Origin of the sequence: Chitinophaga sp. H8, from assembly GCF_040567655.1 — a bacterium.
Taxonomy (GTDB): Bacteria; Bacteroidota; Bacteroidia; order Chitinophagales; family Chitinophagaceae; genus Chitinophaga; species Chitinophaga defluvii.
The window spans coordinates 346029-403699 of the sequence record NZ_JBEXAC010000003.1; the positions used below are offsets into that span (position 1 = coordinate 346029).

The 57671-nt window shown below is 45.2% G+C and carries 41 protein-coding genes and 2 tRNA genes; 27 read left to right on the forward strand and 16 right to left on the reverse strand.

Annotation, left to right across the window (positions count from 1 at the left end; translation table 11 throughout):
• Positions 1-47: 47 nt before the first annotated feature.
• The 6 genes from darH (at position 48) to ABR189_RS28335 (ending at position 5765) form a co-directional block, all read left to right on the forward strand.
• The gene (darH, locus tag ABR189_RS28310) at positions 48-1052 is read left to right on the forward strand and encodes a BtrH-related acyltransferase DarH (protein WP_354663890.1); all 1005 of its coding nucleotides are present in this window, start codon (positions 48-50) and stop codon (positions 1050-1052) included.
• 1 nt (position 1053) lies between these two features.
• Entirely contained in the window at positions 1054-1800 is a 747-nt protein-coding gene (locus tag ABR189_RS28315) for an ABC transporter ATP-binding protein (protein WP_354663891.1), read from the forward strand.
• Between the two features lie 17 nt (positions 1801-1817).
• Positions 1818-3104 carry an ABC transporter permease gene (locus tag ABR189_RS28320; protein ID WP_354663892.1) on the forward strand — a complete coding sequence of 429 codons (1287 nt, stop codon included), beginning with the start codon at positions 1818-1820 and terminating at the stop codon, positions 3102-3104.
• A 115-nt stretch (positions 3105-3219) separates the two neighbouring features.
• Positions 3220-3477, forward strand: a complete 258-nt coding sequence (locus ABR189_RS28325; protein WP_354663893.1) for a phosphopantetheine-binding protein — start codon at positions 3220-3222, stop codon at positions 3475-3477.
• A 13-nt stretch (positions 3478-3490) separates the two neighbouring features.
• On the forward strand, positions 3491-4711 hold the full coding sequence (locus tag ABR189_RS28330) for a beta-ketoacyl-[acyl-carrier-protein] synthase family protein (RefSeq protein ID WP_354663894.1): 1221 nt from the start codon (positions 3491-3493) through the stop codon (positions 4709-4711).
• Positions 4701-5765 carry a beta-ketoacyl synthase chain length factor gene (locus ABR189_RS28335; protein WP_354663895.1) on the forward strand — a complete coding sequence of 355 codons (1065 nt, stop codon included), beginning with the start codon at positions 4701-4703 and terminating at the stop codon, positions 5763-5765. Before ABR189_RS28330 ends, ABR189_RS28335 begins: the two co-directional genes overlap by 11 nt.
• An 84-nt stretch (positions 5766-5849) precedes the next feature.
• Here ABR189_RS28335 and ABR189_RS28340 read toward each other — a convergent pair whose 3' ends face one another.
• Both ABR189_RS28340 and rpsT read right to left on the reverse strand, forming a co-directional pair.
• Entirely contained in the window at positions 5850-7577 is a 1728-nt protein-coding gene (locus ABR189_RS28340) for a M14 family metallopeptidase (RefSeq protein WP_354663896.1), read from the reverse strand.
• A 93-nt stretch (positions 7578-7670) separates the two neighbouring features.
• Complete coding sequence (gene rpsT, locus ABR189_RS28345) at positions 7671-7925, reverse strand: 30S ribosomal protein S20 (protein ID WP_354663897.1); 255 nt, start codon at positions 7923-7925, stop codon at positions 7671-7673.
• A 388-nt stretch (positions 7926-8313) separates the two neighbouring features.
• On the opposite strand from rpsT, the gene ABR189_RS28350 reads away from it, so the two are divergent.
• The 3 genes from ABR189_RS28350 (at position 8314) to ABR189_RS28360 (ending at position 14071) form a co-directional block, all read left to right on the forward strand.
• Positions 8314-11076, forward strand: a complete 2763-nt coding sequence (locus ABR189_RS28350; RefSeq protein ID WP_354663898.1) for a 2-oxoglutarate dehydrogenase E1 component — start codon at positions 8314-8316, stop codon at positions 11074-11076.
• Between the two features lie 137 nt (positions 11077-11213).
• Positions 11214-12782, forward strand: coding sequence for a 2-oxoglutarate dehydrogenase complex dihydrolipoyllysine-residue succinyltransferase (gene odhB, locus ABR189_RS28355; RefSeq protein ID WP_354663899.1), 1569 nt, complete (start codon positions 11214-11216; stop codon positions 12780-12782).
• A gap of 119 nt (positions 12783-12901) precedes the next feature.
• On the forward strand, positions 12902-14071 hold the full coding sequence (locus ABR189_RS28360) for an RsmB/NOP family class I SAM-dependent RNA methyltransferase (RefSeq protein ID WP_354663900.1): 1170 nt from the start codon (positions 12902-12904) through the stop codon (positions 14069-14071).
• A 74-nt stretch (positions 14072-14145) separates the two neighbouring features.
• On the opposite strand, the gene ABR189_RS28365 is transcribed toward ABR189_RS28360, so the two are convergent.
• Positions 14146-15849: a S8 family serine peptidase gene (locus ABR189_RS28365; RefSeq protein ID WP_354663901.1), complete on the reverse strand. Its 1704-nt coding sequence runs from the start codon at positions 15847-15849 to the stop codon at positions 14146-14148.
• 146 nt (positions 15850-15995) lie between these two features.
• Complete coding sequence (gene mnmA, locus ABR189_RS28370; RefSeq protein ID WP_354663902.1) at positions 15996-17099, reverse strand: tRNA 2-thiouridine(34) synthase MnmA; 1104 nt, start codon at positions 17097-17099, stop codon at positions 15996-15998.
• 293 nt (positions 17100-17392) lie between these two features.
• Between mnmA and ABR189_RS28375 the strand changes: the two genes are divergently transcribed.
• From ABR189_RS28375 to ABR189_RS28395, 5 genes are read left to right on the forward strand one after another with little or no spacing between them, the layout of a single operon-like run.
• Positions 17393-18898, forward strand: a complete 1506-nt coding sequence (locus ABR189_RS28375; RefSeq protein ID WP_354663903.1) for a tagaturonate reductase — start codon at positions 17393-17395, stop codon at positions 18896-18898.
• Between the two features lie 48 nt (positions 18899-18946).
• Positions 18947-20335: a glucuronate isomerase gene (gene uxaC / locus ABR189_RS28380; protein WP_354663904.1), complete on the forward strand. Its 1389-nt coding sequence runs from the start codon at positions 18947-18949 to the stop codon at positions 20333-20335.
• Complete coding sequence (locus tag ABR189_RS28385) at positions 20335-21333, forward strand: PfkB family carbohydrate kinase (protein WP_354663905.1); 999 nt, start codon at positions 20335-20337, stop codon at positions 21331-21333. Before uxaC ends, ABR189_RS28385 begins: the two co-directional genes overlap by 1 nt.
• 1 nt (position 21334) lies before the next feature.
• On the forward strand, positions 21335-21997 hold the full coding sequence (locus ABR189_RS28390) for a beta/alpha barrel domain-containing protein (protein ID WP_354663906.1): 663 nt from the start codon (positions 21335-21337) through the stop codon (positions 21995-21997).
• Between the two features lie 32 nt (positions 21998-22029).
• Entirely contained in the window at positions 22030-23316 is a 1287-nt protein-coding gene (locus tag ABR189_RS28395; protein WP_354663907.1) for an MFS transporter, read from the forward strand.
• A gap of 73 nt (positions 23317-23389) precedes the next feature.
• Here ABR189_RS28395 and ABR189_RS28400 read toward each other — a convergent pair whose 3' ends face one another.
• On the reverse strand, positions 23390-25036 hold the full coding sequence (locus ABR189_RS28400) for a UxaA family hydrolase (protein WP_354663908.1): 1647 nt from the start codon (positions 25034-25036) through the stop codon (positions 23390-23392).
• 368 nt (positions 25037-25404) lie between these two features.
• Between ABR189_RS28400 and ABR189_RS28405 the strand changes: the two genes are divergently transcribed.
• From ABR189_RS28405 to ABR189_RS28435, 7 genes are all read left to right on the forward strand, one after another.
• A complete protein-coding gene (locus ABR189_RS28405; RefSeq protein WP_354663909.1) occupies positions 25405-27351 on the forward strand; it encodes a heparinase II/III domain-containing protein in 1947 nt (648 codons plus the stop codon).
• A gap of 125 nt (positions 27352-27476) precedes the next feature.
• Positions 27477-28739, forward strand: a complete 1263-nt coding sequence (locus tag ABR189_RS28410; RefSeq protein ID WP_354663910.1) for a DUF2264 domain-containing protein — start codon at positions 27477-27479, stop codon at positions 28737-28739.
• A gap of 75 nt (positions 28740-28814) precedes the next feature.
• Positions 28815-29657 (forward strand): 5-dehydro-4-deoxy-D-glucuronate isomerase, encoded by an 843-nt coding sequence (gene kduI / locus ABR189_RS28415; RefSeq protein ID WP_354663911.1) that lies wholly within the window; start codon positions 28815-28817, stop codon positions 29655-29657.
• Between the two features lie 22 nt (positions 29658-29679).
• Positions 29680-31914: a BT3233 family polysaccharide utilization protein gene (locus ABR189_RS28420; protein WP_354663912.1), complete on the forward strand. Its 2235-nt coding sequence runs from the start codon at positions 29680-29682 to the stop codon at positions 31912-31914.
• 31 nt (positions 31915-31945) lie between these two features.
• Complete coding sequence (gene kduD, locus ABR189_RS28425) at positions 31946-32713, forward strand: 2-dehydro-3-deoxy-D-gluconate 5-dehydrogenase KduD (RefSeq protein WP_354664013.1); 768 nt, start codon at positions 31946-31948, stop codon at positions 32711-32713.
• Positions 32714-32752: 39 nt separating this feature from the next.
• Complete coding sequence (locus tag ABR189_RS28430) at positions 32753-33802, forward strand: LacI family DNA-binding transcriptional regulator (protein ID WP_354663913.1); 1050 nt, start codon at positions 32753-32755, stop codon at positions 33800-33802.
• 54 nt (positions 33803-33856) lie between these two features.
• Positions 33857-35053 carry a glycoside hydrolase family 88 protein gene (locus tag ABR189_RS28435; protein ID WP_354663914.1) on the forward strand — a complete coding sequence of 399 codons (1197 nt, stop codon included), beginning with the start codon at positions 33857-33859 and terminating at the stop codon, positions 35051-35053.
• 20 nt (positions 35054-35073) lie between these two features.
• On the opposite strand, the gene ABR189_RS28440 is transcribed toward ABR189_RS28435, so the two are convergent.
• The 3 genes from ABR189_RS28440 to ABR189_RS28450 all read right to left on the reverse strand — a co-directional run bounded on the left by ABR189_RS28440 (position 35074) and on the right by ABR189_RS28450 (position 42244).
• Positions 35074-36864: an SGNH/GDSL hydrolase family protein gene (locus ABR189_RS28440; protein WP_354663915.1), complete on the reverse strand. Its 1791-nt coding sequence runs from the start codon at positions 36862-36864 to the stop codon at positions 35074-35076.
• A gap of 67 nt (positions 36865-36931) precedes the next feature.
• Positions 36932-40864 (reverse strand): Pls/PosA family non-ribosomal peptide synthetase, encoded by a 3933-nt coding sequence (locus tag ABR189_RS28445; protein ID WP_354663916.1) that lies wholly within the window; start codon positions 40862-40864, stop codon positions 36932-36934.
• 144 nt (positions 40865-41008) lie between these two features.
• Positions 41009-42244, reverse strand: a complete 1236-nt coding sequence (locus tag ABR189_RS28450; protein WP_354663917.1) for a glycosyltransferase family 87 protein — start codon at positions 42242-42244, stop codon at positions 41009-41011.
• Positions 42245-42430: 186 nt separating this feature from the next.
• Between ABR189_RS28450 and ABR189_RS28455 the strand changes: the two genes are divergently transcribed.
• The gene (locus tag ABR189_RS28455) at positions 42431-42835 is read left to right on the forward strand and encodes a c-type cytochrome (protein ID WP_354663918.1); all 405 of its coding nucleotides are present in this window, start codon (positions 42431-42433) and stop codon (positions 42833-42835) included.
• Between the two features lie 229 nt (positions 42836-43064).
• The gene (locus tag ABR189_RS28460) at positions 43065-43598 is read left to right on the forward strand and encodes an N-acetylmuramoyl-L-alanine amidase (protein ID WP_354663919.1); all 534 of its coding nucleotides are present in this window, start codon (positions 43065-43067) and stop codon (positions 43596-43598) included.
• Positions 43599-43664: 66 nt separating this feature from the next.
• Here ABR189_RS28460 and ABR189_RS28465 read toward each other — a convergent pair whose 3' ends face one another.
• Positions 43665-46898 (reverse strand): S41 family peptidase, encoded by a 3234-nt coding sequence (locus ABR189_RS28465; protein WP_354663920.1) that lies wholly within the window; start codon positions 46896-46898, stop codon positions 43665-43667.
• A 277-nt stretch (positions 46899-47175) separates the two neighbouring features.
• Between ABR189_RS28465 and ABR189_RS28470 the strand changes: the two genes are divergently transcribed.
• Together ABR189_RS28470 and ABR189_RS28475 are read left to right on the forward strand one after the other, a co-directional pair.
• The gene (locus ABR189_RS28470) at positions 47176-49074 is read left to right on the forward strand and encodes a hypothetical protein (RefSeq protein WP_354663921.1); all 1899 of its coding nucleotides are present in this window, start codon (positions 47176-47178) and stop codon (positions 49072-49074) included.
• Positions 49075-49716: 642 nt separating this feature from the next.
• Entirely contained in the window at positions 49717-50631 is a 915-nt protein-coding gene (locus tag ABR189_RS28475) for a helix-turn-helix domain-containing protein (protein ID WP_354663922.1), read from the forward strand.
• A gap of 27 nt (positions 50632-50658) precedes the next feature.
• On the opposite strand, the gene ABR189_RS28480 is transcribed toward ABR189_RS28475, so the two are convergent.
• From ABR189_RS28480 to ABR189_RS28495, 4 genes are all read right to left on the reverse strand, one after another.
• Complete coding sequence (locus tag ABR189_RS28480; protein ID WP_354663923.1) at positions 50659-52044, reverse strand: MBL fold metallo-hydrolase; 1386 nt, start codon at positions 52042-52044, stop codon at positions 50659-50661.
• An 89-nt stretch (positions 52045-52133) separates the two neighbouring features.
• Positions 52134-52736 (reverse strand): hypothetical protein, encoded by a 603-nt coding sequence (locus ABR189_RS28485; RefSeq protein WP_354663924.1) that lies wholly within the window; start codon positions 52734-52736, stop codon positions 52134-52136.
• A 253-nt stretch (positions 52737-52989) separates the two neighbouring features.
• Positions 52990-53063: transfer RNA gene (locus tag ABR189_RS28490), tRNA-Asp, on the reverse strand.
• A gap of 102 nt (positions 53064-53165) precedes the next feature.
• Positions 53166-53239: transfer RNA gene (locus ABR189_RS28495), tRNA-Asp, on the reverse strand.
• Positions 53240-53387: 148 nt separating this feature from the next.
• On the opposite strand from ABR189_RS28495, the gene ABR189_RS28500 reads away from it, so the two are divergent.
• Both ABR189_RS28500 and dapA read left to right on the forward strand, forming a co-directional pair.
• Positions 53388-54341: an acetyl-CoA carboxylase carboxyltransferase subunit alpha gene (locus tag ABR189_RS28500; RefSeq protein ID WP_354663925.1), complete on the forward strand. Its 954-nt coding sequence runs from the start codon at positions 53388-53390 to the stop codon at positions 54339-54341.
• A gap of 163 nt (positions 54342-54504) precedes the next feature.
• A complete protein-coding gene (gene dapA / locus ABR189_RS28505; protein WP_354663926.1) occupies positions 54505-55389 on the forward strand; it encodes a 4-hydroxy-tetrahydrodipicolinate synthase in 885 nt (294 codons plus the stop codon).
• An 84-nt stretch (positions 55390-55473) separates the two neighbouring features.
• Here dapA and ABR189_RS28510 read toward each other — a convergent pair whose 3' ends face one another.
• The 3 genes from ABR189_RS28510 to ABR189_RS28520 all read right to left on the reverse strand — a co-directional run bounded on the left by ABR189_RS28510 (position 55474) and on the right by ABR189_RS28520 (position 57516).
• Entirely contained in the window at positions 55474-56091 is a 618-nt protein-coding gene (locus ABR189_RS28510) for a hypothetical protein (protein ID WP_354663927.1), read from the reverse strand.
• Positions 56092-56212: 121 nt separating this feature from the next.
• Positions 56213-57121 (reverse strand): ribonuclease Z, encoded by a 909-nt coding sequence (locus tag ABR189_RS28515; protein ID WP_354663928.1) that lies wholly within the window; start codon positions 57119-57121, stop codon positions 56213-56215.
• Positions 57122-57141: 20 nt separating this feature from the next.
• Positions 57142-57516 (reverse strand): STAS domain-containing protein, encoded by a 375-nt coding sequence (locus tag ABR189_RS28520; RefSeq protein WP_354663929.1) that lies wholly within the window; start codon positions 57514-57516, stop codon positions 57142-57144.
• Positions 57517-57671 lie beyond the last annotated feature (155 nt).

Below are 57671 nucleotides of genomic sequence, written 5' to 3' on the forward strand. Positions count from 1 at the left end.
TTGGAATCCTGGTCTTACCGGTTTTTTCATAAAGCCATTCACCAAATATGAGTACTACTCCTTTTAAACACGTACAAACTGCACATTGCGAAAGCGGCGTCATCTCTAATATGTTTGGCCATTACGGGCTGCAAATAAGTGAACCCATGGCTTTTGGTATCGGTGCCGGTATATTTTTCGGACACCTCCCTTTTGTAAAGGTGAATGGTGTACCAGGCACTACTTACCGTATCTGGCCCGGTGCTATTTTTCAACGGGTATGTAAACGCCTGGGGGTAAAGATGGAATTGCAAAAGTTCTCCAGCCCTCAAAAAGCGATGACAGCACTGGACAACGTTATTGAAAAAGGCATCCCGGTAGGGGTATTATCCAGTGTATATTACCTGCCTTATTTTCCTCCTTCCTACCGTTTCCATTTTAATGCACATAATCTGGTAATATATGGTAAGGAGGGTGAAAATTATCTGGTGAGCGATCCGGTTATGGATACCGTTACCCAGATAGATCCTGAAAGCCTTATCCAGGCACGTTTTGCTAAAGGCTTTCCGGAGCCTAAAGGCAAAATGTATTATCCCCTGCATGTACCGGAAAAAGTATCTCTGCACAAACCTATCAAAGAAGGGATTGACCAGGCCTGTCATTTTATGCTGAAAGTGCCTATTCCTTTATTTGGCGTAAAGGGCATCCGTTTTCTGGCGGGTAGGGTAAAAAATTATCCTGAAAAGGTGGGCGACAGAAAAGCGGTGTTATACCTGGGTAATATTATCCGTATGCAGGAAGAGATAGGCACTGGTGGCGCCGGGTTCCGTTTTCTGTATGCTGCATTTTTACAGGAAGCCGCGATGTTGTTGCAAAAAGAAGAATTAAGCGTACTGTCGCAAGACCTCACCAAAGTAGGGGATATCTGGCGCAACTTCGCCTTTCATGCCGGCAGGGTATGTAAAAGCAGGGCAGCCGATGGGGTATCCTATAAAGAATTAAGTGAAATGCTGGTACAGTGTTCTGTAGAAGAAGAACAGTTGTTCCGGCGATTGTCGAAGGTGAAATTATAGTATGACCAGTATAGCTGTCAATGAATTGTATAAAACCTATCAGGGGGCCGAAACACCAACCCTGAAAGGATTATCCTTTACTTTTCCCAAAGGAAAAATAGCCGGTTTACTGGGTCCTAACGGGGCAGGCAAAACCACTACTATTTCTATCCTGTGCGGGCTGGTAAAAGCAGATAAAGGCAAGGTGCTGATCCATGACCTGGTACAGGACAGTGCACACCGGGAAGCCATTAAAAGGCTGATAGGTATTGTACCGCAACAGATTGCCCTGTTTCCCCAGCTTACCGCCAGGGAAAACCTGACTTACTTCGGGAATCTCTATGGATTAAAAGGAAAGGAGCTACATACCAGAATAGAAAGTTATCTGCACACCTTTGGTCTGGAAAAAAGCGCAGACAAGGAAATACATAAATTTTCCGGAGGGATGAAACGGCGGGCCAATATTATTGCGGCAGTGTTGCACAGCCCGCAGTTACTGATCCTGGATGAGCCTACTGCCGGAGTGGATGTGCAGTCGAGAACCGTTATACTGCAATTCCTGAAAGCGTACAACCAGCAGGGAGTGAGTATTTTATATACCTCTCACTTACTGGAGGAAGCGCAAACCCTGTGCGATGAAATTGTGATCATGGACGAAGGCAAACTGATTGTACAAGGGCAGCCGCTTACACTCATTCAGCAACACCCGGCATGCAGCAACCTGGAAGATGTGTTTTTACACTATACCGGTCACGCGCTGAGGGATTAATTCAATTAGAACAAGGCATGTTAAGATTACTGGCTACAATACGGAAAGAATGGTTACTGCTGTTGCGCGATAAAACAGGATTGATATTACTGTTTATTATGCCGGTGGTACTGATTACCGTAATGGCGCTGATACAGGATGCACCGTTTAAAGATTACCAGGAAGTAAAGCTGGATATCTTAACGGTAGACAATGATCATGGCCGTTTGGGGCGTTATATCCGTGAAGGGCTGCAATCCGGCGGGCAGTTCAATATCATTGATTCGGTAAAAGGAGCACCCCTTACCCAGGAAAGCGCCAAAGCGCTGGTAAACAGTGGAGAATACAAGCTGAGCATTATTATTCCGGGAGGGGCCACCGGCGCTATTGTGAGTAATGCCAACCGTATTGTGAATGATATTTCCAAGCGGATGGGCATTCCCGTAGTATTACCGGTAAAAAGTAAACAGGATTCGCTGGATGTAGTGATCTATTTTGATCCCGCTGCGAAGAAAGCATTCAAGAGCGCTATTCATCAGGCAATAGATAATTTTCTGACACAGGTAGAAACCAATCTGTTGCTGGAGCGTATCAAACAGGAATTGCGTAATAAAAACGCCCCCGAAACAGACAGTCTGCCGATTCAGTTGAAGGCGGTAGGCTTAAAAGAACTCAGTACGGCATCTACCAAACATGCGGATATTATTTCCAACTCTGTGCAGCATAATGTACCTGCCTGGAGCATTTTTGCCATGTTCTTCATTGTGATACCAATTGCAGGCAATATGATCCGGGAAAGAGAAGATGGCAGCCTGCTGCGGATGAAGCTGATACCAGGTTCCTATTTACAGATCCTGGCCGGGAAGATGTTGTTTTTTGTGGGCGTGTGTGTATTGCAATTTTATCTGATGATCCTGGTAGGGATTTTCCTGCTACCATTGCTGGACCTGCCGCGGCTTACGCTGGGACAGAGTCATGTGGCCACGTGGCTGGTAGCTTCCGGCATAGGATTGGCGGCTACAGCTTATGGTATACTGATAGGTACGATATTTAAAACACCGAACCAGGCGTTGAATTTCGGGGCCATTTCCATTGTGATCCTTTCTGCCATCGGCGGTATATGGATACCATTGGAAGTAATGCCGGTGAAGATGCAGATCATTGGTCATCTGTCTCCCCTAAGCTGGGGGCTGGATGCCATTAACGATATTTATTTGCGTAATGGCGGATTAGCTGATATCTGGGTAAATGCTGCCTGGCTAATAGCCAGTTGCGCAGTAATGCTGGGAATTGCCGGTTGGGTGGAAAAAAGAAGAATGAATTAGCAAATGTTTTCAAAACAAGGGTAAAACTGTATTTTTACTGCCACTGGATACGAAAAGTATCAGCAGGGCTTTACTTCCTGCAGGAAAAAAGGGAAGTGATAAACCTACAAACACTATGGAACAATTAAAACAAACACTGAAAGCGCAGATTATTGAAGCACTGAATCTGCAGGATACCCGCCCCGAAGATATTGACGATAACGCCCCGTTGTTTGGGGATGGGCTGGGTCTGGATAGTATAGACTCGCTGGAATTGATGGTATTGCTGGAAAGACATTACCAGATCAAAGTAGAGGATCCGCGTGAAGGCCGGAAGATTTTACAGTCAGTGCAGTCCATGGCGGAATTTATCCAATCAAAACAACCGGCGTAAGCAAACTAACGGCATGACGGAAAGGGTGTTTATAACAGGGATGGGAATGATTACCGCCATCGGTGATCAGGTGGCCGGAAATCTTCATAACCTGCAACAGGAACAGTCTGGCTTAGGGTTTACCAGCTATATAGATACCATTTACAAAACGGTATTGCCCGTAGGTGAGGTGAAGCACAGCAGCGAAACACTGGCCGGAATGGCTGGTGTGGCTGGGCAGGAAGGCTACAGCCGTACTGCATTGCTGGGCTTGATCGCGATGAGGGAAGCATTACAACAGGCCGGCCTGGATAAAGCCGCTTTACAACAAACGCCTACCGGATTCATCAATGCTTCCACGGTGGGCGGGATGTGTGATACGGAAAAAGTATATTTTGAAATAGCAGACCCCAACAAAGCAGGTTCTTTTCTCAAATATATTAATGGGCTGGATTGCGCAGACTGCACCGAGCGTATAGCCGATGCGGTAGGGCTTTGTGATCATATTGCTACCATCAGCACCGCCTGTTCATCCTCCGCCAATGCACTGATGTTTGGCGCACGGATGATCAAGCAGGGATTATTGCAGCGGGTAGTATGTGGCGGTACAGAAGCGCTGACCAAGTTTACCCTCAATGGATTTAATTCCCTGAAGAATATTGACAAACAGTTTTGCCGGCCATTTGACCAGCAACGTACCGGGTTAAACCTGGGCGAAGGCGCTGCTTACCTGGTACTGGAAAGCGAGTCGCTGGTAAAACAAAACAACAGTACTGTGCTGGCGGAGTTAAGCGGATATTGTAATACCAATGAGGCTTTTCATCCTACTTCTCCCTCTCCGGAAGGAGATGGTGCTTATGAGGCCATGCAAAATGCGCTGGCCATGAGTGGCAGAACCGTGCAGGATATTCAATATGTGAATGTACATGGCACAGCCACTTTGAATAATGATGTATCAGAAGGGAAAGCCCTGGAAAGGCTGTTTGGAGATGCAGTGCCTATGTTCAGCTCTACCAAGCCATTTACCGGACACACCCTCGCTGCGGCGGGAGCTATTGAAGCTATCTATGCCATACTCGCTATACAGCAGCAAATAATTTTTCCTAACCTTAATTTCTCCGAACAGATGGAGGAATTGCGTATTACACCTGTTACTACGCTGGTAAAAGGATATCCTGTTAATAATGTTATTTCCAACTCATTTGGCTTTGGAGGCAATAACGCATCCCTGGTGATCAGTAAATATGAAGGGTAAGTGTTACATACAAGGTTTGGCGGCCATTTCCCCGCAACATACGTTTGAGGGTGATTTGTTTACGCAGCCACTGGTGCACCAGGAAGGTAATATGCTTACCTGTGTGGAACCGGATTATAAACCGTTTATTCCGGCCAACAGTCTGCGCCGGATGAGCAGAATGCTGAAGATAGGGCTGACCACCGCTTTGAAATGCTTGCAGGATAGTGGTACAGGCATGCCTGGTGCTATCATTACCGGCACGGGTAAAGGTAGTTTGCAGGACACCGAAAGGTTTCTGAAAGACATCCGCCAGTATGAAGAAAGAGCACTGAACCCTACTCCATTTATACAATCTACCTACAACTCCGTTAATGGATTGATTGCCTTGCAGCAAAAATGTATCCAGTACAATAACACCTTTGTACACAGGGGCTTTTCCTTTGAAAATGCCCTGCTGGACAGCATGATGCAATTGGAGGAAGGAGCAGGTAATACCCTTACCGGTGCTTTTGATGAAATTACTGCGGAGCACTATTTTATTAAAAGCCGGATAGGACACTGGAAGGCAGCCACTATAGATAATGCACGGCTATATGAACATCTTTCTCCCGGCACTATCGCAGGAGAAGGAGCAGCCTTTTTTACATTGGCAGCCACACCAGGTACCCAACATTACGGCGCCATTGCGGGGTTGAAGATGCTCTATAAGCCTGGTCAGGAGAAGCTGACCGCCAGCCTGCACCAATTACTGGTGCAGCATGGGTTGCAGTTGAAAGACCTGGATCTGGTGATCACCGGCCGTAATGCAGACAGTAATTTTGAACATTATTACCAACACCTGGACACGCTTTTGGGAGATACGCCTCAGCTGCCTTTCAAACACCTGTGCGGAGAGTATGATACTGCCAGCGCCTTTGGCCTGTGGCTGGGTGCGGAGTTGATAAAAGAGCAGCGGATACCTGCTTTACTGTTTCCGATGGTGAAGGATATACCTGCACAATTGAATCATGTGTTATTGTACAACCACTATTTTGGAGAGCAGCATGTGTTTATGTTGCTGACAAGAGATTAACTGTATTGGTTTTAATAAAACGGGTGCCACTGCTACAGCGGCACCCGTTTTGTATTTTCTGGAATATTGTGATAGCTATCTTTCTTAGTTCATGATCCGGTATACGGGGTATCTCATAAACTCCGGTTCTGCGTAGGGAGAGTTTTTATAGATGAAGTCCAGCTGATCATAGGCACTTTTGGCAAAGGCCGTGTCTGTAGCTCTTTTCTTTTCCAGGGCAGCTTTCAGTTCAGGATGCTGTTTCAGGTATTCCGCAGCGCTGTCTTCAAATACATAGCTGGAAAAACCTTCTTTCTGTACCAGTATCCCATCAAAGAAATTCCAGGCAAAGAAGGAGTCGCCACCGGTAGGTTCCAGTGTTTCTATCAGGTAGCGGTTGGCGGTCTGGTTCATCGGGATGTAATAGTCGCCTTTGCGGAAGTGTATGGTATCCTCGCGGGAAGTTACTTTGATACCTGTGTGGAGGTAATGTTTTTCGTACGGCTGGTTACCCGTCTGGTAGCCGGCGATATGATATACGGATACGGTCATGGTAGTATCCCGGTCCAATCGTTTCATTTCCACGCGGTTGTTCTTCAGCAGGTCTATCACCGGCCACCATCCCTGGGGGATGATATAAGCAGCTGGTTTTTTCACGAAGTTGCCCGCCACTGCATAGTTATAAAAGGGAATCTGCTTTTCGTAGGGTTTGCTACGATTATAATACAGGCGTGGTAAACCTGAAATAGCGCTGGGTTTATATGCTGCGGTATATCCCTTGTAAGTGATGGTACTGCGCTGGGAAGTATCGGGTGTCCAGGTAAGTGGGAATTCCGTTTGTGTTTTAGCCGCCAGTTTGGTCTGATCCCGGAGGGCTTTTATTTCCTGGCTATGCTGGCTGGTAAATTGTATAAAACATTCCATCAGTGCATAGGTAGCCTTTACCCGTTGGGGATAAGGTTTAAGCATATGTGTTTCCGGCACAAAGCCAAAGGTGTGGAAAAGGGTAGTATAACCGCTGGAATACCTGGGGCCGTCGCTGTATTCAACCCAGCCATTATCCGGTGTATTGCCATAATGGTTTACGTAGGGGATCAGGTCATATCCTTTGGTTTTCATCAGTTGGTAGAGGCCTGGTTCAAATACTTTGTTGATGAAGTTGCCCATTACCCCGCCCAGTTTATTATGCTGGGTGGTTAAAAGCGTTATAATATGTTGATAGTCAGCCCCGTTGCTCACATGATTATCCACAAAAACATCCGGGTCGGTGAGGTGGTAAATCTGGTGGAAGGAGCGGGCATTTCTGGAGTCTGCCTTGATGAAGTCCCGGTTCAGGTCGAGGTTCTGGGCATTGCCGCGGGGGCCAAATTCTGCCGGGCCGTCCTGGTTAGAGCGGTAGTAGGGGCTACGGATCAGGAAGCCATCTATGTTGTATACGGGGATTACCGCCAGGACTACATTATCCGGCATCTTTACCTTACCGGTGGCCAGGTCGCGGAGCAGTTGCATACTCGCATCTATACCATCCGGTTCTCCGGGGTGTATGCCATTGTTGATGAGTATAATACGTTTGTTTTGCTTTCTGAGGCTATTAAAATCAAAGTTCCCTTGCTGGGAGTAGATAACCAGGTGAAGGGGGAACCCGGCATCGGTAGGGCCCATTTCCAGCATTTTTATCTGGGGGAATTTTTTATCCAGCAGCTGATAGTAAGCGATGCACTCCTGGTAGGTAGCTGTTTCGTGTCCCTGGGTTTTCTCAAAGCGGGTGGTCAGGTCCTGTGCCAGGGAGGGGAGGGCAAAGCAGCAGGCGAAGATGAGTAATAGCGGCTTCATACGGTAATATAATAATTTTCAGGTATATGCAAAAGAAAAAGCCCTTCCCGGTTACAGGAAGAGCTATAAGTTCTATGTGTAGCTAAAAATATCTTAAGCCAGTGCGTTCACCTTCAGCGTTAACTTGCTTTTCAGGTTGGCCGCTTTGTTTTTATGAATGATATTGCGTTTTGCCAGCTTATCAATCATAGATAATACATCGGGTAATTCTTTCCCAGCAGCTGCTTTTTCAGTCAGCGCTTTCAGATCACGGATGGCATTACGGGTAGTTTTACCGTAGTAACGGTTACGCTCGTTACGCTTTCTACTCTGACGTACGTCTTTTTTCGTTGCTTTATGGTTTGCCATTATTCAATTTTCAGTTTCGGAGGGCAAAGGTAACCATATTCTCTTTACAAACAAAATAATTTGGCAAATGAAAATATGCATTGTCCGGAGTGAAGGGCTAAATTACAAATAATATGGTATATGTTGAAACGTTTTAAAAAGGTGATATTGGGATTTTTAATATTTAACAAAAGGTGCGCTTCAAATTTTTAGAAGTAAAAACCAAGTTATACCTTTCCGTGGGAAATTAAGCTATTATGGAATCTATGCATCCTGGAACCATCCGCGTATGAGTAAATTTTAACGCGTTGTTTAACAAAAAACAAGCGATATTTGCATTCCCATACTCCATAATAAGGGGTATAAGTAGAAAAGTATTTGAATCGAAGATCAGCAAAACTCGTTGTAAATGAAGGACTTCTCATTTGTCACCAACTCGCATCCTGCTTACATTGAATCTTTATACCAGGATTTTAGCAAAGATCCCCATTCTGTAGACCCGGAATGGGTGAAGTTTTTTGAAGGGTTTGATTTTGCAGTATCCGCAGCCGGAACCAATGGCAAAGCAGGCGCAGCACCAGCTGCGGGTGGAGCAGCAACATTACCGGTGACTAATGAACAACTAGTTAAAGAATTAGGTGCCTACAGGCTGATCCAGGGATACCGTAAAAAAGGCCATCTGATTGCTAAAACAAATCCTATCCGCGAGCGGAAAGACCGCCATGCCAATCTTGGCCTGGAATACTATGGATTGAGCGAGGCTGATTTGCAGACAGAGTTTTATGCAGGACAGGTAATCGGACTGGGAAAGGCTACCCTGGAAAAGATAATAGCCCGTTTAAAAGAAATATATGCTGGTGCAGTAGGGATTCAATTTACTTATATCATAGACCCTAAAAAGGTGTCCTGGCTGCAAAGGGAATTTGAAGCCACTATGCGCAAGCCTTTTACCCTGGACCAGAAAAAGCGGATCCTGCAGAAGCTGAATCAGGGCGTTATATTCGAGAAGTTTTTACATACCAAATATATAGGTCAGAAACGTTTTTCGCTGGAAGGTGGGGAGTCTACCATTCCTGCGCTGGATGCGATGATCAATACTGCTGCTGAGTTTGGCGTACAGGAATCTGTGATCGGGATGGCTCACCGGGGCCGTTTAAATGTGCTGGCCAATATCCTGGGTAAAACATACGAGCAGATCTTTACAGAATTTGAAGGTAACAGTACGCCGGATACTACCATGGGTAGCGGTGACGTAAAATATCACCTGGGTTTCCGCTCTATGGTAGAAACCCCAAGCGGTAACCAGGTAAATCTGCAGCTGATGCCTAACCCTTCCCACCTGGAAGTGGTAGACCCTATCGTACTTGGTTTTGCCCGCAGTAAGGCAGATGTTATTTACAACAGTGATTATGATAAGATACTCCCTATCCTGATTCATGGTGATGCCGCCGTAGCAGGACAGGGTATTATATATGAGATTGCCCAGATGAGCAGGCTGAAAGGGTATTACAATGGTGGTACCATGCACTTTGTTATCAATAACCAGATCGGTTTTACCACTGATTTTGATGATGCCCGTTCTTCAGATTATTGTACCAGCATTGCATCTATTATCAAAGCACCTGTATTCCACGTAAATGGAGATGATGCAGAAGCGGTGGTAAAAGTATCAGAACTGGCTATCCGCTACCGTCAGGAATTTAATGAAGACATTTTCATTGACATGGTATGCTATCGTAAACATGGACATAACGAAGGTGATGAGCCGAAGTTTACGCAGCCCAGCCTGTATGCCCTGATCGATAAGCATCCTAATCCAAGGGAGATGTATACACAATTCCTGTTAAAGAACGGGGAAGCTGATGCACAGGAGCTGGCTAAGGAAATGGAGAAGAGCTTCTGGGGCGACCTGCAGGCAAGACTGGATAATGTAAAGCAGCATCCGTTGCCTTATAATTTCCAGAAGCCGGAACTGTGGTGGCAGGCATTACGCAAATCCACGCCGGAAGATTTTGAACATTCTCCCAACACCGCTATAAAAGCGGAAGACTTCAAGCGCCTGTTTGACGGCATGATGAAATGGCCGGAAAACTTTGAACCGCTGCGGAAGGTAGAAAAGCTGTTGCAGGATAAAATCAAACTTTATAATACGGAAGGAAAAGTAGATTGGGCTACCGGTGAGTTAATGGCATATGCCAGCTTGCTGATAGAAGGGAAAGATGTAAGAATGAGCGGGGAAGATGTGAAGCGGGGAACTTTCTCTCACCGTCATGCTGTACTGTTTGATGAAAATACTAATGAGACTTATAACAGGCTGAATCATTTCCAGGAAAACCAGGCTAAGTTCAGGATTTATAATTCCCTGTTGAGCGAGTTTGGTGTACTGGGATTTGAATATGGTTATGCCATGGCTAACCCCAATAACCTGGTTATCTGGGAAGCGCAATATGGCGACTTTACCAATGGTGCCCAGGTAGTGATAGATCAGTATGTAACCGGAGCAGAGCAAAAATGGACTACCCAGAACGGGATGGTACTGTTATTGCCACATGGTTATGAAGGAGGAGGACCGGATCACTCCAGTGCGCGTCCGGAGCGGTTTTTACAGGCTTGCGCAGAAGAGAATATGGTAATCACCAATATTACCACTGCCGCCAACTTCTTCCATGCATTACGCCGCCAGCTGGCATGGCCTTTCCGTAAACCATTGGTGAACTTCTCGCCTAAGGCTAATCTGCGTCATCAGGGAGCTTACTCTACCATGGAAGAATTTACCAGCGGTGGATTTAAAGAGGTGCTGGATGATCCGTTTATCCAGGATGCAACCAAAGTGAAGAAAGTATTGTTATGTAGTGGTAAGATGTATTTTGACCTGAGTGAAAAACAGCAGAAAGACAATCGTGTGGATGTAGCGATTGTACGTCTGGAACAATTATATCCGCTGCCGTTAAAGCAGCTGGAAGATATTAACCAGAAGTATAAAGGTGCTACTTTCTTCTGGGTACAGGAAGAACCGCTGAATATGGGTGCTGCTTCTTATCTCCAGATGAACCTGAAGCAGATTAATTATGGCGTGATAAGCCGTAATCCAAGTGCTTCCACCGCTACCGGTTATGCCAAGATACATACCCGCGAGCAGCAGGAAATTATCGATACAGCATTTAATATTTAGTAAAAAATTGAAAGACGAAAGAGCACCTTTCGTCTTTCGCGCGTAATATTGCATAACGAAACTAGAAATATTTGCAGTTGATGATCCTCTTTTTAAAAATCGTCGATTGTCAATTGCCCACCATCAACTGATTAAATATGGTTATCGAAATCAAAGTCCCTACGGTAGGAGAATCTATTAGCGAGGTAACAATTGCAAAGTGGTTGAAGAAAGATGGCGATTATGTACAGCAGGATGAAGTGCTGTGCGAAATGGAATCAGAAAAGGCCACCTTTGAATTGAATGCTGAAAAGGCAGGGGTATTAAAGATATCGGCTCCGGAAGGTGCTACTTTGAAAATTGGGGATGTAGCCTGTACGATTGATGCTGATGCAGCCGCTCCGGCGTCCGCCGCACCGGCAGCTGCACCTGCAGCCACTACACCCGCTCCCGAAGCTGCTCCTGTAGCCGCCGCACCGGCAGCGCCAGCAGTGAATAAGGGAACGATTGAAATGAAAGTACCTACTGTGGGTGAATCTATCAGTGAGGTAACTTTGGTGAAATGGATAAAGAAAGATGGTGATTATGTAGAACGCGATGAGATCATTTGCGAGCTGGAATCAGAAAAAGCCACCTTTGAACTGAATGCGGAAGAAGCAGGCGTATTACAAACAGTAGGGAAGGAAGGAGATGTGTTGAAAGTAGGTGATGTAGCCTGTAAGATAGATACCAGTGCACCAAGACCAGCGGGTCAGGCAGCACCTGCAGCAGCCAGTGCGCAACCACAGGCGGCTAAAGCAGCGCCGCAACCACAGCAGGCTCCGGTAACCAGCATTCCTAATGATATTAAAGCTACACCAGTAGCCGCAGCGGTGATCGCAGATAAGCATGTAGACCCTTCCAGTATTAAAGGTAGTGGTGCTCATGGTAAAATAAAGAAAGACGACGTATATGCTGCCCTGCAAAATCCAGGCGTGGCAATAGGCCAGGAAATGTTTACCCGCAACGAGCGCCGCGAAAAGATGAGCAATCTGCGTAAAACAGTATCCCGCCGTCTGGTAGAAGCAAAGAACACTACCGCTATGCTCACCACTTTTAATGAAGTGGACATGACCAACATCATGGCTTTAAGAGCAAAGTATAAAGAAGTGTTTAAAAAGCAACACGAGGTGAACCTGGGCTTTATGAGCTTCTTCACCAAAGCCTGTTGTTTTGCTTTACAGGAATTTCCTTCTGTAAATGCTTACATAGATGGAGAGGAACTGGTATACCACGATTTCTGTGATGTATCTATTGCAGTATCCGCTCCTAAAGGCCTGGTAGTACCGGTAATCCGTAATGCGGAAAGCCTGGATATGGCAGGTATTGAGAAGAAAGTAGTAGAACTGGCTACCAAAGCACGGGATAACAAACTGACGATGGACGAAATGACCGGTGGCACTTTCACCATTACCAATGGTGGGGTATTTGGCTCTTTAATGAGTACACCTATCATCAACATACCACAGTCAGCTATCCTGGGGATGCATAAGATCCAGGAGCGCCCTATGGCCATAGATGGCCAGGTGGTGATCAGGCCGATGATGTATGTAGCCCTGAGTTATGACCACCGTATTATCGATGGCCGTGAGTCTGTAAGCTTCCTGGTACGGGTAAAAGAAATGCTGGAAAACCCTGAGCAGTTGCTGTTTGGTAAAGATCCGCTGAAAGCATTACTGAAACTGTAATCATACTTCTTATAAAGGAATAGCAAAAGCCGGCGTATGCCGGCTTTTTTGTTTTAGTGCCCCTCTGCATTTGAGTGCTGCAGCAGGGGATCACATCAGTAATTCAGCTATCTTTGCGCATGACCCGTTGGGAAAATTATTTAGCATCCGCAGAGAAAATCATTCGTACTTACGATAGCCATGTACCGCTTCACCATTTTCTGAAAGCATTTTTCAAGCAGCATCCGCATATGGGGAGCCGGGACCGGCGCTGGGTATCACAGCTGGTATATCACTATTTCAGGTTAGGTTATTTAGGAAAAGCCGTAATGACCGTACCTGAAAGGATACAGGCAGGTACTTTTCTCTGTGAAACACAATCGAATGAATGGCTGGCATTTTTCCGGCCCGATCTGAATGAGCAGATAGGGCTTTCGCTGGAAGAGAAGCTGGCAAAGATTGCTCCACCGGGAGAGGCAGCTGTACCTGCAGCCATTTTTCCTTTTATCAATGAGCTTTCTGAAGATATTGATGCCGCCGCATTTGCCCATTCTTTTTTTGTGCAGCCACGCTTATTTATCCGGGTGCGTAATAAACAGGAACGGTTGTTAAACCTGCTGCAGCAGGCAGGGGTGGCTTATGAAGTGATAGGCCGTAATACCATTGCGTTGCCTAACAGTACCAGGATAGATGATATCATCACCAATAAGGCGTGGTACGAAATACAGGATGTGTCCAGTCAGCAAACCGGGCAGCTTTTTAAGCCCAGGCCCAAAGATAAGTGGTGGGATTGCTGTGCAGCCAGCGGCGGGAAAGCGATATTGCTGAAAGACCTGCAACCTACAGTGGACATTCTCGTAACGGATGTCAGGGCTACTATCCTGGATAATCTGAAAAAACGGTTTGCTGAAGCCGGTATTAAAGATTTTCAATCTAAAGTGATGGACCTCACAGGCAGCAACCTGCCCACACTGGTAGGCAACCGTCAGTTCGATGGTATTATATTGGATGCCCCCTGCAGTGGTTCAGGAACCTGGGGCCGTACCCCGGAAAGTCTGTTGGGTTTCACAGCAGACAAGATCCTGGAATTCCAGGAATTGCAAAAGCGTATAGCAAAAAACGTTATCCCGTTTATAAAACCTGGAGGTACATTGATCTATATTACCTGCTCTGTTTTCAAAAAGGAAAATGAAGAGATGGTGCAATGGATCGTAGAGAACAGTACATTGCAAGTAGTGGAAGGAGGGACGATCAAAGGGTATCATGATGGCGCCGACAGCATGTTTGCTGTAAAGCTGGTAAAAGAGTAACCGGGTGTTAAATCAGTAGCTGGTTTAGCTGGTTGCTCCGGAAGATATATCTTAAAAAGCAGTAGTCAGGATACTTATAGCTTCACCAGCTTGAGCGTGCTTTTGACAGTGCCTTGTATTACCCGTAAATAATAAACCCCTGCCGGAAGGGAGGAGAGCCCATCCTGCCAGTTAAAATAGCCATAGTTCATATCCACAGCGGGGAGGCTGCGTTTTCTTACTATTCTGCCCGCAGCATCCATTAATTCCAGCATGATCTGCAGGTTGGCTGACGCTTTATAGTATATTCTTAGCTGGTCGTTGAAGGGGTTGGGAAAAGCTTTTACAGGATGATTGTCCAGTGTTTGCCGGATATAAGCAGTATCCTGCAGCTCCATTTTCAGTAACGTATCATAGGCTGCACGGAAATTGGGGATACCATATCCAATGCGGTAGTCCGGCTGTCTGTATTGGCTGCTGCAGGCTTTTACCGCCCGGAGGATATCCATATTGGTGCGGTGAGGAAAAGCCTGCCATAAGCAGGTAACCAGTCCCGCCAGCACGGGGGTAGCATAGGAAGTACCATTGCCACTGGTCAGGGTACCATCTGTATTCACCAGCACGGTACCTACTCCCAGGCCGGCTACATCCGGTTTTATCCTGCCATCCGCAGTAGGGCCATATCCACTGAAAGTCGCCACCTGCAGTGCTTTATCTACTGCTGCCACGGTGAGTACACTATCTGCATCGGCAGGTGTTAACAGGTATTTCCAGGGATGATTACCTTCATTACCGGCTGCATTAACGACGATCATGCCTTTACGTACAGCCAGGGCAGCGGCCTGTGCGATGATGGTGGTTTTACCATCCAGCTGGCTGTAGGTGTGGTTATAATCAGGATTATCAAAAAGATTGTATCCCAGAGAGGAGGAGATAACGTCTACCCCTATACTATCGGCCATTTCGGCGGCGGCTATCCAGTTATGTTCTTCTATGGGCTGTTCCATCCCGTTTTCTTCTGTACGGAACAATACATATTCCGCCTCCGGGGCGGTGCCTACCATCTGGCCGGGCAGGTATGCCGTCAGTGCGGAAAGGCAAAAAGCACCATGTGTACCAAAATCAAATACCTCCGTCGTATTATCGGTGAAATTGTGAGTAGCAATGAGTTGTTGCTGATTACGAAGTTGTGCAAAAGCTTTATTATCACCCACTCCCGAAAATCCTGCATCCAGAATGGCGATGATCATACCTGCTCCGCGTTTTCCTTTATTATGAAGGTATTCTCCTTCATGCAGATGGATCTGATCAAAGGCATTACCATAATAATCAGCTGCGGTACTACGTAAAAGGGGGATGTTTCCGGAATCAACCGTTTCACTGAGCTTTCCGGGAGCTATTGCAGGACCAGGCGCCAGCCGTTGTGCTGCCGGCATGGTTGTTTTTACAAAGGGAAAGCCGTTGATCTTTTGAAGGGCACTGGCATCATTGGTTTGAATGATCACCTGATTAAACCACCTGGAAGTGTACAACACTGTAACGTTACCTGCCCGAAGAATACTGTCCACATAGGCCGGTGTTACGGGAAGATCCGTACTGTCAATGTTGATCTGCTGGCGTTGCCGGCGTTGTATAGCCGCAGGAGATAAATACTGTTCGGGGGCACCTAGCTGGTAAGGCGTGTTCTTTTTATCGGTGAATGAAATAACGTAACGGGGGAGTTGGGCCAGCACAGCTGTGCCGGTAGCTAATATCAGGAAGCAGGAAACCAGGATAGCTGATAGGAGCGGTTTAATCATCAGGTATAGCTTTTGGAATGAGCTACGGCTTATTTTGAAAGCTACGAGCTTTGAGCTACCAGCTGCGAGCTTAAATGCAGCGAAGTATATAATCAACATCTGCAATATACGATAATCGCTCGTGGCTCAAAGCTCATAGCTCGCAGCTATTTCTCCAAAATACTGCCACTTTGGATAATACCACCACCAATCACGTCATTCCCTTCATAAAACACAGCGGACTGTCCTGGAGCGATACCTTTTACTGCTTCGTAAAAGCGCACCTTTACCTTTCCGTTATCGTTATACAGGTTGCTAAGCGCTCCCTGATCTTTGTAGCGTATTTTAGTAGTTGCTTCGAGTCCTTCCGGTATATGGTCGTATTTCACGAGGTTAATTCCCCCTACGTGCATTTCATTCTTTTGCAGCTGGTCTTCATCACCCAGTACTACCGTATTGGTTTCGGGAATGATTTCTGTTACAAACACCGGTTTACCCATTGCTATCAATCCTTTACGCTGCCCGATAGTATAAAATGGATAACCTTTATGTTTACCTACGATCGTACCATCTGCCAGCACAAAGTTGCCCCCATCTACGCGTTCTTCCAGACCTTCTACCTTACGTTTCAGAAAACCGCGGTAGTCATTGTCGGGCACAAAGCAAATTTCATAGCTTTCCGCCTTTTTGGCCAGTTCGGGATAACCAAAATCAAAAGCCATCTGGCGTATTTCAGATTTGCGGTAAGTACCTAAAGGCAGCATGGTACGGCTCAGCACATCCTGCTGCAGGCCCCACAGTACATAACTCTGATCTTTGGTTTCGTCTACCCCCTTGCTGATAATATGACGTCCATTCAGTTCACGGATCTGCCCGTAGTGGCCCGTGGCGATCGCCACACAATCCATCGCATCTGCACGTTTCATCAGCGCACGCCATTTAATATGGGTATTACACAACACACAAGGATTAGGCGTGCGTCCCGCAATGTATTCATCCACGAAATTATTGATCACAAAGTCACCGAATTCCTCCCGGATATCCAGCACAAAATGCGGGAATCCGTGGTGCACCGCCGCCGCCCGTGCATCATTAAAAGAATCCAGGTTGCAGCAGCCGGTTTCCTTTTTGCTGGAACCTGCTGAGGCATAATCCCAGGTTTTCATGGTGATACCCACCACTTCATACCCCTGTTCATGCAACATAAGCGCTGTAACAGTACTATCAATACCGCCACTCATGGCTACCAGCACTTTTCCATGTCTGCTCATTTTATCAGAAAATTTAAGAATGCAAAATTACTTAAAATCCAGCCAACTGCCATTAGCAAGATATTGATAGTGACAATGCTGCTATCAATGAAAGCTATTTAAAATAACAGGAATAATGCAAAAGTAAATGTCTTTTTATTTGATAACCAATTAGTTATTTGTGGAGATGATACAATGACTGCCGGATTGCTTTGACAGATTTTATGCTTAATTTGCCGGAATACTATAAATTGTTAAGGATGAATTATATATTTATCAGCGAAAGGCATCAATATCATCAATAATCAGATTCAATGATTCCACTGTTAAATAAGTCGTACGTATTAAATCACCCCGCTACTGGTGTATCCGGCAGCCACTTTGCTTTTCCGGAAAAAGTATTGCAGTTCGGAACAGGCGTATTGCTGCGCGGACTGGTAGATTACTTAATTGATAAAGCCAACAAACAGGGGATATTTGAAGGCCGGGTGGTGATTGTAAAATCTACACCAGGAGCCGTATCAGAATTTACTGATCAGGACAATTTATACACCACCCATATCAAAGGAATTGCCGGAGGAAAATTGGTTAACAGCTCCCTGATAAACGCTTCTATTAGCCGGGTATTGCAATCGAATGCAGAATGGCAGGAAGTGCTTAAAACTGTGCATCAGTCTACACTTCAGATTATTATATCCAATACTACAGAAGTGGGGATACAATATGTGGAAGAAAACATACTACAGGGTGTGCCTGCTTCTTATCCGGGCAAGCTGCTGGCTGTTTTGTGGGAACGGTTCCAGCATTTTAAAGGTGCTGCCGGCACGGGGATGGTGATAGTACCCACTGAGCTGGTAGTTAACAACGGGCAGTTACTCCGCGAAATCATAGGACAGCTGGCCACCTTTAACCAGCTGCCAGCTGCATTTATGACCTGGCTGGATACAGAAAATCACTTTTGTAATTCTTTGGTAGACCGGATTGTACCGGGTAAGCCGCATAACCTGGCGGAATTGGAAGAAAAAGCCGGGTATACCGATAAGCTGTGGATTGATGTGGAGCCCTTTCTCCTTTGGGCGATTGAAGGTAATGAGCAGGTAAAATCCATATTGTCATTTCATCAGGCTGATCCCCGGATGTTAATTACACCAAGCATAACGCCTTACCGGGAACAAAAGCTGCGGATTCTCAATGGCAGCCATACCGTATCAGTACCATTGGCTTATTTGTCGGGGTTGAATACAGTACATGAGTGCATGGAAGATCCTTACATGAAGGCATTTTTTCAGACAGTGGTCCTGAAAGAAATACTGCCCACCATAGCAGATATCGGTCCTCAGGTAGCTGCTTTTGCACAGGATGTACTGGACCGGTTTGCGAATCCTTTTATTGCACATAAACTATTGAGCATTACCTTCCAGGAAAGCTCTAAAATGAATGCACGTAATGTGCAGACATTCTGCCGCTATTATGCCGGGCAGCAACAGCTGCCAGCCAAAATGTGCCTGGGCTTTGCGGCCATGTTGTTATTCTTAAAACCAGTCAAACAGGAAACCGGTAAATACTATGGCAAGCGGGGAGAAGAATGGTATGTGATCAATGATGATAATGCAGCGGTATTTGCAGCGTACTGGGAGCAGGTTACCTTAACAGATGAGACAACAATCGGGGCAATGGTAGCGGGAATTTGCAGCAATACCCGTTTATGGGAAGAGGACCTCAGCAAGCTACCTGGCTTTACTGCTGCGGTAACTACGCATTTGCTGGGCATGTTACAACAAGGCGTCACTGCTTATACGGCAGGCTACAGCAAGGTATAGTAATACCAGTAGTTCAAATAATGATGTGGACAGATCAAATAATTTCAAATGAGAAAGTTTTTATCGGAAGATTTTTTATTGCAGACAGAAACGGCTAAACGGCTATATTTTGACTATGCCAAGGATATGCCCATCATTGATTATCATAATCACCTGCCACCTGAAGAAATAGCACAAAATAAGGTGTTTGAAAGCCTGACCGCGATGTGGCTGAAAGGCGATCATTACAAATGGAGGGCTATGCGGGCAAACGGGGTGTCTGAACAGTTTATTACCGGAAATACGGATGATTATACCAAATTCAAATATTGGGCAGCTACCACGCCCAGCACCATGCGTAATCCTTTGTATCACTGGACGCACATGGAATTACGCAATCCTTTTGGAATAAAAGAGTTGTTAAATGCAGAGAGCGGGCAACGGATTTATGAACAATGTAATGCGCAACTGGATAAATGGAGTACACAATCCCTGCTGCGTCATTTTAAAGTGAAAGCCTTATGTACCACGGATGACCCCTGTGATTCACTGGAGCATCACCAGGCCATGCAACAATCTGATATCAGGGTGTTGCCAACCTTTCGTCCTGATAAAGCAATAGCAGTAGAAACGCCGGAAGTATTCAATGCTTTTGTGGATAAGCTGGGCATAGTTACCGGAAAAGAGATAGGCACTTATGAAGGGATGTTGGAAGCCCTGCATAGCCGGCATGATTATTTTCATGCGATGGGAGGCCGGTTATCAGATCATGGATTAAACACTTTTTATTTCGCCACTTTTACGCCGGCAGAACTGGAGGCAATTTTTACGCAGGTGCGTGCAGGCAAAGTACCAGCAGGCCAGGATATTGAAAAATTCAAGGCAGCTACCCTTCATTTTATTTGTACCTGGAATCACCGGAAAGGGTGGGTACAACAGTTTCACGTAGGCGCTATCCGTAATAATAACACCCGGTTGCTGAATACCATTGGTGCAGATGCAGGATTGGATTCCATTGGTGATTGGCAGATGGCCAGTGCCATGTCTGCTTTCTTCGACAATCTGGATAGGCAGGACCAGCTCGCCAAAACGATTGTATATAATCTGAACCCTTCGTATAATGAGGTATTTGCTACCATGATGGGTAATTTCCAGGATGGGTCTGTACCCGGGAAAATGCAATTTGGTTCTGGATGGTGGTTCCTCGACCAGAAGGACGGCATGGAAAAACAGATCAATGCATTAAGTAATATGGGATTGTTAAGTCGTTTTGTAGGTATGCTGACTGATTCGAGAAGTTTCTTATCTTACTCGCGACATGAATATTTTCGCCGTATTTTGTGTAACCTGATCGGAAACGATGTAGAAAACGGAGAACTACCAGCTGACGTTGACTGGTTAGGCAAAATGGTACAGGATATCAGCTACAATAACGCAAAAGCATATTTTAATTTTTAATGCAGCCTGTTAAAGTTATTTCATTCGGAGAGATTTTATTACGCTTATCCCCCAATTGGGGTAGTAATACTGCGGCTTTTTATGTAGGTGGGGCCGAGGCTAATGTAGCCGCTGCATTAGGCCGTTGGGGCACACCGGTGGCCTATATCAGCAGGATGCCCGAAAACGGGCTGTCCAGGCAGATACAGCAGCAACTGGAAGCCCAGCACGTGAGTACCGACAGAATGCTGTGGGGAGGTGAACGCATCGGTACTTATTATCTGGCGCAGGGCAGTGATCTGAAACATGCAGAGGTAGTATATGACCGTAAATATTCTGCTATCAGTGAACTACAGCCGGGTACGGTTGACTGGGATACATTGCTGGATGGCGCACAATGGTTTCACTGGAGTGCTATTACCCCCGCATTGAATCCCCAGGCGGTGCAGGTATGTAAGGAAGCATTGGAAGCTGCTACCAGGAAAGGATTGATCATTTCCACTGATCTTAATTATCGCAGTAAGTTATGGCAGTATGGTAAAAAGCCATTTGAGATCATGCCTGAATTAGTGCAGTATTGTGATGTGGTGATGGGCAATATATGGGCTGCTCATCAAATGCTGGATACCAGGCTGAATACGGTAGCATTGGAAACAGCCGGCAAAGAAGTATACCTGGAGCAGGCCGCCATCGTGGCAAAGGAGATCACAGAAAAGTACCCCCGGTGTAAACGGGTGGCATTTACCTACCGTTTTTCTGATGGGCCCACACATAATTTGTATTACGCCACTTATTATCATGATGGTAAGTTGTCTGTTTCCCGGCAATATGAAACCAATGAGGTAGTAGATCGTGTAGGCAGCGGAGATTGTTTTATGGCAGGGCTGATCCATGGGCAACTGAACGGCGACAGTGATCAGCAGATTATTTCATTTGCTGCCGCAGCCGCTTATTCTAAATTGTTTATGGCAGGTGATTTTAATTTAACGGATAAAGCAGATATTTTAAAACTGATATAATATGATTCCTCAACCAGCGATAGTAGTAGCAGCTTTTGAACGTAGTGGTATCATACCGGTTTTTTATGATGACGATGCAGCTGTTTGTTGTCAGGTATTACAGGCTTGTTATGATGCAGGTATACGTGTATTTGAATTTACCAACAGGGGAGAAAACGCCCGCAGGAATTTTGCTGCCATGCGGGACCTGAAAACAGCCGGTATGCCGGATCTTTTTTTAGGCATCGGTACTATAAAAAGTGTGGATGATGCCAAAGCATATACCGGTATGGGAGCTGATTTTATCGTAAGCCCTATTACAGATGCCACCATTGGTAGTTATTGCCAAACTGAAAATATCCTTTGGGTGCCTGGTTGTATGACACCCACCGAAATAGATGTAGCAGAGAAGAATAATGCCACTTTTGTAAAACTGTTTCCGGGAAACGTATTAGGACCTGGATTTGTAAAGGCTGTCAAACCTTTATTCCCCCATATGAAGTTCATGCCAACCGGGGGAGTAGAACCAACTATAGAAAGCATGAAATCATGGTTTGATACAGGGGTGGTATGTGTAGGAATGGGATCTAACCTATTGTCCAGACAAGTGATTGAAAACAAAGACTGGGCAGCCTTGAAAGAAAAAATAATGCAAACGCTTTCCTTGTTGAAAGGCAAGCGCTGATTGATGCCTTTATAAATTCCAAAATTATTGTAATGAGTTCCACGACTATCGGAAAGTACCGCTGGGGCATTTGCGCCTTATTGTTTTTTGCTACCACTATTAACTACCTCGACAGGCAGGTATTAGGGTTGTTGAAGCCCATGTTGGAGAAAGAGTTTAGCTGGACAGAAAGTGATTATGGCAATATTGTAATGGCCTTTTCTGCCACATATGCACTGGGTTTGTTGTTCTTTGGAAGAATTGTAGATGCTATCGGTACCAAGATGGGATATACCGTTTCTATTATCGTCTGGAGCATTGCGGCTATGGCACATGCGCTGGCTAAAACCACCCTTGGATTTGGCATAGCACGGGCCTTTCTGGGCATAGGAGAGTCGGGGAATTTTCCGGTAGCGATTAAGTCAGTAGCAGAATGGTTTCCCAAAAAAGAACGTGCATTGGCTACCGGTATTTTTAATTCCGGCGCTAATATCGGAGCGGTAGCTGCTCCCGCGGTAGTGCCCTGGCTGGCAGGTACTTATGGCTGGCAGGAAGCTTTTATCTGGACCGGGGTAGTAGGTTTTGTATGGCTTATTTTCTGGTGGTTTATGTATGAAGTACCTGCCAAACATAAAAAGCTCTCTAAAGCAGAGTTTGATCATATCCATAGTGATAATGCACCTGGGTATGTTGCTGAAACAAAAAGGGTACCCTGGGTCAAATTATTCAGTATCCGTCAAACCTGGGCTTTTGTATTCGGAAAATTGTTGACAGACCCTATCTGGTGGTTCTTTTTATTCTGGCTGCCTTCTTACTTTTCCACTACTTTCCACCTGGACATAAAGAACCTGGGTTTGCCATTGATTGTAGTATATACTGCTACCACAGTGGGTAGCATTGGTGGAGGGTATCTTTCCTCCTGGCTGATCAAGATAGGCTGGCCGGTGTTTAAAGCAAGAAAGGTTTCCATGTTCATCTTTGCAGTATGTGTAGTACCTATCATGTTTGCCAAGCAAACAAATAATATATGGGTAGTAGTAGCACTGATCAGTCTGGCAGCAGCAGCACATCAGGCATGGTCTGCTAATATATTTACCACTGCATCAGATATGTTTCCCAAGTATGCCGTAAGTTCTGTAGTAGGTATAGGAGGAATGGCTGGCTCCGTGGGAGGGATTATATTTCCATTGATAGTAGGTGGGCTGCTGGACCATTATAAAGCATTAGGCAATATCGGTGCCGGGTATAATGTGCTGTTTATTATTTGTGGGTGCATGTATTTACTGGCCTGGTTGGTGATGCATTTCTTTGCACCTAAAATGGAAGAAGTAAAGATTTAAACATAGCTATACAAATGAATTAAAAAAGCGCCGGGATTCAATCCCGGCGCTTTTTTAGTTAGCAGTCATAAGTTTAAAGACTTACCCCACGTTTCCAGGGAATAAAGTCATCCTGTTGAAGAATTTCAGCTTTGGTATGTACTTCCCCGCTGGCCGATTTTACTACAAATTCCAGGATCTGTTCGCCCATTTGTGCAATAGTGTGTTGTCCGCTGATGATGGTACCGGTATCTATATCAATGATATCAGGCATGCGTTGTGCAAGTCTGGTATTGGTAGCCAGCTTTACCACCGGAGCGATCGGATTGCCGGTAGGCGTACCCAGGCCTGTGGTGAATAAAACAATATTGGCACCTGATCCTACCTCTGCAGAAGTGGATTCTACATCGTTACCTGGTGTACACAGCAGGTTCAATCCGGGTTTTTTAACATATTCTGTATAGTCCAGCACATCCGTAACCGGAGAGGTACCCCCTTTTTTGGCAGCCCCGGCAGATTTAATAGCATCCGTGATAAGGCCATCTTTAATATTACCGGGAGAAGGGTTCATATAAAAACCGGAACCAACAGATTGGGCCTGGTTTTCATACGCGCGCATAATGCGGATGAATTTTTCCGAAGTATCTGTTGTTTCACACCGATTGATTAACTCCTGTTCTACACCACACAGCTCAGGGAATTCTGATAAAATGGAGGTGCCACCCAAGGCTACCAGCATATCGGAAGTATGCCCTACAGCAGGGTTTGCAGAGATACCGGAGAAGCCGTCAGAACCGCCACATTCCAGTCCGATAACCAGTTTAGATAAAGGGCTGGGCTGGCGGGTTATTTTATTGGCCGCTATCAGCGCCATAAAGGTATCTTTAATGGCATTGGATAACATGGCAAACTCAGAACTGCTTTTCTGCTGTTCGAATACCAGTACCGGCTTGTCAAATGAAGGGTTCAGTTTCTTTACCGACTCCATCAATATAGACACTTGCGCGTGCTGGCAGCCAAGGCTCAGAATAGTAGCTCCTGCTACATTGGGATGGTGTATATACCCTGCCAATAGTGCACATAAAGCGTCAGAATCCTGACGGGTGCCGCCACAACCACCTTCATGGGTAAGAAATTTTATACCATCAATGTTCGGGAATATATTATTACGTTTGCTCGTATGCGTTACTGTTTCAGGAGAATAGTTGCTGATACTTTCAAGATCCCCTTTTTTATAGAACTCTACCAGATCATTTACCTGTTCATTATATACTTCAGTAGGAGCAAATCCCAGTCCTTTTTCAAAGGCAGTTTTGATCACATTTACATTTCTGTTCTCACAAAATACCAGTGGTATTACCAGCCAGTAGTTGCGCGTTCCTACCTGTCCGTCTTTACGATGGTACCCCATAAAGGTCCTGGTTTTCCAGGCACTCACATCAGGTTGCTGCCATTGGATATTACCCTCTTTTTGATGAAAGGCATTGGCATCATGTGCCACATTGGAAGTAGTGAGCGGGCTGCCTTTGGTAATAGGCTGCGTGGCCTTACCTACCAAAACGCCATACATGGTAATAGCGTCGCCTGGTTGAAGATCTGAAACCGGGAACTTATGTTTGGCAGGTATATTACCCGATAAGGAAATTGCGGTGCCATTAAACTGTATATCAGTACCTGCTGATAAGTCCTGTAGGGCTACCAGCACGTTATCTTTCGGATGTATTTGTAAGTAAGTGTTCATGATGGCTAAAGTAGAAAATATGCTATCCGGCTGTTAATACTAAAATATTAATCCTTAATAAGATTTTGCCTATTTGCAAAAGCTGCTGTAACATTTGCTGGATGCAGCTTACAAAGGTAAATAATCTCTGTGGAAGCCGCGCAAATCCCTTTCGAAATTCATCCAAAACCATACTTTTTGATGAGATTATGATATAACCTGATAGTTATTTAACAAAATTGCCGGTTGCTGTAAATCATTTTTCCGTTTACGGATGTCTTTTAGAATAAAGTAGAAGAAATATTATCTTCAGATTCAGCAACCAATACCTGATACTTAGATCTGACTATTTACAGCCGCATAACTGTTTATAAACCCACGTAACAATAATGAGAAAGTATTTAATACTTATTGCCATACTGCTCACCTGTACAACCTTTACATTGCGGGCACAGGAGCAGCGCAATCTGTTGGCCGGCACTTTTACCGCTGCTCAGTTGAAAGCAGATTTACTGCCGGATACCAAATGGGTGGATTTTCCGGCTTATGATAACCGGGAAGCCTGGGATAAGTTATTGCCGGCATATAAAGCCGCATTGATCAGCTATGGAGAAAGTGCACTTCCCTATAAGTGGCAGCTGGTGCCGGCCACAGCATACCTTGACTATGTACGTACCGGCAATCGTACCAGTATGCAAAATATTTATAATGCTAATGTTGCTCATTTAAAAGGACTGGTACTGGCAGAACTGGCTGAGGGGAAAGGCCGCTTTACCGATCAGATCATCAATGGGGTATGGGCGTTTTGTGAAATGACAACCTGGTCATTATCTGCACATCTCAGTGCACAAAAGAAGGGGCTGGGTATCCCCGATATAAATGACCCCATTATTGATCTGGAGGTAGGTAATACCGGGGCTTTGCTGGCCTGGGTGCACTACTTCTTCCATGATGCATTTGATAAGGTAAACCCGCTGATTGCTGCCCGTATCCGGTATGAAATTAACCGGCAGGTGTTGACGCCTTATTATCAGCGGGATGATTTCTGGTGGATGGCTTTCAGGAATGACAAGTTTGTGAATAACTGGAATGTATGGGTCAATTATAATGTATTGAATTGCATTTTACTGATAGAAACAGATCCGGAAAAAAGAGTAGCAGGTGTTTATAAAACCATGCGGTCCGTAGACAAGTTCATCAATTACTATAAGGCCGATGGCGGTTGTGAAGAAGGCCCTGCCTATTGGGAGAGCGCCGGCGGTATGTTGTACGGGTATCTGGCATTGTTATTTCAGGGAACCGGTGGTAAGGTTAATAAATTTGATCATGACCTGGTGAAAAATATAGGCAGGTATATTTATCGTGCGTATATCAATGACCGTTACTATATCAACTTCGCAGATGCGGCTGCCCAATTAAGTCAGCCAGCAGGATTAATCTACACTTATGGAAAAGCGATTGGTGATGATCAGATGAAAGGATTTGGCAGTTTCCTGGCACACCAGCAGCACTGGGATACCCGTGTTCCGCAGGAAACGTTGCAGGCTACTGTGGAAAACCTGTGGCTGGCTGGGGAAATAATGGATTATCCCCCGGCAGCCCCTTTACTGGGTGATTGCTGGCTGTCAGGTACACAGATACTGGCAGCACGGGATAAGGCAGGTACTGCAAATGGGTTTTATTTTGCTGCCAAGGGCGGGCATAATAACGAAAGCCACAATCATAATGATGTAGGCACTTTTATGCTTTATTATGATGGCAAACCGGTGTTTATTGATATTGGCAGCGAAGTATATACCCGGCAAACCTTTGGGCCGGAACGTTATACTATCTGGACAATGCGGTCTGTTTATCATAACCTCCCTTTTATTAATGGTATAGAACAGCATGTCGGCGCGCAATTTGCAGCACGTAATCCTGTCTATAAGGCTACCCCATCTACGGTATCCTTTTCGCTCGATCTGGCTAAAGCATATCCCGATAGCGCCGGAATAAATACCTGGTACAGAGCCTACCTGCTGAAAAGAGGACAATCATTTACCATTACAGATGAGTACAACCTGGTGGAGAATAACGGGAAAACCGCAGTGCATTTTATGAGTAGTTGCCGGCCCCATATTCTTCAACCTGGAATACTGCGTTTAAGTGGAGAAGGGTTTGAATTAAATATGCTGTATCCCGCAAGTAGTGCGGCGCCTGTTATAGAAGATATATTAATCAAAGATGAGCGGCTGCTGCAGTCGTGGCCCCCGCATGTATACAGGATCATATTTCCCCTGACCAGCCAACAGCTGAAAGGCAAAATGTGGTGGAAGATCCAATCAGCAACTAAGTAATACGGACCCGGAAAATAAAGCATCCATATAAATGCCTTGTATTTTGCAAACGTTTGCATAACTTAGTATAAAACAGGCAGCTTACCTGCCTTTCCACGTATTGAATCTAATAAAAGCAGCTGCACTTGGAACGTAGAAACTTTATTAAGATAGCACCGCTGGCGGGTTTGGCCGGCGTTATTACTCCGGGGCGGGTACTGTCAGGTACCTCATCACCGTTGCCAACTGCCACCTCCTTGATGGAGCATGACAGGCAGTACTGGACACAGTTACTAGTCAGGATCTGCAGTCCGGTTATTGAAAATATGAGCCGGGGTACTCTAAAAAAGAATCTGCCATTGGAATTGGGAAAAGGATATGGACTGGACGTAAAGCAGGTGACTTATCTGGAAGCTTTTGGACGGACCATTTCGGGAATGGCACCGTGGCTGGCCTTACCTGATGACGTTACCGCAGAAGGCAGAACAAGGAAACGGCTGCGGGAACAGGTGCTGCAAGGTATTGTAAATGGTGTAGATCCGGGATCGCCGGACTATCTCAATTTTCGTACGGAAGCACAGCCTTTGGTAGATGCGGCGTTTTTATGTCATGCTTTTTTAAGGGCGCCGGATGCTTTATGGCATCCGCTGGATCATGTTACAAAGGAACGCGTAATAAAAGAGCTGAGAGAACTACGGCGTATTAAGCCTGGCTATAACAACTGGTTACTGTTTGCCGCTATCATTGAAACCTTCTTTTTGTTTATCAATGAAGACTGGGAACCGATGCGTACCATGGTGGCCATTCAGAAAATGAAGGAATGGTATGCCGGCGATGGCTGGTATAGTGATGGTGCACAATTTTCAATGGATTATTATAATGGTTATGTCATCCATCCTATGTTGACAGATATCCTGAAAGTATTGATGGATAAAGGGAAGGGGACTAAGGCGGATTATGAGCAGGCAATCAGGAGGATGCAACGTTTTGCTGCATTGCAGGAACGCATGATTGCTCCTGATGGTACTTACCCTGCATTAGGGAGGTCTATGACTTACCGTACCGCTGCATTTCAACCGCTAGTCCAGCTGGCATTGCAACATCAGTTACCGGAAGAACTATCGCCTGCACAGGTACGTTGTGCACTTACCGCTGTGATGAAACGGGTATATGAAATGAAAGGAACCTTTGACGGAAAAGGATGGCTGCAGCTGGGTATTTGCGGGCATCAGCCGGAAGTAGCGGATACCTATACTTCTACCGGCAGCCTTTATTTATGTACCAGCGGTTTTCTGGCGTTAGGATTACCCCCGGAAGATCCCTTCTGGTCTGCCCCGCCGGAAGAATGGACTGCACAGAAATTGTGGTCAGGTAAGCCTATCAGAAAAGACTACCACGTAAGTTATTAGCATATTAAATACAAAGGCAGCAGGTGTCAGCATTTATCAGCATGATTCACTTTAAAAAAAATAAACAATCTGTATATGAGCACGTATTATGAATCCAGGTATGCCAGCAGCCCTAGTGAGGTGAAGCAGCTGGATACAGCTAAGCTGAGGGAAGCTTTTTTTATTGAGCAGGTATTTGAAGCAGATGCTATTCGCTGGGTATATACCCATTACGACCGTTATATGGCAGGTGGAGCTATGCCGGTAACAGATGCACTGACACTGGACAGCATTGACTTGCTGAAAGCAGACTATTTCCTGGAACGCCGGGAATTGGGAATGATCAATGTAGGCGGTGAAGGGTTGGTATTGGTAGATGGGGAGGAATTTGAACTGGCTTATAAAGAGGCCTTGTATATAGGGCAAGGAAACAGGCAGGTGGTATTTAGTAGCAAGGATGCTGCAAATCCTGCTAAGTTTTATCTTAACTCCACACCTGCCCATCAGCATTATCCTACCCGTAAGGTAGCGAAGACAGATGCAGAAGTGGTTACGCTGGGCGCCTTGGAAACTTCCAATCACCGTACGATTAATAAGCTGCTGGTCAATTCCGTATTGGAAACCTGCCAGCTGCAAATGGGAATGACGGAGCTGAAACCAGGCAGCGTCTGGAATACAATGCCTGCGCATACGCACGACAGGCGAATGGAAGTATACTTTTATTTTGAAGTACCCGAAGGGCAGTCCGTATGCCATTTTATGGGAGAACCCCAGGAAACCCGGCATATCTGGCTGCAGAACGAACAGGCGGTGATTTCACCACCCTGGTCTATCCACTCCGGAGCAGGAACCAGTAACTATACTTTTATATGGGGAATGGCGGGAGAGAACCTGGACTACGGAGATATGGATTTCTGTGCTATTCAAGAATTAAGATAATGACATTATAATAAGCGTAAGCATGATGATAAAAAAAACATTCACCAGCGGGGTGCTGAGTTTGCTTATCCTGAACAGTGTGATAGCGGTTCCTGTATCCGCTGGCACTGGTAAGCCGGTTGCCGTTGTTACAGCAGCAAGGTATACCGGCGATTATCCGGCAGACGCCATCCGCCGGGTGATGGTAAAGGTAGGCTCCTGGCAATGGAAACATATTGAACGAAAGGGCTGGAGCTATGCACAAACCGATTGGACCAATGGCGCCATGTATGCCGGGATGATGGCATTGAATCAGGTAGCTGATTCACCTGCATATATGCAGCACCTTTTGCGTGTGGGAGAAGATAATCAGTGGAATACCGGTCCTTACCGTTTTTTTGCAGATGATTATTGCATCGGACAGATGTATGCGCAGCTTTACAGTATATATCAGCAGCCGGAGATGATTGAAAAGTTCCGGCTGCTGGCAGATAGTATTGTTGCCCAACCACATGATGAACCTTTGGAATGGGTCAATAATATTCATTTGCGGGAGTGGGCCTGGTGTGATGCTTTGTTTATGGGACCTCCTGCGTTGGCGTATTTATCTACAGCTACCGGCGATCTGAAATACCTGCAAACGGCTTCAAAACTATGGTGGAAAACATCTGACTTTTTATTCGATCGCGAAGAAAATTTATACTACCGGGATGGACGTTTTATCCCACAACGCGAAAAGAACGGAAAAAAAGTTTTCTGGAGCCGGGGAAATGGTTGGGTAATGGGTGGCTTGGCCAGGATGATGGATAATATGCCCGCCGGTTTTCCGGACAGACCCAAGTTTGAAGACCAGTTTAAAAAGATGGCTTATCGGGTGGCGGGCTTACAAACAGCTGATGGCACCTGGCATGCCAGTTTGCTGGATCCAGATAACTATCCGGCTAAAGAAACCAGTGGCACCGGCTTTTATGTATATGCACTTACCTGGGGTATTAATAATGGCTTGTTGCCGGAGAAAGATTTTCTGCCGGTGATTCAAAAAGGATGGCAGGCATTACTGGATTGTGTACAGGAAGATGGTAAACTTGGATTTGTGCAGATACCGGCTGCTGCTCCCGGACAGGCTACCGCTAATGACACAGAGGTATATGGGGTGGGCGCCTTTTTACTGGCTGGAGCAGAACTGATCAAATATGATATCAGCAAACGTGCGGAAGTACGGATTGCCGTTAACAATGCCTCCGGAGTAAACAGGCAGGGAACTTTGGTAGAAATACCCTATACGGATATTTCCAAAAAGCTGGATAAGGCTACCAGAAAATCATTCAAGATCGTAAACCTGCTGAATCTGCAGGAAATCCCCTATCAACTTATCTATGAAGGTGGGAAAGAAGTAAAGAAAATAGCATTGCAGGTGAGTGTGATACCTGGAGGAAGTATTACCGCTGCAGTGGTTGCCGGTGCACCTGCTGCCATACCGGCCCAGGCTTATGGACGTTATGTACCGGAACGAAAGGATGACTATGCCTGGGAAAATGATAAGATTGCTTTTCGTATGTACGGGCCTGCACTGGACAAATTTCCAAATGAAAATGCACATGGTATTGATGTATGGGGAAAGCGTACTAAAGAGATGGTGATTGATCAATGGTATAAACTGGACAATTATCATCATGACAATGGGCAAGGATTGGATTTCTACAGCGTAGGGCTGACATTGGGAGCGGGTGATATAGCACCCTATATCGGAGATTCCATTTATTTCTCCCCTAAGTACAAAACCTATAAAGTGCTGGATAACGGGCCGTTAAGAACTACATTTCAATTGATCTATGACACCTGGCAGGTAAATAATATGCCCGTATCCGTTATTAAAACTATTTCACTGGATGCAGGGTCACAGCTGAATAAAATGTCGGTACAATATACATTTAAAGGCAAAGAGTTGCCGGTGGTAACAGGGCTTGTTAAGCGTGCTTCAGCAGGTACCGTACTCCTGGATGAGCAGCATGGTGTGATGGGCTACTGGGAACCACAACATGGGGAAGATGGTACAATCGGTACCGGATGTGTATTTACAACCCCTGTACCACAATTACTAACAGACAGGAAACATTTGCTGGCACCAGGAGTAGCTGGTAATCATCAGGACTTTGTGTATTACACCGGCGCCGCCTGGAGTAAAGGAGGGGCAATAGCTGATGCACAGCAATGGTTTTCTTACCTGGAAGATTTTGCAAAAGGATTAAAAGCGCCTTTGAAAGTCAGGGTGTGGTAATAGCAGGCATAACATTTAATCAAATAAAATGATGGTCTTGAATCTATTTAATCTGCAGGGAAAGGTAGCACTGGTAACAGGCTGCAAAAGAGGCATTGGCCAGGCCATGGCGATTGCCCTGGCAGAAGCCGGCGCAGATATTATTGGAGTATCTGCTTCTCTCGAAAAAAGTGGCAGTGAGGTAGAAAAAGCAATCACCGCTACCGGACGGAAATTTTATGCTTATCAGTGTGATTTTAATAACCGCGCTGCATTATATGAGTTTATAAAGACAGTGCAACAGGAACATCCTGAGATTGACATATTGGTAAACAATGCGGGGACCATCTTACGGAAGCCTGCTGCAGAACATCCGGATGAATACTGGGATGAAGTGATCAATATCAACCTGAATGCGCAGTTTATTCTTACCCGAGAAATAGGGAAGCAGATGGTAGCGCGGGGAAGTGGAAAGGTCATTTTTACTGCCTCCCTGCTTACTTTCCAGGGAGGGATTAATGTGCCGGGCTATGCTGCGAGTAAAGGAGCCGTAGGGTCGCTGGTAAAAGCATTTGCAAATGAATGGGCGGCCAAAGGCGTGAATGTAAATGCTATTGCTCCCGGCTACATCGCTACAGATAATACAGCAGCCCTGCGTGCGGATGAACAACGCAGCAGCGCTATTATGGAGCGGATACCTGCCGGCCGCTGGGGACAACCGGCCGATTTTAAAGGCCCGGTAGTATTCCTGGCTGCTGCGGCATCCGATTATGTGCATGGTACCATTATGACGGTGGACGGAGGATGGATGGGCAGATAACAGGACGATTCTAAACAGCTGAAAGTTAACAGGCAATACATGAGCAAAAGGACCGAAAAAACAATTGTTGATATTGCAGCGGAATTGAACCTGTCTGTATCTACGGTTTCAAGAGCACTGAATAACAATCCTAATATTAGTGACCGCACCAAAGAGAAGGTGAGGAAGATGGCCGGCAAATTAGGATACCGGCCCAACACGATGGCGGCGGGTTTACGCAATAGTAAAAGCAAAACCATTGGATTGATCGTACCAAAGATATCCATGTTTTTTCCGGCTACTATTATTACGGTGGTACAGAACAAATTGCAGGAATACGGATATCACCTGATTATCTGTCAGTCTAATGATTCCTATGAGCAGGAAGTGGCACTGGTCAATACCTTGTACGCTGCCAGGGTAGATGGCCTGGCTGTTGCTACTACTTTATATACTACGACCTTTGATCATTTTGATGTATTCAGGGATAATAATATTCCCCTGGTATTTTTTGACCGCGTGCCTAAGCACTATCAGGCCAGGGTAGTGAAGGGAGATGATTATCTGGGCGGATATACCGTTACGGAACATATGATCGCAATGGGATGTAAAGATATCGCACATATTTCCGGACCGGTTACCTGTAACCTTTATATTGACCGGATGGCAGGATATAAAGCAGCATTAAAAAAACATAAGCTTCCCTTTCATAAGTCACGTGTTTTTTTTCAGGAGCTTACCCGTGAAAATGCGCTGCAGTCTTGTGAAAAAATATTTGCAGCACCACCTTATCCTGATGGCATTTTTGCAGCAAATGATACCACTGCTATTGCCATCATGGAGTATTGCCGTAAGATACGTTTAAAGGTACCGGAGGACCTGAAAATAGTGGGTTACTCTAATGATCCCAGGACAGAAATTATTACCCCGCCTATTACGTCTGTAAACCAGTTTCCGGAAATGATGGGCGAAAGTGTAGTGGCGGCATTGATGACGTTGATCCAATCACCAGCACCGGCTGCCGGAAGTTATGCGGAGGAGATTATTCCTATTCAGCTGATCGTAAGAGCGTCCTCTGTGGGCAAAACTACAAAAGGCAGTAAACAGTAGTAACCTGATGGCATTTTCACTCTTTTAATTTTAACATCAACAGGATTATCACGTATGAAAAAACTACAATTGACCTGGACCGTTTTGTTGTTGCTGACACTCCTGTCAGGGACCCATGCACAGTCTGTTTTGAGTAAGGCGGAAATGATAAAACTGGCAGACAGGACACTGGATTTTGCTGCCCGGCAGTATAAACATATGGCTGCTGCGGTACCTGATAGTCTCTTGCCCAGAAGTACCAATAAAGATGGGAGCTTAATGACTTCCACCTCCAGCTGGTGGACCTGTGGTTTTTATCCAGGCACTTTATGGTACCTGTATGAGTATACCAAGGATGATGCACTAAAACAGGAAGCGGTAAAACGTATGGCACTGGTAGAGAATAACAAATACAATACACGCACCCATGACCTGGGGTTTATGATGTATTGCCCTTTTGGAAATGCGTATCGTATTACCGGGGATACTACCTATAAAACCATATTGCTGAGAAGCGCGGCTTCCTTATCTACGCGGTTTAATCCGGCAGTAGGCTGTATTAAATCATGGGATCATGGTACGTGGAAATTCCCGGTAATCATTGATAATATGATGAACCTGGAATTACTGACCTGGGCTTCGCGGGAAAGTGGAGATCCTTCCTTTACTAAAATTGCCACCACACATGCAAGCACTACCATGAAGCATCATTTTCGTAAAGACTACAGTTCCTGGCATGTGGTAGATTACAATCCGGCCACTGGAGCCGTAGTGGAAAAGAAAACGCACCAGGGATTTGCGGATAGCTCTGCATGGGCCAGAGGGCAGGCATGGGGCCTGTATGGCTATGTGATGATGTACAGGGAAACAAAACAAAAGATTTACCTGGACCAGGCCCGGCATATTGCTGATTTTATGCTCAACCATCCTAATATGCCAGCAGATCTTATTCCATATTGGGACTTTAATGCTGCTGGCATTCCCAATGTTCCGAGAGATGTTTCAGCGGGTGCAGTAACCGCAGCTGCGCTATTGGAATTAAGTCTGTATACAGGCAGGAAAGAAGCAAAGCGTTATTGGGGCGCCGCAGAGAAAATGATTGTTAGCCTGGCAAGTCCCGCCTACCTGGCAAAGGAAGGCGGGAATAATAATTTTATACTCATGCATAGTGTAGGATCCCTGCCACATAATTCTGAAGTGGATGTACCGCTTACCTATGCCGATTATTACTTTGTAGAAGCATTGCTGCGCTATAAAGCCTGGGTAAAGTAAATGCTGGATTAGGGCATGGGTTACTTCAGTAATGGTGCTAAATAAGCTGCCAGCTTTTGATAGCCTGCATCATTAGGATGAAGCCCGTCTGAAAAGAGGCGGGTATCTATCTTCCCATTGGGCAAAGTGAACACTTTACCAGGTTGAATATAGGTAACCCCAAGCGGCCTGGCCAGCATCGCAATGGCTTTGTTAATATTTGTTATCCTTGTTTCCATCCCCGTCCGTGGTAATAACCCTGAAAGCAGGATTTTGGCTTTGGGTTGTCTTTGCTGTATACCGGTTACCAATAAACGCAAACCGGCAATGATTTCTTTATCTGTGTTATGCGCCAGGTTGTTGGTGCCAATCAGCATTACTACATGGGAGGCATCAAAGCCATCCAGCTCATCATGGTAAATCCTCCACAGCACATTTTCAATCCGGTCATTTCCAAAGCCAAAGTTTCTGACACCTAATGGTGCCAGCATTTTTTGCCAGGAATCTTCGCTGCGGGCAATAGGCGCTTTAGGTTCCCCTCCCCAATAGTGGGTAATGGAATTGCCAAGGAAAACTACCTTGGGGGCACTTTGTTTATTGGCGGTCAATAATTCATTATGCCGGCTCTCCCAGTCATAGGTACCTGCATCCCGGTTCTGCCTGCAGGGTTGTGTAGTACTGAAGGAAGTGTCTATTGTTTCGTGTAATATTTTGCGGATAGCTTTTTCATAAGCAATAGCATATCTCTCCATACCTATATCATTGGGATGTACCCCATCTACCGTTCCTTCCCTGCCAATATTCATTTCTGCAGCTGGCAGCAGGTACAGATTAGAGATATTCATGGCTTTCAGGGCAGTATAGGCTTCCCGTAATGCCTTATTGGCATTGCTAAAGATTTCCTCCATAGCCGTATTCAGGGAGTGGATACTCTCTCCGCTGTGGTCTGCCAGTAAAATAGGTACTGCAGGTCTTTTTTTACGTAATGTTTGTACAGTTTTGATGACCCTTTCTTTTACATCTGCGGCTGCGAGGTTGGGCAGACAGTCGAGTACATATATTTTAGCATCTATTTCTGTCAGCAGGTCGGCTACAGGAGGATCTAATTTACCGTTTCCTGAAAATCCCAGGTTGATCACTTCCCGGTCCATCATTCTTTCGAGGAAGGCAGTCCATGCCAATCCCGGGCGGGAAGCACATCCACCCTGTGCAATAGAAGTACCGTAGATAACGATGGGCTTTTCTTTCCGTGCGGGTATGGGCTTGAATGTGGCATTGTCAGGCACGCCGATTTCCATCCAGCTTACATTGTTATAGAGTGGGAGATACAAGCGGTATTCTCTTGTATCGGTACCCAGGTTAATAAAGTTATAGGTAATAGTATCCTTGAAGGAATAACCTCCGGCGGTCCATTCCCATCCGCCATGTTTGTTAATGGCGTAAAGATCCACCCCACTTACACCGGTAGAGGGCATATGTGGCATGGCAAGATCTCCTTTTACAGTATACCTTACTGTGATAGTGGGAGCATTGGCACTGAATCTGATCGCCAGGCCAGCCGCCTGGTGGGATAAATACCATACATGTGAAGTCACCTCTTTTTCTGCACGGGCAGGCAGCCGGTCATAGGGCTGTGTTACCTCTGCAGGCCATGCCTGTCCGGATATTACGGGAAAAGCATTCGTGGCAGGATTCCACCATTTAGTAGTTTGTGCAACAGCTGGCAGACCATATACCATGGTCAACAGCAATAGGAGAAAGATGTTTGTCTTACGTTTCATAACTTGTCCGGCTACATATTTAATACGTGGGTAATCCCATAAAAATATCATTTCCGGAACGATTATTTACTGTTTTTATTTGAATGGGAAAATGTCCACTGCAGCTTTAATGATATTCTCACACCGGTTTTATAGGGCTGCCGGTCCAATCTGTATTGGATTGCAGGTTTTCTCCTTTCATCACAAGGGATAGGGGAGCAAGCTTTACATCATTGCCTGTTTCGCTATCATAAAGGATAATGGTACGTGCACCGATGCTGCTGCGTGCACCTATTTTAATGGGTCCTACCTTCATAACACGATCTTCAAACAAATGGGTCTGGGGACCACTATCATCATTTAATGCGGTATCGTCTCCGATAGTGACCATGTCAAATTCTGTGATATCCGTAGTATTCATCCACACTCTTTTACCGATTTTGGTACCCAGCAGGCGTAGCAGCAGTGGCAGCCAGGGTGTGCCTTTCAGGTATTCCAGTAAAAAAGGTACGGAGAGTGCTTCATAAGTAGAGGTCGTACCTTCGCTACGCCATACTTTCCACGTCCACATAGGACTTTGCATAGCCTTATATGCACCGTTCAGCACCCATTTTAAAACAAGGGTAAACAGAAATGCAGGTATGCCCAGGAAGCCCAGGTAATAAAACGGGAATTTCAGGATGATTTCCCACAAAGGTTTATCGGTAACAAGGTCGTGAGTGTAGGCGATAAAAAAGATACTGCAACAGATGATGACTGTTTCAGGAATAAGAATGCGGATAAACTCAACCAGTGCCCGTGCCAGCCGCCTGCGGGAAGAAGGCGTAGTGGTGAGTGAGGGTGAAAAAAATCGGCTTCCCTGTCTGCGTGGTAGTGCAATGGCAGGAGAACCAAACCAATCGCGTGAGTTATCCGATGCCAACTGTGCCGGAGAAGGAGGAGTAGATAAAACTCCTACCAGCATATGGTCCGGCAATTGATAGCCTTGCGGGATTAAGGCACTGTTGCCTACAAAACTGTGGTCCTGGATAACTGTTCTTTCGAGCCGTAACTGTTGGCCTCTTACATCAGATTCTCCCAGTGTTACAGCATCTGCAACAAAAGCGCCATCACCTATTTCCAGTAAGGGGTGGGTAACACTGCTGGCAGTAGATACTTCTGTATTCTTACCTACTTTAGCCCCCAGGGCACGGAACAGATATCCAACAAATACGGTAGCATAAATGGGATGCAATACAATCAGGGAAAGTGACATCAGCTGATCTGCAAACCACTTGCGTAAATAAAATACACTGTATACCGGATAGCTCCCTGGTTTTACCGGCTTTTGCAACCAGCGGGTAAGCAATATTGTCTGTAAGCTGAACATGATGATATAGCTCAGTGCCAGTGAAGGTGTAATCACCACATAGTTAAAGTTATAATCTGGCGCCGCATCATCCAGTTGGTTAAGAATAATAATAGTGGGCAGGAGCGGCAGCAATATCGTAAAAGGAAATACCAGCAGGAACAGGGAGAACAGGAAGCCATACCACTTTCTCCTGCGGGCAGATACAGCCAGAGGCTGTGGAAAATCTGCGATCGTTTTTTTAGCGAGCAGCTGTGCAGGGCTGCCTTGCCATACTTCACAGGTACCAATTGTTTTTTCAGGTGGCAAATAGCTGAGATCCTGTAGTTCTCCCCATGCCGCTATGGTAGTATTGCCGGCAATGACAGCACTGCTTCCGATATATGCATGATCATGTAGGTGTATATGCCGGAGTTTTAATAAACCGTCTTCCACTATGGCATTATTCAACACCACCTGCGAGCTGATACTTACATCACTACCTATCGTTATTAGATCTTCTGCGCCGATGGTAATGGCGCTTAACTGTGCATCTGCAGCTACTTTAACACCCAGCATCCGGAGAAAAACCGGATATAGCGGTGTGCCATTCAGGAACTGTGCCGGCATCAGCCGCTGCATCGTTTTTACGAACCACCAACGGAAATAGTAGGTCCCCCATAATGGATAATCACCCGCTTTCATTTTGCCTATTACTAACCATTTAATGATAATGATCAGCGCGGTAAAAAAGGGAGGTAGCAGACAAAACATACCAAGGGCAGTAAGGATAGCATACCCCAGGTTAGAAGTAGCCTGCTGTACATAATAATAGCTCAGATAGGGCAGGAATATTTGTGTGGCAAAGAGACCATAAACCAGCAATAAGCTAATGCTTTGGGCAATCCAGCAAAAGGTATGACGCCACCAGGGCACTTTCCGGAAGGGAGTTTGCTTATGTGGAGCATCCTGTGGCCGGGCTTCCCAGGTGTTCACCAATTGCTGTAATGGCCGGTGTATATAAACATCTTTCAGCGAAGCATTCGGTATCCCTGCATCATGTCGCAGGCCGGATACAAAGGCAGCTGCCAGCAGAGAGTGCCCACCCAGATCATTAAAAAAATCCTGTTCCAGGTGAATGTCACGATCAGGAAATATATCTTTCAGTACAGCTATCACTCTTTCTGCCAGCGGTGCATGCTGGTCAATTACTTTTTTATTGGTAGTAACAGCAAAAGCGGGAGGTAACGGTAATGCTTTTCTATTGATCTTACCGCTGGGCAAACGTGGCATTTCCGGTAATGCCATGATTACCCCGGGTACCATATAAGCAGGAAGCACTTTGGCAAGGGCATTACGAAGTAAGGATGCCTCAAATGTGCCGGGGTTGTCAGGCACCACATAACCTACCAGCTGATCCTGGTTATTACTGTCCTTTTTTACTGCCACCGCTGCTGCAGCAATACCAGCTATATCATGAAGTCTGGTTTCTATTTCTCCCAGCTCGATCCGGTAACCCCGTAGTTTAATCTGATCATCCAGCCTGCCCTGAAAATCTATACTTCCATCAGCCTGGATGATAGCTGCATCGCCGGTTCTGTATACCGTGTTTCCGGGTAATGCAGCTAATGCAGCAGGTTTTTGTACAAACTTTTCCCGGCTTAGTGCCGGATTATCTATATAGCCTGCACCTACTCCCGGACCGGTGATAACGAGTTCTCCCCGTTCTCCAATGGGCAGTGGGGCCAGCTTTTCATCTACTACAGCCATATTGTAATTCGGCAACGGGTGGCCTATAGTGATTTGGTCGCCTGGTTTTAATCTGGCAAATGAAGCGCTTACCGTAGTTTCCGTGGGGCCGTAACTGTTATAAAATTCCCTTGGCGGAATAGCCCACCTGGATAATACCTGCTGTGTACAGGCTTCTCCACCGGCATTGATGAGCCGCAGGGAGGGGATATTATCTTCCATTACCGCCAGCAGGCTGGGTACAGCATGTAGTACAGTTATTTTTTCCTGGCGGAGTACATCACTGAGTTCATCAATTGATTTGGCAGTGGTGGCATCTGCTATCCATAAAGTGGCGCCTGTGAAATAGCTAAGCCAGGTTTCTTCACACCACATATCAAATGATACTGAAAAGCCCTGGTATACTTTGTCTGTTGGAAGGATATTTAATACTGTTTGTTCAGCCCTTACCAGGTGGCATATTTGCCGGTGACTGATAGGAATGCCTTTAGGTTTGCCCGTACTGCCGGAAGTATATAATACATAAGCCTGGTCATCCGGTTGAGGACCTGTAAGTACAACTGTTGCAATTTCCGGCGAAATAATAGGAGGAACCTGTAGTATCAATCCTGCAACGGGCAGGGGTACTTCACTAAAGCAGGCGGCAGCTTTAACTTCTGTAAGCACGGTAGCAACACGTTCTGCCGGCATTTCCCTGTCCATTGGAACATAGGCTGCTCCTGCTTTGATAATACCCAGAATAGCAGCATGCAATGCCATTCCTCTGGGCCACCATATGCCCACGGTATCACCGCGCTTAATCCCATTTGCCGCCAGACTGGTAGCAATGGCATTACTCCATTGGTCCAGCGCAGCATAAGTAAGGGTTTGTTCCTGAAAGATCAAAGCAGTATGCCCGGCATACTTTAGCGCGGTAGTGTGAAATAGGTCTGCCAGTGTTTCCTGATGAAGCAGGTCAGGTCTGTTGGGGCCTGTAACAGTGCTGTTCGCATTCATAAGTGCGTGACGTAAAGTATTTGAAGCAAAGATACTTTGAATGGCAACAACAGCGGCTTATAATCTCCTTAAAATTATAGGGATTACGGGGAAGGAGTGGCGAGGGGAAACTGAAGAAAGCCGGGAAACAGGCCGCTGTTGATATCAGGTGTTTAAGGCAGACGTATCAGCTGCTACGTGGGTAGATACAGGTGGTAAGAACTTTTTGGTAAGTATCTGGTAAATAATGATCAGCCAGATAAGCAGGCATGGAAATGCTTTCAGGGCGTATGGTACCGCTATGTGGTGCCTTACCCACGGTGTAAATACATCTGAGTGGGAAAAGCTGCAAACTATCAGGGCAAATATGAACAGGGCATTATTCCATTTGGTGGCTGGCTGGATCATATACCAGATACAGATAGCGGGGAAAGCAATAATATAAGTTGGAGACTCCGAGCTGGTACTGAATAGTACAGGAAATAATAAGGTAGAGCAGAGCAGCAGCAAACGGAATTTGCTGTTGTGCCGCCAGTGCAGCATCAGGTATTGGGAAAGGAACAGTAGTATGGCAGGTATAATTACCACCAGGTTGTTCAGGTGTTGCAGCTTAAATACACGCCTGATAAAGCCTAATGCGGATATATCCTGCAACAATACACCCTGCTCAAAGTGCACATTCTTTTCGTTTTTAAAGCTAAGGGCTTCCATCCATTCCTTATAGCTATGGATGATATAGGTTGGAGAAGAAAGGAGCATAGGTAATAAAAACAGGACGAGGCCCCAAAGCAGCAGACTACCTATAAAACGCCAGCGGTTATCACTGAAGAAGAAAAATGCCAGTCCCACAATACCATATATTTTAGTGAGGGTACCCAAAACAATAAAGAAAGCTGCCCAGCAATTCCTGCCTTTTAGAATGAGTGCAAAGCTGAGGATAATACAAGCGGCAATGGCCTGGTTAAACTGGAGGTAGCTGCTGGCGCCCAGCAGCTCATTACTTGAAAATAGTAAGATCAGGTTCTGTTGTATACGGGTAAGAGGTAATTGACGGATAGCAACAAACAGAAAGGCAGCATTGGCGATTACCCATAGCATCGCCCCTGCTTTGTCCGGCAGCCAGGCGAAAGGGGCAATGATAAAGCTGAATATTGGGCCATAAAGATTTACATCCTGATACTCCGCAGGATAGGAGATGTATAGTGGCTTTTGCTCACATACATGCAAAAACACATGCTTGAATACAAGATAATTATTGATATTTCCGTCCAGGATCTCTTTAGCAGTTCCCAGTATTGACAAACCAAACCATAATAACAGGACCAACCACTCTTTTTCGCCCAGGGAGGCGAGGGTAATACGTTTTTTCAACATGGCGCTCATTTCGGTACTTGATGTCATTGTTGCCAATGATATTCGAAAATAACGCGATAATTGCATTATCCCTCTATTCCGGCTGCAGAAAATAACCACCTTTTTATACTACTAATATGGGAAAGCCGATGAAAGATGATGCATTTATCAGGATTTTTTGTAGATTCCTTTATAAATAAGGAAGCTTTTATCTACTATCTAAAATCCATGGAAATGAAAACAAGAAGAAGTCTGATGCTCATAGGAGCATTATTGGTTTCGGTGATGCTGTGTTCCCTCTCGTTACCTCCTCAGGAGCAGGACCGGCCCAAAAACCTGAAAGTACTACCAAAAGACATTAGTCACGAAGAACTGGAAGCAGTGATGAAAGGATTTAAAAATGCCCTGGGGGTGAAGTGTGGCTTTTGTCATTCCCCGCAAAAGGATGATCCGAAGAAACTGGATTTTGCCAGTGATGACAATGAGCACAAAGCTACTGCCAGAGAAATGATGAAAATGACTAAACGCATTAACAAGAAGTTTTTCAATGGCCGGCCAGCTATGTCAGTTACCTGTTATACCTGCCACAATGGGAATAAAGAACCTAAAACCCAACCGGAGGAAATGCCGGCTAAATAATAGTAGTGTTGAAGAAGGTGGCGCCTGGCCATCTTGTTGAAAAGATAATGCCCCGGTATGGCTATGTTCCATCATGTTGAAGGAAACAGGCATACCGGGGTATTTGCTATCAGGACATTTTTACGTATATTTAATTGTTAACATCCCAATGCGCTGAAGCGGTCTTAAGACTATATCGAACGTTTATTGTATAGTATTTAATTTCTTTTAACCCCAAAAAAAGAACAAAATGATTTTTATTTCTGCAGGTCATCATCTGAAAGATCCTGGTGCTGTTGCCAACGGTGTACAGGAAAATTTACTGACCATCGACTTACGTAACCTGGTTACCCAATCCCTGACCAAGCTTGGTGCCAAGTACATTATTGATAAAGACACTGAAACTTTGGCGCAATACCTGGGCAGGATAAAATCCGGTACAGGCAGTGTTATCTGTGAGCTGCATTTTAATGCCGGCAGCAGTAAGGCAGAAGGGATGGAAGTACTTATTCCTGAACGGAACACGGAAGAAGAACGCTCATTGGGAGCTGCTATCTGCGATGCAGGACATGCCACAATGGGGCTGCGTTACCGGGGTGTTTTTGATGAAACCAAAAGCCACCGCAAACGGTTGGGCCTGATGCGGAAAGAAGGGATCAATGTATTGGTAGAGGTTTGTTTTATTACGAACAAGTCTGATCTCGAAAAATATGAAGGTGGGAAAACACAGTTTGCTCAGAAACTTGCAGAGCTGCTGAAAAAGTATGACGATATGAAACAGTAATAATAAGCAGCGGGGCTGTTTTAAAACCATGGTTTTAAAACAGCCCCGCTGTAACAAATCTATCCTTTATTTTATTTCCTTCAGCATTTCTTTCACGGCTGTTTCCAGCTGGGCGTCTTTCCCTTCGAGAAAATCTTCATAACGAAGTGGCACACGGATATCCGGCTCTAGCTGCAGGTTTTCTGTAGGGCGGCCTTCTTTACCTATAGTAGCTACCATGGGTATGCCAAATACAAGGGTGGGGTCAATCTGTCTTTCCCACCATACAGCGGTACCTGTTCCGGGAACAGGCATACCAATTAGTTTGCCCATATTTCCCTGCTTGTAGATATAGGGGAAGATGAATGCATCACTATAATTGCCTTCACTCATCAGTACACAGCTGGGACGCTGCCACTGACCCTGAGGTTCTCCTCCCTTCAGCATTTCTCCTTGTGGTGCAAACTCGAGGTATTTTTTACCACTCAGGAAATTGTAGAGATCATCATGCAGCCATCCGCCACCGTTAAAACGGGTATCTACAATCAGTGCCTGTTTATCCCTGTTTTTACCCATTACCTCACCGTATACAGACCGGAAGCTGGCATCATTCATTCCCTGCACATGCACATAGCCTACTTTGCCATTACTGAGCTTGTCTACCATTTTGCGCATATTATTCACCCAGCGTTTGTACATCAGGGTATTTTCTTCTTCGTTACTGATTGGCTTTACCGTTTCGTCCCAACGGGTTTTATTATCCGCATCGTAAATACTTACCAGTATATTGTCTCCACTTTTACGGTTCAGCAGGGTAGCCCAGTCAGCTTGTGCAGTAACGGGGATACCATCTATTTTTTCGATGATATGCCCTTTCTTTAGTTTGCTGCCTGCTTTGTCAAATGGGCCTCCAGCGATTACTTCGTCTACTTTCAGACCATCTTTTAGTGAGGTTTCGTCAAACAGTAAGCCAATGGAAGCTGTGTTATCACCATCCATGCGCTGTGGCATATAGCGACCACCGGTATGGGAACCATTTAGTTCCCCCAACAGCTCGCTCAACAGTTCCTGGAAATCATAATTGTTGCTGATATGTGGCAGAAACCGGGCATAGTTATCCCGGTACATTTTCCAGTCCATATGCCGGAGCGTAGGATCATAAAACTTTTCTTTTACCTGTTTCCAGGCATGATCCAGGATATAGGCACGTTCTGCCTCCTGGTTGAGGACCAGTTCAGTTCTGATACTTATCGGTGTAATTTTGCCGGAAGCGGCATCTACTTTTACTACACTGCCCCGGTTGCTTACAAACAGGCTGTTACCATCTTTGCTGAGTACAATACTGCCGGGTGTACCCCCCAGTTTGGCTAATATCTTTGTATCGCCTGTTCGGGGCTCTGTTACCCACAGATCATATCCTTTTTCGAAGGAGGCCATGTAAAATAATTTGCTGCCATCCTTGTTTAAAACGTAATCACTGATGGAGGCACTGTTGATGGTCAGGCGTACCTGGCGGTCGTCCAGGTTATTAAAATCGGGGCGGAAGTTTTTCTTGTTGTCAGCAGTATCCTTGTCGGTTTTGGTACTATCTTTTCCGGATGTTTTGCGGGCATTTTCTTCCTTTTCCTTCAGCAGGTTAAACTCATCTTTTGATAGTTTGTATTTATCAAAAGTTTCCTGATCAAAAAATACGGCATAGACATCCACCTCCCGGCTGCCTTGTCTGGCCAGTGATTTTCGTCCGTCTCTGCTGGTAAGCCAGGTCAGCATTTTTCCATCTGCCGCCCATTTACTGTTGCCCTCTCCAAAGCCGCTATTGACCGGATATACCGGGCTTCCTTTACCATCAGCGGGAATGAGTGCTGCATTTTCCATGAAAAAGTATCCTTGCTGGTCATCCGCTACTATCCATTTACCATCAGGGCTCCAGGCAAAGCTCCAGTCGCCGTCGGAATAAGAGTGGTTATGTCCTTTGGGTAATAATGTCCGGCTTTTGCCGGAGGCAATGTTATGTACTTTCAGCACATTCCGGTCTTCCACATAGGCTATTTCTTTGCCATCCGGTGAAAACAGGGGTTGGAACTCTTCTGCAGGCGTGGCTATTACTGCCTCTTCTTTCAGGAGGGTAGCAGCAAAAAAGTAAGGTTCTTCTTTTCGTACAATGGTGCTTTGGTAAATGTCCCAGTTACCATTTCTTTCAGCAGCATATACCAGGCGTTTACCATCGGGCGACCACTGTATCATCCTTTCCTGTTGGGGAGTATTGGTAATCCGTTTGGTCATATTGCCTTCCACACTGGTTACAAATAATTCCCCACGGGCAATAAATGCCATTTCCTTCCCATTGGGACTCATCGCAAATTCCGTGATGTTGCCACTTACCGGAAGAGGTTTTTCAGTAGCATTACGGCCATCATTGAAGATACTTACCTGAATGTTTTTAGGCTTTCCTCCCGGTTGGAGCGTATATATTTCTCCGTTATAGGTGAAGCAGAGTGTATTGTTAGTACTTCTGGAGAGATGGCGGACAGGGTGTTTGTCGAAATGGGTGAGCTGTTCCATTTTTCCTTTATCCGCCAGAGATGTTTTGAACAGGTTTTGGGAGATCCCTCCTTTTTCACTCAGGTAATAAACCTCATCCCCGTTACCGAATAATGGTTCGCGGTCTTCACCAGCATATTCAGATACCTGCTGATAGCTGCCTTTATGGATATCATAAACCCAGATATCCCGGGTAACCGATGATACATGATGTTTGCGCCAGGGATCTTCATAACCTTTGCGGTCCTGGAATATAAGACGATCACCTTTGCTGTCATAGCGTGCATATTCTGCCCCAGCCGCACTTAACAGGGAGGAACGTCCGCCGGTTACAGGTACGGTGTACAGATTATTGAACAGGCGGGAGCTGAACCGTATGCTGGAAGCAGGTGCATTCCGCGCACTACCAAACAATACCTGTTTGTTGTCCGGGGTAAAATCATAAGGAAAATCGGCAGCACTGTTGCTCGTAAGCCTAACCGGCGCACCTCCGGTTGCTGGCATTACAAATACATCAAAGTTGCCATAACGATCACTGGCAAATGCAATGTATTTACCATCATGGCTCCAGACAGGCATCATATCATGTGCCTCATGAATAGTAACTGGTACTGCTACACCTCCGTTGGCATCTACACGGTAGATGTCGCCTTTGTAGCCAAAAGCAATCGTTTTCCCATCGGGAGAAATAGCGGGATACCTTAACCATAAGGCATTGTCCTGGGCATGGACGGCCATAGCCATTAGCCAGGCTGTGCAGGTAAAAAATAATCTTTTCATAAGCGGTTAGCAATGTTGTGTTTCAGTGGGCAACAGGTTGATATTGCCTTTACTATAAAAATATACAATGACGCAAAATAAATAAAATGCAGCACTGTATCATTTTTATAATGACAAGTGGTGCTTTTAAAGGTAGTAATGGTTGAGCTGTAAACGTAGTTTTTTGTTGCTGATGATTGGTAACCAACAGGATAAGAGGGTAAAATACCTACTAGTAGGTATTGGCCACTGCGGGGTTATTGCATAGTTTTCCGCTCGATTTCAAATCAGTCAATGCATGAGAAAAATTTTAGTTGTTTTATTAACCTTGCTATCTGTGGCAGCGTGTAAGAAAGGAACTGAAAAAGATAACACTACCGGACCTATTACCAAACCACCTGTAAGCGTGGCCGTTAAAAACAGTAAGGGGCAACCAGGGCAGCTATTTGTGTACAACACTACTCATATTATTAATAAAGACACCGTACATGCCAAAATCGGTGGTACGGATATGGTGCTGTATAAAACCGGGGATAATGAGCTTACTGCTATTATACCGGCTGTAGCGGCAGGAACCTATAATATTGCCTTTAAAGTAGGGGAGCAACCATATACAGCCAGCGCTACCGTTGATGCCTATGTGGCTATAAAGAATCCGGATGAAGTAGCTACAAAACTGGTTACGAATATCAATGTGTACCTGAATAAATTTGAAGAGATAAACGCAGATACGATGAGTCTGAAAATTGGTATGGCAGAAATGAATTACCTGAAAGCGTATAAGAAAGCATTTACAGAACAATGGGCCAAACTAACCACTACAGAGAAGCAGGAGGTAGTCTATTACCTGCGGGAAATAATACCTGATCCGGCATTGTTTACCACTTTGGAGGCAAACAATGATAATGGGAACAGGACAACTGCCACATCTGTTTCTATCGAAGAAGTGGGATTTAATATACTTAAGGTGTTTGTTGTTGCTATTGCAGGTGCAGAGTTGGTAGGAGAATATGGTTATAAAGTAGCTAATGCAGTTCGTAAATTGAGCCCTGCAAAGGGAACTGCGCTGGCTATTGGTACAGGTTTATGTGTAGGAGCAGGAATGATCTATATTCATGAAAAGTACAAGGATAATGTGAAGTACCAATTTATCCTTGAAAAAGTAAATAAGCTGATAAGCTTGCTGAACCCCTTTGATAAAAAAGCGCTGACTGCACGGACAACGGCAGTTGCAGACCAGCTGGTGTTTCAGCATAAAGTAGCACTCAATATCCAGTTAATGGGTGATTATCGCAGTGTGCAGGCCAGTGATATAAACAGTTCCAATGCCACACTAAAAAGTTATATAGGTATTGACGCTACATTGGAGAAGATCTGGACAGGGATTAAGTCAATGACAGATGGATTACTTGCTATTTTGTCTATCGATTCTCCATTGCCCGCCTATGAAAAATGTATTCTGCCCACAGCGAAGATATCGGAAAAAGCGATTACGCCTGGTTTGCTTAGTATCAAAAATGTATCCGATGCAACAGTGAAGCTGACTGCAACTACAGAAGGTGGATGGCAGATCACGGCTGAATCTACCAATGGACTTAGCGGAGAGAAGGAGTTTACTTTTGATGCCGTATATACTTTCAATGAGCTGAACATCACTAAAACCCAAAATGCGGCTGGCAAGCTCACTACAGCCAACCCTATTCTGGGGTGGTATGTAGGTAGTTATCACCTGCATGGTACGTTGGCAAACGGATTTCCCAATCCGACGGCAGAGCGGAGTGTACCGGTTTATGCATATTTCTACACGGCAGATGAAGCTACAGCAAAATGCATTGTGTATATCAAGAAGAGCTTGCCCAGGCAAAGTGGTGTTTTTGATAAAGTGACGGTGTCTTTGTCGGGTAGTTCCAAACATGAAATCTATTCGCCGGGATGGGGTAAATACTATGGTGTAGGAAAACAGGTATCCTATTATTTGCCTACTGCTGTTGTGACGCCACGTGAAAGCCTGACTTCCCGTCCTGAGGATTATGCCGTTTTGTTCTATATGTGGGATAACCGTACAGACTACTATTATTACACTTCCTGGGATGCAAAATATACCGGGTTAACAGCACCAGCTGCATTAACAGCAGACGAACTACAAACGATCAATGATTTTATACTAAGCAGCAGCCGAGAAGAGGTGTTGAATTGATATCTATCCCTAGCCTGAAACTAAAAGCCGCATAGATCTCCGGATTTAATGCGGCTTTTGCATTTATGCTGATGGTAACTCTTAGCCAGCAAACAGCACGTTATGCAGGAGATTTAAATATGTCTATTTTGTAATGTTCAATTGAGTGATTTATAATAAAGCGTAAGGGACCTGATTGTAAACCCAATACAGGATTTATTAACTAAAGGTGTAAACCTATACCAGGACTAGACCAATTACTGCCATGGGCCTACGTTTGCATAGAGATATCCCGTATATATCCCGTATATGTCCCGTATATATCCCGTATATATCCCGACAATATAACTGGTCGGGATATATACGGGATATCTATGGGTTATCTCTGGTTTATCCCCGGTTTATAGAAGAAGAGCAATTGAGTGGTTCTCTTGCTTGCAATGGAGCAAAACAGAATATAACTAACAGTATTATTTTGCTGCGATCTGTTACTGCAAGGGCAGGAGCTAGATTCGCAGGGCGGATGGCGAAAGATCGTATCGACAGGAGGAAGGTAGCATAAAGACGGCCGGATGTCCTCTATGGACACCGGTCATCATTGTTGGGCCGGATTTGGTGAAAAATAAAGCTATATTGCGTATAGGGTTTATTAATAAGCAAGACATGTATTTTACCAGCCTACCAGACCATAGCAGGCCGGGCTTTGATGAAACATTGCATTTCAGCAAATTCAGGAAACATAACATCATCTTTAATGCCCTCAGCGCCCGGAGCCATTGTGATAACCATGTGGGGTGTCTTTCCTTTAAAACGGTATTAAGCGGAGAAGAATGGTATGGTATCAACCATCACCGGATTGCAGTCAGACCAGGCAGTTTCCTCATCTTAAACGATGATCAGGCTTATTCCTGTAATATTGATCACAGCGAAAAAATAGGTACCCTGTCTGTTTTTTTCAAAAAGGAGTTTGCTTCCGCTATATTCCGGGATGCTCTTTATAGTGAAGCGATGCTGTTGGATGAACCACTCAATAACGGCGAAAAGACCCTGGAATTTTTTCAGACACTTCATAGTATCACTCCAGTATTACAACAGCAACTGTCTAACCTTATTACCACACTGGATAATGAAGGATATAACAGTTCGGTTGTAGATGAACGCCTTGTCTTTTTTTTACATGAGCTGATACGGATACATAGATCAGCTTCCAGGAGTGTCCGGAAGGTGGATGCACTTAAATCAAGTACAAGGACAGAAATATACAGGCGGCTATGTGTGGCTAAAGATATTCTGCAATCTTCCTATATGGATCATCCGGATCTGAACATGCTCAGTCATATAGCTTGTTTATCCGTTCCACAGCTGGTGCGGCAATTCAAAGCTGTTTTTCATACTACGCCCTATAAATATCTTATCCGGATCAGACTGGAACATGCAGCTAAACTATTGAAGCAAACAGATCAACCCGTGCATGAAATAACATGGCGCTGCGGGTTTGAAAATACCAGTGCATTTTGCCGCGCATTCAGAGCAGGGTTTGGTATGCAGCCAGTAACCTTCCGGAAAATACACAGATAAATCAGTTCATTTTGGCAGTAAGGAGGATCATTGCTCCTTGATAATCTTATCAAACATGGCGGGTGTAATATTGGATAAACCATGATGCCCTATGATACGATGGTAGGATAACTTATGTTTTTTCAAAAAATGGTAAAATTCCTTTGATACCTGGATGGCAGGGGTAATGGTGCCATCTTCCGGCACGGACAGCAAATCCCCCTCATAAATGATAGATTTCCGGGGGAAATAAATAAAGGATAAGCCAAGCGCATGGCTGTTGGGTATTTCAAAGATATCCACCGGAAGATGGCTATCACCGATTCTTTTATGTCCATTGAAGAACAGGAACGATGGCGTGGCGCCGGCTAACATTTTTCGCAGTGGTGTTTCCATAGATGGGGTACAGATGATAGTGGCGCCCTCTTCAATGAGCTTCCGGATACCCGCAATATGATCGTTGTGGAAATGTGAAAGGTGCACATATTTAATAGGTTTCCCAGGCAGGGTTTTATGGATCAGGTTTATAATAGCGGTGGTGATATCTTCCGATACGGGTGCTTCCGCCAGTACAACATGATCTTGCATATTGATGAAAACAATATTCCTGTCGTCATCTACTTTCTCCACTAAATAAATATCCTTTTCTATTTCATTGGCTGTAAGTGGTTGGTGGATGATTGTTTCCGTTGTATATCCTGCCGGCACTTCAAACCGTGAAGGCAGGATACTTTCAACAACATCGAATGAAATCAGATGATCTGTAACAGTCAGTGTACTATCAATGACCTGTTTTACTTTGCCTGGAACCTGATATCCTTTAACCGTAGTGTAATCATCGAAGTACCAGGTACTGGTTTTCCCATTTTTGTTGTTGTTGTAACTGTGTAATATACCTGTTTGTTCATCCAGCCATAGTTGCTGGGACCCGGTATTTAAACTACGGGTAATAACCACTTCCCCGTTAAGATGTTTTAACTGGAGCGTATCACCGCTATCCAGCACTTCTTTTAAAATATAATAAGGGAAATAGGTAAGCAGGCTGTGGAAATTACCCTGATACTGTGCTTGCCCCAGTTTTATCAATGACTTTCCTGTTCTGGCCCCTATTACATCATACACATAGTAAGCCTGATCCCGCCCAATGCGGGCAAAATTGAAAACATAACCACCAGGATACTGGTTGATGGTATGGTGATAAAAACGACTGTTTGCCTTGTCAAAATCTACGTTTAATACCCCCTTCTCTGCCTTTGGCTGATCAAAGGCATAACTTTGCCAGGGATTCAGGGTATACCTGTTTGCCCGGTATTTAAAAGCAGGAATATCTTCCCAATGGCCATTGGCTGATATGGCTTTCCGAAGAAAATCTGCGGATTGCTGGGCTTTTGCAAAAGCAGGCAGCAGACATAAAATAAGCAGGTAATGTTTCATAGCTGCAATATTACACTGCTATAGAGCGCTGGTATGTGCAGAAATGATCAATTTAGGGAAGCAGGTTTGCTTTATGGTTGGGGAGGATATTAAGCAGGCATGGAGCTGCTGCTTTTTAATGGTTTGAAATGTTTAATGGCCGTGGCAAATTTAGGCCCATTATTGGCATATGCTGCCAGCGGAAAATACACGATTGTGTCATTGATTAAGACAAGCGCCAGGAAGCATTCCATGTTTCTCCGTTCATACCTGTTTACGATAAAGGTTCCTTTTATCTCTTCCCATAGAAATGAACTTTTGGGAAAAACTATTCCCGATGAATCTATCCGTACGGTAGTACGGCCCGATTTATCAAAGTAGGGTAAGAGCATCTTCACAAGCAGCAGCAGTAGCAACCCACCGGAAATGGCAGCTCCGGTGAAATTACGCTCTGCAAGCAGAGCGACTACCAATATTAATAATATAGGTATAAAAGCGATCTGCGTTATAGCCCCACCAAAGATGTTAAATCCGGAAGCCTTTTGCTCGAAGGTATTCTCCGGTGTATAACGGATCATAAAAGTGTGCATGGATTTATCATTGGTAGGGGTAATGCAGGTATTAAAATAGGCTGGAATGGTACTTCTTTCTTTCTCATATACAGCGAGATATCCGGGGAGAGCTTTGTTTTTTATATCGTAGACAACAGGCATAGGCTATATAGATTTAATAATGAGTAATGGCCGTAGCAAACTTAGTGCTGGTGTTCCAAATAACCTCATGAAAATATACATTGCTTCCATCATTTAAAGCAATACTTGAAGGGTTGACAACTAATAAACAATTAATTGAAAAAGTAAAATAAAGAGAAAGAATGCCGTTAAAGCAATGCGAATTTTTAATTCCTGTGGTTTATAGCAAAAAAAAGGGAATCAAAAGTGAAACTCAACTTTTAATTCCCTTTTGCGGACCGGACGGGACTCGAACCCGCGACCTCCGCCGTGACAGGGCGGCATTCTAACCAACTGAACTACCGATCCGTTTATCATACTTTCTGAAGGAAAGCCTAATAAAGTTAATTTATAAAAAGAACTTTTAAAAAATAAAACCTACTCTGAGAGCAGGCTTTACGGTGATCCTTGCGGACCGGACGGGACTCGAACCCGCGACCTCCGCCGTGACAGGGCGGCATTCTAACCAACTGAACTACCGATCCAATATTTAATCTTTTAAGCGTCAAGCCCTTATGGCTCTCCGTTTTGGGATTGCAAAGATAGCAACAAAGTTTTCAATTTCGCAAATCTTTTTTAGAAAAAATTTCTAGTCCTATCTTTACATCGTTCTTTAACCAATTTAATCTATTTATGCAATTCCTGGATTTCGAAAAACCCATTGCCGATTTATATGAGCAACTGGCTAAACTGAAGGAAAACGGAGAAAAGTCCGGCGTAGATGTTTCTGCTACCGTAAGTGAATATGAGCAAAAGATCGCGGATACACGGCAGGGGATCTATGATCACCTTACCAGTTGGCAGCGGGTACAACTGAGCCGGCATCCAGACAGGCCTTATACCCTGGCCTACATTGAGCGGATGTGCTCCAGCTTTATTGAGCTGCATGGCGACCGGAATGTGAAGGATGATAAAGCCATGGTAGGCGGATTTGCCGACCTGGACGGAGAAACCGTGATGTTCATTGGCCAGCAGAAAGGAGTAAATACCAAAATGCGTCAGATCCGGAACTTCGGGATGCCTAATCCGGAAGGATACCGTAAAGCGCTGCGGTTAATGAAGCTGGCGGAAAAGTTCAATAAGCCTATCGTTACCCTGATTGATACCCCAGGTGCTTATTGCGGCCTGGAGGCAGAAGAAAGGGGACAAGGGGAAGCAATTGCCCGCAACCTGTTTGAAATGGTGAAACTCCGGGTGCCTGTCATCTGTATCATCATTGGGGAAGGCGCTTCCGGCGGTGCACTTGGCATCGGTATCGGCGACAGAGTATTGATGCTTGAAAACAGCTGGTATACCGTTATCTCTCCTGAAAACTGCTCCACCATCCTCTGGCGCAGCTGGAATTTCAAAGAAAAGGCTGCTGATGAGCTGAAACTCACCTCCAACTACATGAGCCAGTTTGGCCTGGTAGACGGGATTATCAAAGAACCACTGGGCGGCGCTCATGTGAATCCTGATGAAATGGCCAGCATCCTGAAGGCGAAAATAAAAGAAACCCTGGCAGAGGTGAAGAAAATTGATCCTGATACCCGTATTGAACAAAGGATCGATAAGTTTTCCAGTATGGGCTTTTTTGAGGAACACTAAAAATTATTAAAAAGATCCCGTTTCAATTGCTAATATTTGCACACTTTTTCTGATGCCCACCGGAAAAAGTGTGCAAATGGCTTTAAATACGTTTTAAACAAACGTGCCCCACCTGGTGGAAAGCCTTGTCAATGGGTGTTTATAGAAGTTTATAGTAGAAAATATGTTACTGGAACAGTTAAAAGGCACTGGTGTAGCATTGGTTACACCCTTTAAAGCAGATGAAAGCATTGACTGGAATGCTTTGGAAAAGCTGATCAATCATGTGATTGATGGTGGCGTTAACTATGTAGTGTCCTTAGGCACTACTGGCGAAACTCCTACTCTTTCTTCAGAAGAGAAGCTGGATTTGATGAAGTTCACCTTTGAAAAAGTAGCGAAGCGGGTCCCTGTGGTAATTGGCATTGGTGATTATAACACCCGTGACGTAGTGAAGCGGCTGGAAACCTGCCCGCTGGATGAAGCTGCTGCTATTCTCAGTGTGGCGCCTTACTACAGTAAACCTACCCAGGAAGGCATATTTCAACATTATAAAGCCATTGCAGCGGCTGCTCCCAAGCCCATTATCCTGTACAATGTACCAGCGCGTACGGGGCGTAATATGACCGCACAAACTACTTTACGCCTGGCGCATGAAGTGGAAAATATTGCGGGGATGAAAGAAGCTTCCGGGGATATGTTGCAGTGTATGGAGATCCTGAGGGACAAGCCTGCAGATTTTCTGGTGGTAAGTGGAGATGATGCACTGGCTTTACCACAGGTCGCCTGCGGTATGGATGGTTTAATCTCCGTTGCAGCCAACTACTTTGCAACAGACCTTTCTGCTATGATACAGGCTGCGCTGGTCAATGACTATAAGGCTGCCCGCATGCTGAACAATAAGCTGCAACGTGCTTTTGAGCTGATGTTTGCCGAAAATAACCCGGCAGGTATCAAGGCTTTCCTGCATAAGGGAGGTATCATTGAAAACAATTTCCGTCTGCCTGTAATGCCGGTTACTGACCCGTTATATAGCCAGATAGCGGAGTTCCTGAAAAATTACAAATAGCAGTAAACGTACTATAAATGAAACATCCCGGAATACTTTTTCCGGGATGTTTTTATTTTTAAGCTATTGTATGGCGGTTGATAGTTACCGTTTTGCTACTTTCCACTGCAATCCCGGACTTAAATCGTATTGAATGACCATTTTGCCACCTGTAGGGGTAGCGTTCGTGTCATCCGCCTTATATAGCGGAAATTCCCGTACCAGGAAGTTGTGGCTGATATAAAAAGTGTCATGCCCCATATACTGTGCACCGGTTGTTTTCTCCAGCTCAGGCAGGGCAGGGAGCTTTTTCCATCCTTTTACCCCTGGCTGATAGCCAAACAGGTTGCCATAGCTACCACTGCCACCAGATTTGGTGGCGATGAAAAACAGGGTACCTGCTTTTCCTACCTTACCGTTAAATACCTGTGCTACAGGGTCAGATTCCCGGATAGAGTCCTGTAATGCAGGCTTTCCGTCTTTCATACCAATGATAGACAGATTGGGTGCAGTGGCACTTTCTCCGTCTGTACTCACTTTCAGGGACAGTTTATTGTCGGGGGTACCTGTTTCATATACAAGCCCTTTAGGCGCTTCCTGGCTGGTAGTATCAGTCACCTGCTGGGTGCTGTCTGTAGTAGAAGAGGTAGAGGGTGTATTGTTGTTGCAGGCTGTCAGATAGCATATGGTGACCACTGCACAACTAAAAACGATCTTTTTCATTCATTTATTCAGTTTGTCGTGGCCATATCGTTCAAAAATTATGCTGATCTGCTATTGAAAAGCTAAAGTAAAGTTAAAATATGTGGTATGTAAAATTGGCTGATGTGTTTGCCTGCTTTTATCAGATGAGGAAAGTAGTGCCTTCCTCCGCCAGTTCTGTAGCGGGGAAAACGGGCTGGCATTCATCCAGAAAAGGTTGCAGCTCAGTGTATTTGGAAGAGAAGTGTCCGATTAACAATCGTTTGGCGCTGGCATCCCTTGCCAGTGTAGCTGCCTGCACGGTGGTGCTGTGAAAACGTTCTGCTGCTCTTTCCTCCAGCGACTGGAGATAGGTGGTTTCATGATATACCACATCAGCCTCCTGAAGATAGGGGAGTAATCCCCGGTCATAGATCGTATCTGCGCAGTATACATACCGCTTTCCCTTGTGAGGGGGGAGCGTTACCCAGTCATTTTTTACCAGCAGGTTGTCCTTTCTGAGGTAGTCGGCACCTTGCTGCAATTTTGAGTAATAAGCAGCAGGGATCTCGTATGCCCTGGCCTGTTCAGGAATGATCTTCCGTTTCCTTTTCTGCAGGTAAAAGGAGAACCCGAAGCAGGGGATACGGTGTTGGGTAGGGAAGCAACTTACCTGCAAGTCATTGTCTTCCAGTATGATACGGGCGGTATTGGTAATAAGCGGAATAAAATGGAGGTCAAACTTCAACATAGTAGCCGCACATTGTAGTTGCAGATCGAGGATGGCTTTCAATTCCGGCGGTGCAAAAATGGTCAGCGGGTCGGTTCTGCCCAGCAGGCTGAGGCTGTTGATCAGCCCGATAAGTCCGAAATAATGGTCGCCATGCAGGTGGCTGATAAAAATATACCTGAGCTTACTTCTTTTTATCTTGTATCTGGTCATTTGCAACTGGGTCCCTTCCCCGCAATCCAAAAGCAGCAACTGATCATTACAGGTAATTACCTGTGCTGTGGGGTGCCTTTCTGGGGTAGGTATAGCCGAGTTGTTTCCTAAAATTGTTACTGCAAACATGTCCCGAAAATAAGCATATTTTACTCCTCGTCGCGCATGAGTTCACGTTCCAGCTCTTCCATCATGATCAGGTCTATCGCTTCAGAAAGAGTAGGGGCAATATTGAGCATATCATCGCCGGCTTCTTTAAGGATTTGTGTTAATGAGCTGTTAAGGTGGGTGATGGCGCAGGAGTGCGAATTGTCATATAAACGCTGGTAAACTGTTAAAATGGCTTTTACAGTTTCAGGGCTCATTTCTTTTACTAATTGCATGTCCAGTATGAGATTGCGCTCTTTTAGCTCCTTCAGATGGGTAATTATCTCTACAAAAGCGTCTGACAAATTAGCATCCAAAACTGTTTCCTGGGGGGTAAAAACAACAATTTTTTCTTTGGTATCAATTTTGAATTTCATGTAAATGAATGTTTGTTTTATATATTTAGTACAATAAACCAGATTGAATAGGGAAACCCTCCTATAAAATATCTTCCGGATAACCGAACAGCACACGTTCTTTCTACGTAAGTATTTTAGAAGATCGCCTCTCTAGGAAAGCAAAAGTAAATCTT

What these genes read in the sequence shown, in the direction of transcription:
- ABR189_RS28360 (WP_354663900.1), top strand. Translation starts at nt 12,902, where the DNA reads ATGACCCGTTGGGAAAATTATTTAGCATCCGCAGAGAAAATCATTCGT.
- ABR189_RS28375 (WP_354663903.1), top strand. Translation starts at nt 17,393, where the DNA reads ATGATTCCACTGTTAAATAAGTCGTACGTATTAAATCACCCCGCTACT.
- kduD (WP_354664013.1), top strand. Translation starts at nt 31,946, where the DNA reads ATGGTCTTGAATCTATTTAATCTGCAGGGAAAGGTAGCACTGGTAACA.
- ABR189_RS28325 (WP_354663893.1), top strand. Translation starts at nt 3,220, where the DNA reads ATGGAACAATTAAAACAAACACTGAAAGCGCAGATTATTGAAGCACTG.
- ABR189_RS28465 (WP_354663920.1), bottom strand. Translation starts at nt 46,898, where the DNA reads ATGAAAAGATTATTTTTTACCTGCACAGCCTGGCTAATGGCTATGGCC.
- ABR189_RS28435 (WP_354663914.1), top strand. Translation starts at nt 33,857, where the DNA reads ATGAAAAAACTACAATTGACCTGGACCGTTTTGTTGTTGCTGACACTC.
- ABR189_RS28485 (WP_354663924.1), bottom strand. Translation starts at nt 52,736, where the DNA reads ATGCCTGTTGTCTACGATATAAAAAACAAAGCTCTCCCCGGATATCTC.
- ABR189_RS28320 (WP_354663892.1), top strand. Translation starts at nt 1,818, where the DNA reads ATGTTAAGATTACTGGCTACAATACGGAAAGAATGGTTACTGCTGTTG.
- ABR189_RS28455 (WP_354663918.1), top strand. Translation starts at nt 42,431, where the DNA reads ATGAAAACAAGAAGAAGTCTGATGCTCATAGGAGCATTATTGGTTTCG.
- ABR189_RS28475 (WP_354663922.1), top strand. Translation starts at nt 49,717, where the DNA reads ATGTATTTTACCAGCCTACCAGACCATAGCAGGCCGGGCTTTGATGAA.
- ABR189_RS28510 (WP_354663927.1), bottom strand. Translation starts at nt 56,091, where the DNA reads ATGAAAAAGATCGTTTTTAGTTGTGCAGTGGTCACCATATGCTATCTG.
- ABR189_RS28385 (WP_354663905.1), top strand. Translation starts at nt 20,335, where the DNA reads ATGCAGCCTGTTAAAGTTATTTCATTCGGAGAGATTTTATTACGCTTA.
- uxaC (WP_354663904.1), top strand. Translation starts at nt 18,947, where the DNA reads ATGAGAAAGTTTTTATCGGAAGATTTTTTATTGCAGACAGAAACGGCT.
- ABR189_RS28440 (WP_354663915.1), bottom strand. Translation starts at nt 36,864, where the DNA reads ATGATATTTTTATGGGATTACCCACGTATTAAATATGTAGCCGGACAA.
- ABR189_RS28365 (WP_354663901.1), bottom strand. Translation starts at nt 15,849, where the DNA reads ATGATTAAACCGCTCCTATCAGCTATCCTGGTTTCCTGCTTCCTGATA.
- ABR189_RS28515 (WP_354663928.1), bottom strand. Translation starts at nt 57,121, where the DNA reads ATGTTTGCAGTAACAATTTTAGGAAACAACTCGGCTATACCTACCCCA.
- ABR189_RS28520 (WP_354663929.1), bottom strand. Translation starts at nt 57,516, where the DNA reads ATGAAATTCAAAATTGATACCAAAGAAAAAATTGTTGTTTTTACCCCC.
- ABR189_RS28390 (WP_354663906.1), top strand. Translation starts at nt 21,335, where the DNA reads ATGATTCCTCAACCAGCGATAGTAGTAGCAGCTTTTGAACGTAGTGGT.
- ABR189_RS28315 (WP_354663891.1), top strand. Translation starts at nt 1,054, where the DNA reads ATGACCAGTATAGCTGTCAATGAATTGTATAAAACCTATCAGGGGGCC.
- ABR189_RS28480 (WP_354663923.1), bottom strand. Translation starts at nt 52,044, where the DNA reads ATGAAACATTACCTGCTTATTTTATGTCTGCTGCCTGCTTTTGCAAAA.
- kduI (WP_354663911.1), top strand. Translation starts at nt 28,815, where the DNA reads ATGAGCACGTATTATGAATCCAGGTATGCCAGCAGCCCTAGTGAGGTG.
- odhB (WP_354663899.1), top strand. Translation starts at nt 11,214, where the DNA reads ATGGTTATCGAAATCAAAGTCCCTACGGTAGGAGAATCTATTAGCGAG.
- ABR189_RS28340 (WP_354663896.1), bottom strand. Translation starts at nt 7,577, where the DNA reads ATGAAGCCGCTATTACTCATCTTCGCCTGCTGCTTTGCCCTCCCCTCC.
- ABR189_RS28400 (WP_354663908.1), bottom strand. Translation starts at nt 25,036, where the DNA reads ATGAACACTTACTTACAAATACATCCGAAAGATAACGTGCTGGTAGCC.
- ABR189_RS28445 (WP_354663916.1), bottom strand. Translation starts at nt 40,864, where the DNA reads ATGAATGCGAACAGCACTGTTACAGGCCCCAACAGACCTGACCTGCTT.
- rpsT (WP_354663897.1), bottom strand. Translation starts at nt 7,925, where the DNA reads ATGGCAAACCATAAAGCAACGAAAAAAGACGTACGTCAGAGTAGAAAG.
- ABR189_RS28330 (WP_354663894.1), top strand. Translation starts at nt 3,491, where the DNA reads ATGACGGAAAGGGTGTTTATAACAGGGATGGGAATGATTACCGCCATC.
- ABR189_RS28405 (WP_354663909.1), top strand. Translation starts at nt 25,405, where the DNA reads ATGAGAAAGTATTTAATACTTATTGCCATACTGCTCACCTGTACAACC.
- ABR189_RS28430 (WP_354663913.1), top strand. Translation starts at nt 32,753, where the DNA reads ATGAGCAAAAGGACCGAAAAAACAATTGTTGATATTGCAGCGGAATTG.
- ABR189_RS28460 (WP_354663919.1), top strand. Translation starts at nt 43,065, where the DNA reads ATGATTTTTATTTCTGCAGGTCATCATCTGAAAGATCCTGGTGCTGTT.
- dapA (WP_354663926.1), top strand. Translation starts at nt 54,505, where the DNA reads ATGTTACTGGAACAGTTAAAAGGCACTGGTGTAGCATTGGTTACACCC.
- ABR189_RS28470 (WP_354663921.1), top strand. Translation starts at nt 47,176, where the DNA reads ATGAGAAAAATTTTAGTTGTTTTATTAACCTTGCTATCTGTGGCAGCG.
- mnmA (WP_354663902.1), bottom strand. Translation starts at nt 17,099, where the DNA reads ATGAGCAGACATGGAAAAGTGCTGGTAGCCATGAGTGGCGGTATTGAT.
- ABR189_RS28420 (WP_354663912.1), top strand. Translation starts at nt 29,680, where the DNA reads ATGATGATAAAAAAAACATTCACCAGCGGGGTGCTGAGTTTGCTTATC.
- darH (WP_354663890.1), top strand. Translation starts at nt 48, where the DNA reads ATGAGTACTACTCCTTTTAAACACGTACAAACTGCACATTGCGAAAGC.
- ABR189_RS28335 (WP_354663895.1), top strand. Translation starts at nt 4,701, where the DNA reads ATGAAGGGTAAGTGTTACATACAAGGTTTGGCGGCCATTTCCCCGCAA.
- ABR189_RS28500 (WP_354663925.1), top strand. Translation starts at nt 53,388, where the DNA reads ATGCAATTCCTGGATTTCGAAAAACCCATTGCCGATTTATATGAGCAA.
- ABR189_RS28395 (WP_354663907.1), top strand. Translation starts at nt 22,030, where the DNA reads ATGAGTTCCACGACTATCGGAAAGTACCGCTGGGGCATTTGCGCCTTA.
- ABR189_RS28350 (WP_354663898.1), top strand. Translation starts at nt 8,314, where the DNA reads ATGAAGGACTTCTCATTTGTCACCAACTCGCATCCTGCTTACATTGAA.
- ABR189_RS28450 (WP_354663917.1), bottom strand. Translation starts at nt 42,244, where the DNA reads ATGACATCAAGTACCGAAATGAGCGCCATGTTGAAAAAACGTATTACC.